Raw genomic sequence first — 55,851 nt, 5'->3', positions numbered from 1 at the left:
GCGTGCTCACCTTCCAGCCGGAAAACGGCAGCGCATTTTCGGTGCGGCCGAAGCTGGTGGTGAACGCCGCCGGTCCGTGGATCGACGACGTCAATCTGTTGCTTGGCGCGCCGTCGAAGATGATCGGCGGCACCAAGGGCTCGCATATCCTGTTGAAGCATGACGAATTGGTCGAAAGCCTCGCTGGGCGCATGCTCTATTTCGAGGCCGATGACGGCCGCATCTGCCTGGTCTACGACTATCTCGGCCTGGCGCTGGTCGGTTCGACCGACATCAAGGCCGACAATCCCGACGCGGTGCGCTGCGAACCCGAAGAAGTCGACTATCTGCTCGACAGCGTGCGAACGCTGCTGCCGGGCATGGCGTTCGAGCGCGACCAGATCGTCTACGCCTATAGCGGCATCCGGCCGCTGCCGACGTCCGAGGCGTCGACACCAGGGCTGATCAGCCGCGATCATTCAGCGCCGGTCGCCGAGCCGGACGGCAACAGGCCCTTTGCAGTCATTTCGCTGGTCGGCGGCAAATGGACGACGTTCCGCGGCTTTGCCGAGGAAGTCGCTGACACGGTACTCAAGCGCCTGCAGCGCAGCCGCAAGGTGACGACGCGAGCCATGCCGATCGGCGGCGGGAGGAATTTTCCGGCCAATGCCGCCGCGCGCGCGGACTGGCTGGCTAAGGCACAGCAGGCAACAGGCGCCGGGGAAAGGCGCCTTGACCAATTGCTGTCGCGCTACGGGACCAGAGCCGTTGAGATCGCCAGGCACGGGTCGGATGATGAGGGTCGTCGTCTGCCGGACTCGGACGGCTACGGCAAGGCGGAAATCGACTACATCGTGCGCAACGAATTCGTCGAACATCTGGCCGATTTCGTTATGCGCCGCAGCACGTTGGCGATAGGCGGCTCGCTGACGAGCCGCGACCTGCAGGAGATTGCCGCGATCGCGGGGCGGGCGTTGGGGTGGAGCACCGAGCGCCTCACGCGGGAGGTCGAAGCCGCTGTTGTCGAGCTCGAGGGTAGGAACCTGATGCGGCTGGACTGATCGCTTGATCGCTGACGCCGATAGCTTTTCCTGAGGCAATCCGATCGATTTGCCCTTGTTGGGCCGTGTGCTCCAAACTTGCACCCAGGATTTTGGCCCGCGCTTACGGGTTCATGCTACCACTTGGATGAGATCACACAAATTGACGTTAAAATAACGCTGCCATATGGTCATATTATATGCTTACCTTCTAATAGGCCCGCGTTGGCTGCCGAATGTCGGCTGGAGGCTACCGTCTGCGGAGGGATTGACAGCGATGCAAAGGTATGAAAATTTTTGCACGCAAAGATAATATTATCGCCCTGGGGAGGGAATGGCTTGAATTCCGGCGGATCCGCGAACCGCGACCATGAGTCCAGCCTCGCCACGCGCGCGGCCTGGCTCCACTATGCCGGTGGTCTGACCCAGGCCCAGGTGGCCAAGCGGCTTGGCCTGACCAGCCTCAAGGCGCATAGGCTTATTACCAAGGCCAACCAGGAAGGTCTCGTCAGGGTCTTCATCGACGGCGACGTCGCCGAATGCGTCGACCTGGAACAGCGCCTGATCGCCGCCTATGGGCTCCACTATTGCGAGGTGGTTCCCGATCTCGATCAGGACGAACTGCCTCTGAAGGGGCTCGGCATTGCCGGCGCCCAGTTCCTGAAGCGTGAAATCGATCGCGGCGAAGACATGCTGATCGGCGTCGGCCATGGCCGCACCCTTGCGGCCAGCGTCGAGTATCTGACGCGCACCACTGCTGCCCACATCCGTTTCGTCTCGCTGCTTGGCGGCGTGACGCGCAAATTCGCCGCCAACCCGCACGACGTCATGCATCGCCTGGCAGAGCGGACCGGCGCGCAGGCTTTCGTCATGCCGGTGCCTTTTGTCGCCAACACCACCGAGGACCGCGAGGTGCTGCTTGGCCAGCGCGGCATCAGCAATGTGTTCGCTCTCGCCAGCCGGTCCGACCTGATGTTCGTCGGAATAGGCACGGCTGAGCGGGAGGCGTCGCTGGTCGCCACCGGCATGATCGAGCCTTCCGAAATCGATGAGGTCAAGCGGGACGGCGGCGTTGGTGAATTGCTGGCGCATTTCTTCGACGACAAGGGGCGTCCGGTCGAAACGGCGCTGTCGGAAAGAATACTGGCGCTTCCGCGCGATCAGTTGAAGGGCCGCAGGATCGTTGCCGTCGCCGGCGGCAAGGTAAAGGTGCGCGCCATCAAGGCAGTACTCGAAAGCCGTTATCTCAGCGGCCTGATCACCGACGAATGCACCGCCCGCGCCCTGGTCGAGCTCGACGATGCAGCCGGGGCCGCGAAGCGCCGCGTGAACGGAGGAACTTCGAATGCGTGACAACGGACAATCCGCACCGCTGGTGGTTGCATCATGAGCGCGAAGGCCACCGCCCGGCAAGCTTCGCCCGGCCTGCGCCGGGTGCTTGCCGGCGCTGCGGTTGTGGTTCTGCTCGGCGCCATGGCGCTCGATACCAAGGTGATCAAGATCGGCTCTGCCGGCGATGTTCGCAACGCGGTGTTTTCGGCCGCCGACTACGGCAAGTCTGAATTTCCCAAGGTGCAGGCCGATGTCGAAGCGCGTGCCGCCGACGCCGCAACGGTGGCGACGGCGATCGCCAAGGACAGGGCGACGGCCGAAAAGGAATATGGCGTGCCGGCGGGAGTCGGACCGGTCATCTCGGTCAAGTTCACCGGCGTCGTCGGCGAGGGAAAATCGGGCATCTACAAGGTCGCGGTCGACGGTTTGCCGGACACGTTGACCGTCCGCGTACAGACTGGGCCGGCGATCAACGGCACCGAGCTTCGCGACGCCACCGGCAAGATCACCTTTGGTCAGTTCACCAACCAGATCGAGTATCAGGACGCCGGCTCGGCGCTGAACAACGAGATGAAGAAGGAGGTGCTGGCGAAAGTCGATACCAGTGACTTGACCGGCAAGACAATAGCGGTGGTCGGCGTCTTCAAGCTGGTCAATCCGAAGAGCTGGCTGGTCACGCCGGTGAGGCTGGACGTCAAATGACAATGACTGCCGGCACAGAACCCGCGACTGGCGATGCCGTGCTTTCGGCGCGCAATGTCGTCATGTCGTATGGCGGCGTCCACGCGCTCAAGGGCGTCAACTTCGACATCCATCGCGGCAAGGTCACCACCCTGTTCGGAGAGAATGGCGCCGGCAAATCGACGCTGATGAAGATCCTGTCCGGCGTGGTGACGCCGACATCCGGCGACATCGTGCTCGACGGCAATCTCGTCAGCTTTGCCTCGTCTTCGGACGCGCGCGATCGCGGCATTTCGATCATCCACCAGGAGCTCAGCCTGGCGCCGAATCTGAGCGTTCGCGACAACATCTTCATGGGCCGCGAACTGCGCACCAGAACCGGCCTCGACTTCGCCGAGGAGGCGCGCCAGGCGCGGGCGCTGATGGCCGACCTCGAAGAAGACATCGATCCGATGACCCTGGTCGAGGACCTGCGCCTGGGGCAGCAACAGATCGTCGAGATCGCACGCGCGCTGTCGGTCGATTCCCGCATCCTGATCATGGACGAGCCGACCTCCGCACTCAGTGCGACCGAGGTGGAGGTGCTGTTCAAGGTGATCCGCGATCTGACCAGCCGCGGTGTCTCCATCGTCTACATCTCGCACCACCTCGAAGAGGCGCTGCAGATCACCGACTACGCCGTCGTGCTGCGTGACGGGGCGATCACGGCGACGGCCGAAGCCAAGGACATCGACCTCGAATGGATCGTCCGCAACATGGTGGGTGAGAATTTCGACCTCGGCTCGCCGCCGACCGGCCATGCGTTTGGTGAGGTCGCGCTGTCGATCGAGGATGTCAGCGTCACCGACGCTTCGGGTTCAGGCTACGTCGTCGATCATCTGTCGCTGGATGTCAAAGCGGGCGAGATCGTCTGCATCTATGGGCTGATGGGCGCGGGCCGCACGGAATTGCTGGAGGCCGTCGCCGGCCGTGTGCCCATGGCGGGCGGGCGGGCGCTGCTGGAGGGTGAGGACGTTTCGGGGCTGACCATTGCCCAGCGCATCGCCCGAGGTCTGGTTCTGGTCCCCGAGGATCGCCAGCGCGACGGCCTGGTTCAGACCATGACCGTCGGCCGCAATCTGTCGCTTGCCAGCATCGAGGCGTTCGCGAAAGGCCTGTTCCTCTCCCGGCCGAGGGAACGCGCACTGATCGACGATTCGATCCGCAAGGTGACCATCAAGACCGCGGGCGGCAACGCCATGATCGGATCGCTGTCGGGCGGCAACCAGCAGAAGGTCGTCATCGGCAAGATGCTGACGACAGATCCCAAGGTCATCCTTCTCGACGAGCCGAGCCGCGGCATCGATGTCGGCGCCAAGGCCGAAGTCTTTCGCTTGCTCAGCGAGCGCGCCGCGCAAGGCCTGGCGGTCGTCTTCTCGACTTCGGAGGTCAATGAGTGCCTCAGCATCGCCCATCGCATCGTCGTGATGCGGCGCGGCAAGATTTCAGCCGAATTCGGCGCCAACGCCACCAAAGAGCAGATCATGGCCGCCTCCGGCGAAGCCGTGGTCGCCTGACCATAGAATTTCGGAGCCCCGACCCATGAGCGATGTCAGCCAGGCCAGCAAACAGTCCAGCCCCAATGCGGGCGGCGAGGGCTTCGACGTGGCCAAGCTGCTGCTCGAAGGCCGGGCCTTCTTTGCCCTGATCGTCATCATTGTCGTCTTCTCGATCCTGTCGCCCTATTACCTCTCGGTGGCGAATTTCCTGACCATGGCCTCGCATGTCGCCATCTTCGGGATTCTCGCCGTCGGCATGCTGCTGGTCATCCTCAATGGCGGCATCGACCTGTCGGTCGGCTCGACCCTCGGGCTTGCCGGCGTCGTCGCTGGGTTTCTGATGCAGGGCGTGACGCTGACCTGGCTGGGCGTCGTTCTCTACCCGCCGGTCTGGGTGGTCGCGGTACTGGCCTGCATGCTGGGTGCGGCCGTCGGGCTTATCAACGGCGTGCTGATCGCGCGGTTCAAGGTTCCGGCCTTCGTCGCCACGCTCGGCGTCATGTACATGGCGCGCGGCCTGGCACTGCTGATGACCAGCGGCCTGACCTACAACAATCTCGGCGGCAAGCCGGAGTTGGGCAACACCGGTTTCGATGCTCTCGGCTTCAACCGCCTGTTCGGCGTGCCGACCGGCGTGGTGGTGCTGGCGGTTATCGCGCTGATCGGCAGCATCGTCCTGAACCGCACCGCCTTTGGACGCTGGCTCTACGCCTCGGGCGGCAATGAGCGCGCCGCCGAACTCTCCGGCGTTCCGGTCAAGACCGTGCAGATTTCGGTCTATGTGCTGTCGGGCATCTGCGCCGCCATTGCCGGCCTGATCCTGTCCTCGCAGCTGACCTCGGCCGGACCGACCGCGGGCACCACCTACGAATTGACGGCCATCGCCGCCGTCGTTATCGGCGGCGCCGCACTGACTGGCGGCCGCGGCAATATTCGCGGCACTCTGCTCGGGGCCTTCGTCATCGGCTTCCTGTCCGACGGCCTGGTGATCATCGGCATCTCATCCTACTGGCAGACAGTGTTCACCGGCGCCGTCATCGTGCTCGCCGTGCTCCTCAATGCCGTTCAGTATCGCCGCCGTAGCAAGCTTCCAGCTTCGACGGGCGGCCAACCGACTTCTCAGAAACGGGGGAAGGCCGAACCGGCCAATCCTGCCCAAGGGAAGACTGCCAGCTGACTGGCAGCAAGACCGCGTAATCATTGGAGGAATGTACATGAAAATCGTGCTTAGAAGTTTGCTTGCCGCCGCGATGGTGGTCGGGTTTAGCGCAGCCGCATCGGCCGCAGGCCTGATCTCGATCATCGTCAACGATCCGGCCAACCCCTACTGGCTGACCGAAGGCAACGTCGCCAAGGCCGAAGCCGAAAAGCTTGGCTATACAGCCAACGTCGCCGCCCACAAGGGCGACACCAATACCGAAAGCAATCTGATCGACACCGCCATCACCAACAAGTCGGTGGCGATCATCCTCGACCCGGCCAATGCCGATGGTTCGGTCGGCGCGGTGAAGAAGGCGATTGCCGCCAACATCCCGGTTTTCCTCGTCAATGCCGAGATCAACCAGGAAGGTCTTGCCAAGGGACAGCTCGTCTCCAACAACGCCCAGGGTGCGGCTCTCGGTGCCCAGCAGTGGGTGCAGGCGGTCGGTGAAAAGGGCAAGTATGTCGAACTGCTCGGCGCCCCGTCGGACAACAACGCGGCCACGCGCTCGAACGGCTACGCGACCGTGCTGAGCCAGTATCCGGATCTCGAAAAGGCCGCTTCGCAGGTCGCCAACTGGGATCGCACCCAGGGCCACGACAAGATGCAGAGCATGCTGCAGGCCAATCCCGACATCATCGCCGTGATCAGCGGCAATGATGAAATGGCGCTTGGTGCGGTTGCGGCGCTGAAGGAAGCCGGCAAGCTCGCCGGCATCAAGGTCGGCGGCTTCGACGGCTCCCCGGATGCGGTTGCGGCCATCAAGTCCGGCGAACTGCAGTACACCGTGCTTCAGCCGGTGGCCATCTTCTCGGCCAAGGCCGTGCAGCAGGCCGACTCGTTCATCAAGACGGGCGCTACCGGCGCCACCAGCGAGAAGCAGCTGTTCGATTGCCTGCTCATCACCAAGGACAATGTGGACAAGTACACCGCACCCTTCGTGCTGTCGGAATAAAAACCTGCACAGGGGGTGTCCTTGCGGACACTCCCTGCCTTTTCCACGGCTCCAGACAACAAAGACTGCTCCTTGTGAATTGCCTCCATAATCATCCGGAACTCAGCGCATGAAAGACCTGCTGATCGGGATCGACGCGGGAACGTCCGTGATCAAATCGGTCGCTTTCGATCTGTCGGGGCGGCAGCTTGCCATGGCGTCGATGACCAACAGTTTTGTCACGCTGGAAGGCGGCGGCGCCGAGCAGGACCTCGATCAGACATGGCGCGACATGGCGCTGACCGTCCGTGAGCTGGCGACGAAAGTTCCCGACCTCGCGCGGCGAACCGCGGCGATCGCGATCACCGGGCAGGGCGACGGCACCTGGCTGATCGATGGTGACGGCTTGCCGGTCGGTCGCGCCTGGCTCTGGCTCGACGCCCGCGCCGGACATCTGGTGGACGAGATGCGCGGCGATCCCCGGGATCGCACGCGGTTCGAGATCACCGGCACCGGGCTCAACGCCTGCCAGCAGGGCGCTCAGCTCAGCTGGCTGAAGAGGAACAGCCCTGAAATTCTGGAGCGCGCCGCCACTGCCTTTCACTGCAAGGACTGGCTCTATTTCAAGATGACCGGCGAGCGCGCCACCGATCCATCGGAAGGCACCTTCACCTTTGGCGATTTCCGCTCGCGCAGATATTCCGACGAGGTGCTCGACATTCTGGATCTGACGTCGCACCGCCGCCTGTTGCCGCCCATGCTCGAAGGCACGACCGATCATCATCCGCTTTCTGCGTCGGCAGCAAACGAGACCGGCCTGCTTGAGGGCGCGCCGGTGGTGCTGGGCTACGTCGACATGGTCAGCACCGCGCTTGGCGCCGGCCTCTATGATCCAAGCGGCAATGTCGGCTGCACGGTCATCGGCTCGACCGGCATCCACACACGCCTGGCGCGCACCCCTGATGATGTCGTCCTCAACGACAATGCCTCCGGCTACACGATCGCCATGCCGGTTCCGGGCGCCTATGCGCAGCTGCAATCCAATATGGCGGCGACGCTCAACATCGACTGGCTGCTTGGCCTGGCGCGCGACGTGCTGACCGCCAGCGGCGCAAAACCTTCGCGCGACGAGCTGCTGAAAGCGCTCGATGTCTGGGTCGAAGGATCGGAACCGGGGTCGCTGGTCTATCAGCCTTATATCTCGCTTGCCGGCGAACGCGGCCCGTTCGTCGATCCAGACGCGCGCGCCGGCTTCATCGGGCTTTCCGTCAAGCACGGTTTTGGCGATCTGGCACGCGCGGTTCTCGAAGGATTGGCCTTCGCGGCCCGCGATTGCTACCAGGAAATGGGCAGCGTGCCCGGCGAAATCCGCCTGTCTGGCGGCGCCGCGCGCAGCCCGTCGCTGCGCCGTATCATCGCTGCGGCGACCCGCGCGCAAGTCAGGACCAGCAGCCGCCAGGAAGCCGGCGCCGCGGGTGCGGCGATGATGGCCGCGGTCGGGCTTGGCGTCTATCGCTCGATGGATGTTTGCTGCGCCGAGTGGGTGGCGCCGCTGCTGGGCGAATGCGACGCCTATGACGAGGCGCTTTCGCAAACCTACGATGCGCTGTTTCCGTCTTTTGTCGCGGCGCGTCAGGCGCTGCATCCGGTGTGGAAATCGATGGCGCACCGCACAGGAGCTAAGTCTTGAGCGATACAACAGATATTGTCGATCTCTTCGTGATCGGCGGCGGCGTGAATGGAGCGGGCATAGCGCGCGATGCCGCCGGCCGTGGGCTGTCGGTCATCCTGTGCGAGAAGGACGATCTGGCGCAAGGCACCAGCTCGCGTTCCGGCAAGCTGGTGCATGGCGGTCTGCGCTACCTCGAATATTACGAGTTCCGGCTGGTGCGAGAAGCGCTGATCGAGCGCGAGGTGCTGCTTGAGGCGGCGCCGCACATCATCTGGCCAATGCGTTTCGTGCTGCCGCACAGCCCCGAGGACCGGCCGGCATGGCTGGTGCGGCTCGGGCTGTTTCTCTACGACCATCTTGGCGGCCGCAAGCGGCTGCCGGGAACGAGGACACTGAACCTGAGAACGGCGCCGGAAGGGGCGCCGATCAGGGACGAATTCAAGCGTGGCTTCGAATATTCCGACTGCTGGGTCGATGACGCCAGGCTGGTGCTGCTCAATGCGCTCGATGCCAGTCAGCGCGGCGCAAAAGTCTTCACTCGCACGGCCTGTATTGCTGCCAGGCGCGAAGGCGGCCTGTGGTCGATCGACATGCAGGACGGCCGCACCGGTGCTGTGACGAGGGTCCGCGCACGCGGGTTGGTCAACGCGGCCGGGCCATGGGTGAATGACATCGTCAGCCGCGTCGCCGGACAGAATTCCACCCGCAACGTTCGCTTGGTGAAAGGAAGCCATATCGTCGTGCCGAAATTCTGGGAGGGACGGCAGGCCTATCTCATCCAGAACAACGACAAGCGGGTGATCTTCGTCAACCCGTATGAGAACGATCTGGCGCTGATCGGCACCACCGACATTCCTTATGAAGGTCGGCCCGAAGAAGTGGCCGCCGAGGCAAGCGAGATCAATTATCTGATCAAGGTGGTCAATCGCTACTTCAAGCGGCAGCTGACCGCGCAAGATGTGGTCTACAGTTTCTCGGGCGTGCGTCCGCTCTATGACGACAATGCCGACAACCCGAGCGCGGTGACGCGCGACTACATCTTCGAACTCGACGCCCCGAACGGTGGCGCGCCGCTGCTTTCTGTGTTCGGCGGCAAGATCACCACCTTCCGCAAACTGTCCGAACATGCGCTCGAAAAAATACAGCCCTTCTTTCCGACCATGAAGAAGGCCTGGACGGCCAAAATTCCCCTGCCGGGAGGCGACCTGCCCAACGCGGATTTCGAGCAGTTCCTGGGTGATCTGCACGCCGAGTTTTCGTGGCTTAGCCCGTCGCTGGTGAAGCACTATGCTCGAAGCTACGGCACGCGCACACGCGCTTTGCTGAAAGGGGTCAAAGACGAAGCGGATCTCGGCCGTCGTTTCGGCCCGGATTTCTACGAGCTCGAAGCTGTCTTCCTGTTCGAGACCGAATGGGCGATGACCGCCGCCGACGTTCTCGAGCGCCGGACCAAACACGGGCTGCATATCAATGCGGCCGAGCGGAAAACATTCGAAGACTGGTGCACAAAGACAATGGCGGCGGTGAACTGATGGCCTTCACGCTTTCGCTGAACACCAACCCGCTGGTCAATCGCTTCGCCGACCCCGACGATCTGATCGACGCCATTGCCTATGGCATCGGCATCCGCGACGTGCAGCTGACGCATGAATTCGTCAATCCGGGCTGGCCGGCGGCAACGATCGCCAAGTTCGTTCGCCTGTTCAACAGCGCCCTGGCGCGGACCGGCGTGCGGATCACTTCGGGTATGACCGGTCCCTATGGCCGGCTCAATCATTTCGGCCATCCGGACGCGGATGTGCGCCGCTATTATGTCGATTGGTTCAAGACCTTCGCCGACATCTCCGCCGAACTCGGCGCGTCGGGCATGGGCACGCAGTTCGCCATATTCACCTACAAGGATTTTGACGATCCGCAGCGGCGCGCGGCGCTTCTCGACATCGCGCTCGAATGCTGGCGCGAAGTGGCCGAGCACGCCAAGGCGGCGGGCCTGACCTACCTTTTCTGGGAACCGATGTCGGTCGGCCGCGAGTTTGGCCACACGATCGAAAGCTGCGTCGAATTGCAAGGCGCCGTCGATGCGGCCAAGCTGCCGATCCCGATGCAGATGATGGTCGACATCGACCATGGCGACGTGACCTCGCCCAATCCTGACGACACTGATCCCTATGCCTGGGCGAAAGCGTTCCCGTTGCAATCGCCGATCATCCACATCAAGCAATCGTCGATGAACAAGGGCGGGCACTGGCCGTTCACCGCCGCCTACAACAAGGATGGCCGCATCATCCCGCAGAAGCTGCTCGACGCCGTGCGGGCGGGTGGCGGAACCGACAATGAAATCTGCCTTGAACTTTCCTTCCGGGAGAGGGAACCGGTCGATCATCAGGTTATTGCAATGATCCGTGAGTCGGTGGATTTCTGGGCGCCTTACATCGACAGCGGCCGCGAAAGTCTCAAGCCTCGCGCTTGAGGGAAAGCGCCGGCCCGTAGGCCGGCGCGCTGGCCGGAAACACGCATCATCCGAATTTCGGATCGAAGGAGAGAAGAATGGCCCCATATTGGGTCGGCACGAGCTGGAAAATGAACAAGACGCTGGCGGAGGCGCTGCAGTTCGCCGAGGCATTGGCTGCCTTCGTGCCCGGCTTCGATCCGGCGATACAGCCTTTCGTCATTCCGCCCTTCACCGCGGTGCGGCAGGTCAAGGCGGCGCTCGCCAACACCCGCGTCAAGGTTGGCGCCCAGAACATGCATTGGGCCGATGCCGGTGCCTGGACGGGCGAGATTTCGCCGGTGATGCTGAGGGATTGCGGGCTCGACCTGATCGAACTCGGCCATAGCGAACGCCGCGAGCATTTTGGTGAGACGGACAGGACCGTAGGACTGAAAACGGCGGCGGCGGTCAGGCACGGCTTTGTGCCGCTGATCTGTGTCGGCGAGACGCTGGCCGAGCGCGAGGGCGGCCGCGCCGACGAAATTCTGACCGCGCAGGTTTTGGGCGCGCTGCAGGGTCTCGCAAACAATGAGTTGTCGGCAGAGATACTCTTTGCCTATGAACCGGTGTGGGCGATCGGCGAGAAAGGCATTCCGGCCAGCGCCGACTATGCCGACAAGCAGCAGGCGCTGATCAAGCAGATCGCAGCAACCCGGTTGCCGACCGCCCCGCTTGTGCTCTACGGCGGCAGCGTCAATCCCGGCAACGCGGCCGAACTGATTGGCCAGCCGCATATCGATGGGCTGTTCATCGGCCGCTCGGCATGGCAAGCGGAAGGCTATATCGACATTCTCAAAAAGGCGGCGGCCGCCATCGCGCGCTGACCACGAAAACGAAGGAGTTAATTGCCATGAAGATCGCACTCGGAGCCGACAGCGCCGGCAAGCCGCTGCTCGATGTCATCGCCAAGCATCTCGCCACCAAGCCAGAACTGCAGGTCGTCGATCTCAGCCAGGCCGGATTCTACGCCGATATTGCCGCTGCGGTCGGCCACGAAATTGTCGACGGCAATTACGACCGCGCCATCCTGTTTTGCGGCACCGGCATCGGCGTCAGCATCTCGGCCAACAAGGTGCCCGGAATCCGTGCCGCGCTAACCCACGACACCTATTCGGCGGAACGCGCTGCGAAATCCAACAATGCCCAGATCATCACCATGGGTGCGCGCGTCATCGGCCCCGAACTGGCCAAATCGATCGCCGACGCCTGGCTGGCCTCGGAGTTCGATCCGAACGGTCCCTCTGCCGCCAATGTGCAGGCTGTCGACAGGCTCGACGCGAAGCGCTGAGGATTCGCTCCCGACCTAGCCGGTCAAGGCGATCCGCATCGCCTCGATGACGGTTACGGCGGACGCCGCGCCTGGATCCATATGGCCAAGCGAGCGTTCGCCGAGGCGGGAGGCCCGGCCCTTGGTGGCGATCATCGCCTTGGTCGCCTCCGCGCCGGCCTTTGCCGCCTCGGCTGCAGCCGCGAGGCTGCCGGCCAGCCCCTTGCCGGCGGCCAGTGCCTCGCCCGCAGCCCTCGCGGCCGGCGCCCACGCATCGATCATCGTCTTTTCGCCAGGCTCGGCCTTGCCGCGATCCTGAATGCCTCTGGCCATCGCTTGGACCATAGCGACCGCGTCGGCGTCGTCGAGCGTCGCCTTGCCCTTGACGGCGGCCGCGCCGCGCATGAATGCCGTGGCATAGAGCGGGCCCGAGGAGGCGCCGACGGCATTGAGGAACGACTTCGCCGCCGTGTTCAGCAAGATGGTCGGATCGGTGGTGCCGGTATCCAATGCGGCCACCGCATCGCGTGCCGCGGAAAATCCAAGCTCCATCGCAATGCCGTGGTCGGCATCGCCGATCACCCCGTCAAGCGCGCACAACCGATCCCGGTCGGCTGACATGGCGTCGGCGATGGCCGCGAACATCGCGGCAAGGCGGGTGGTGTCGATTGTCGTCATCTCTTGTTCCTTGCCGTTCACCAAGTTTACCCGGCGCGAAACATGGCGCAGTCGCAAGGGTGGTCGAGCATCGTTTGCAACTCGTCGTCGAGGTGGTGCAGCGTAATCGAAGCGCCGGCCATTTCGAGCGAGGTGCAGTAATTGCCGACCCAGCTTGCGTGAATGGATACACCGATAACGTCAAGCCTCTGCTTCACGCGCCGGTTCATGATGTAGAGTTCCATCAGCGGCGTCGAACCCAGCGAATTGACCAGCACGGCGACCTTCTCGCCGCGTGCCGGCGCCATCTCGGCGAGAATCCTGTCCAGCATTTCGTCAGTGATCTCGTCGGCCGTTTTAAGTTTTCCGCGTGCGATGCCGGGTTCGCCATGGATGCCCATGCCGATCTCCATCTCGTCGGGTCCGATTTCGAAATTCGGCCGGCGGGTTTGCGGCAACGAACAGGGCGCCAATGCGACGCCCATGGTAAAGGTGTGGTCGTTGGCTTTCCCGGCAATGCGTTGGCATTCATCGAAAGACAACATGCGGTCGCAGGCGGCGCCTGCCGCCTTGAAGATGAAGAAGTTCCCTGCGACACCGCGCCGCTTGTGCCTGTCGCCAACGGGCGCGGAAGCGACGTCGTCGGTGCTCAGCACCGTGCGCACCTCGATGTCGTCCATCGCGGCCATCTCGGCCGCCATGTCGAAATTCATGACGTCGCCGGCATAGTTGCCGTACATGAACAGCACACCGGCGCCGCCGCTCGCCGCCTTGGCGCATTCGAGGATCGGGTCGGGCGGCGGAGAGGCGAAGACATTGCCGATCGCCGCCGCGTCGGCCAGCCCCTTGCCGACGAAGCCGAGAAAACTCGGCTCGTGGCCCGAGCCGCCACCAATGACGAGGCCTACCTTGCCTTGGCGCGGTCCATCGCGGGCGATGATCGAGCGCGGGCTTCCGTCAACGGCTTTGAGATGGCGGGGATGCGCAGCCAGGATGCCTTCCAGCATCTCGTCGACGGCCCGATTGCCGTCATTGATGATCTTCTTGGTTTGCACCAACGTCCTCCCGATTTGGTATTTTCATAGATGATACCGGGCGTTATCAGGCTGCCTTCGGGCGAGGGCAGGGGCGCGATGCCCACCAAACTGCCTTCGATCGGCTTCGTAGCTGTTTACCAGCCGTTCTGGCAGAACCGAAGCGGACCGACGTGCACGGACAATGGCGCTGTAGTGTACAAGATCGCACCACGGCTTAGAAAAGGCGGTGGCTCCCGGGGCCGGATTCGAACCAGAGACCAACCGGTTAACAGCCGCTCTCGGGATAGCCCACCAGCGCCATATACCGGTTGTTCCACTCCTGAAAAACCCCTTGTTTCATAACGGTTTCAGCTTTCCTGTTGCACATTAGAGCACACAGGGCAACATGGCAGCAGTTGCATCCTGTTGCCCCGACGTTGCCCCGGAGAGCCCTAATGCCCCGCGAGAACCTGACCGACAACCGCCTGAAGGCTTTGAAGCCGGCTGCTCCTGGCAAGCGATACGTGATCATGGATGCCCAAGTCCCGAGCATGGGCGTCCGCGTAACCGACAAGGAGCCGTCCAACGGTTCAAAGCTTAAGGCCGGACAAGTCAGCTTTGTCTACATCGCCCGTTTCGGTGTTGCAACTCAGCCAGCCGCCGCGCGCTGGGAGAGTACGACGTCATGTCGCTTGAAGCGGCACGCACCAAGGCGAGGCAGTGGGCAGCGCTCATTGATCGCGGCATTGACCCGAAGGTCCAGGCTGACGAGGAGCGGCAGGCGGCGGCGAGGGCAGCGACAGAGAGCCGTGACCGGTCTTTCGAAACCATCCTTGAACGGTTCATCAAAGCCCGGCGCCGCGATGGCATCCGCAAGGCCGACGAGGACGAGCGCGACCTCAACCGGGAATGCCTGCCGAAGTGGAAGGGCAGGGACGTCGCCACCCTCACCAATGCCGACATCATGGAAGTGGTCGAACCGATCTATGCGCGCGGCGCGCAGCGGCAGGCGCTCAACATCGCCCAGAAGATCGGGACGTTCTTCGGCTGGTGTGTCGATGACGACCTGATCACCGCCTCACCCTTCCGGGCAAAGAAGGTGCGCACCACCATCGGCGAGAAGGGATCAAGGGACCGCGTCCTGACCGATGCTGAGATTGGGGCGCTCTGGACTGCCACGGCCGCTGGCGACGTCTACAGCGCCGTCTATCGGCTGCTGCTGCTGACCGGCCAGCGCCTCAACGATATCGCCCAGGCGTCTTGGTCCGAAGTCGACGTGGACCGCAAGACGCTGACTGTGCCGGCGGCGCGCTTCAAGTCCGGCCGCGATCACGTTGTGCCTCTCACCGAAGAAGCTTTGTTCTCTCGACGGCGCGGGACCGGTGACGATCGGCCATAAGGTCAAGCTTCGGATTGACGCCGCCATGCTCGCAGCGCTTCGGAAAGACGATCAAGAGGCCAAGCTGCCGGCGTGGGTCAATCATGACATCCGCCGGACGGTTCGCACCCGGCTGTCCGAGCTCGACGTGATGGACGAGGTTGCCGAGGCTGTCATCGGGCATGTGCCTACGGCGCTCGTCAGGACGTACAACCAGTCTGACCGCCTCAAGGTGAAGCGAGACGCCCTGACGCGTTGGGAGGGCGCCCTTCTGGCGCTGACGGGCCGCGAGACGGCCAGCAATGTCGTTGCTATGAAGGTGGGCAAATGACGATCAAGGGTGTGATTTCCGGCACGACCATTTCGCAGCGCCAGGTCGACAAGCTGTCAGAACTGCTTGCCTCAAGCGGTTTCATCCCTCCCGACGATGACTGGTTGCTGGTGCGTCTGCAGGACATTGTTTTCCGCTACGAGGAATTGGCGGAACGTCTCGACCCCAAACTTGTGGCCGAGCGCACTTCCCGATTCGCTGAATATCGCGAAGCGATTATCACGACGGACAGGCTCCTCGACGTGTGGGCGGACGGGATGACCTCCCCCCGGCTCAACCCTGAGGTCGTGACCAATCAGGGAGTTTGGGACGAGATGCCCGTTCGGCATCTCAATTCAGACGAGGAACTGGCTTCGGCTCTGATGCCGCCGGAGTTTTCCCAAGCTGATATCGACGTCGCCAAGCGCGTCCATGCACATCTTGCCGAGCTTTTTGACAGTGTGCACCGCAGCTATCTTGAGGGCCGACGGGTGACCAACGAACATCGTGAGAGGATTGCGACGGTACAGGGTTTTGTGCGGCTATGGTGCCAAGCGATGAAAATTCCCCAATCGGACATCAGAATATCGGCCAGCACCGGCAGCCCCGCTATGAATTCATAGAGGCTGGCGTGTCGATGGTCCTTGGCACTCCGATGGAGCGAGAGACTATCGAGAAGCAGGTGATCGCATATCGGAAAAAGATCAAAGAGAGTCAGCACTGACGTTTGCCACCGTCGGCCAGGCCTAATACGACGCGTCAATTTAAACGCCAAGAAACACTACATTTAGGTGTATCCGTCCGGAAGAAAATGCATATCTTAGGAGGCCTTCGTAAGCAACGTAAGGCACTCCAATGCAAACTCTTATCGCCTTCAGTGAACTCCCCTCCAAGGGGATCGTGTACTCTCGAAATTACATCGACCGCATGATCAAGGAGCACCGGTTTCCTAAGCCGGTGTTCCTTTCGCCCCGTCGGCGCGCCTTTGTCGAGGCTGAGTTAGATGCTTGGGTGAAGGCCCGCGTCGACCAGCGAGACGCGGTGGCCTAATGACCACTGATCACGAACATAGCGCCGCTATCGATGAGGCTGCAGCCTGGCTGCGATCTGACAGCCGGGAGCGCATCAGCCGGCCAATTATCCCCCACCTGAAGCAGGCGTTCGGCCTGACCGCTGCTGAAGCGATCGAAGCGATCAGGGAAGCGAACCTGCGGCGGGCCCGCGCCACATGAGCGAAATTACGCCTAGCCGTAAAACTGGCCGACCGAAGGGCTACATCGCCAACTACCAGCCGCAGACCAAGACGCTGGCGCTGCTCGATGCGGTCGACATGGTTCTCACCGAATACCGGGAACACTGGCCGCTCACGATCCGCCATGTCTTTTATCGGCTGGTCGGCGCCTACGGTTATCCGAAGGATGAGTCGTTTTACTCGAAGCTGATCGACCATATCGGCAACGCGCGCCGCGGCCGGGTGATCCCGTTCAATGCGATCCGCGACGATGGCGTGGTCACGCACCGCATGGACCATTTTGACGACCAGAACCATTTCCTGCGCCATGTGCGGTGCTCGGCGAAAACTACCATCGGAACATGCTCGCCAATCAAAACCTCCACGTCGAGGTCTGGTGCAAGGCCGGCGGCATGCTGTCGCAGCTCTTCAAGGTCAGCCGAGAATTCTCGGTGCAAGCGTATTCCTCAGGCGGCTTCGACAGTCTCACCGCGAAGAAGGATCTGGCCGATCGAATATGCGAGATCGCAAAGCCGACGGTGATCCTGCACCTGGGCGACTATGACCCGAGCGGCAAATCTGTGACAGTCGACCTCAAGCGCATCGCCCTGACTGCTGACCAAATGTTTCGCTATTCGCTGCCTACCGCCGCCCAAGAAGACCGACAGCCGCACCGCGCGATGGGAGGGTGAGACATGCCAACTCGAGGCGCTGTCGCCCGACAACATCGCTCATATCTTGCGGTCACATATCATCGACCTGTTCGACGTTCACCAGTTCCATGAAGACCGCGATATACAGGCACGCGAGCGGCAGTTGATCACTGCAGCCTTGCCGGCCCCGAGGGGGGATGCGTGACCGTCCAGCCCAGCCCATTCATCCCCGGCGCCGACGCCAGCAATCCGCGGTGGACCGGCTAGCGGAAGAAGATCCAGCGCAGCGCTGCCATCCACATGAGGTGGGGATCCACGTTCAAGGAATGCGAGGAGGCTTTCGCCGACTGGCACCACTGCGCCCTGCAAATCGTTCACGCCGAGAACATCAGCTTTCGGTTGCTGGCCTTCGTCCGACAGCACCTCAACATGAAGGCCGGGACCATCAGCGGCACGAATTTCGAATTTGCCAAGATGGGAGGAGGCTGCTCAATCAAAACGACATCCCGCGAGATAGGCCTGTACGAGCGGCTCGGCCTGTTCATCGTGAGCCGGTGGCGGCACAAAATCCCGGGTGGTGGCATCAACGAAGTGCGGACGCTTCGGTTGGCGCTGCCGACGCCCTTCAATCCAAAGTTTACAGCGAGAGGTGAGGAGCCATGAGGACCACAGTGGTCCCGCATGCCGGCGCTGGTCTCCTGGACCACAGTGGTCCCGCATGGACCTTTCCCGCACCCCTCCGCAGGCGAGACCACAGTGGTCCCGCTAATACAGCCATCTTGCTCGGGTGACGCATGACACAACTCGACCTTTTCAAGCAGCCAGCAAGGAAGACCGGCCAGATAGTGGCATTCCCCGCCGATCGCCGCGCCGTCCTTATCCGCGCCACCGCAAACGAACTCTGCACCCTCCACTATATCGCCGGCCGCAAGTTCTGGAGCGAGCACGTCAAAGGCCTGCGAGCCCAGCTTCGCGCTGTCGGTATTCCCTGCCGCCAAGTCGATATGGAAATCCGTCGATACTCGGCAGCCGTTGCCAGCACTATCGACCATTCCATGCCCAATCATGGAGCGCCGCCGCCAACGGCAGCATAACCGTCCGCGAAGCGGAACGAGTGGGGGTGTGGGGCCTCAGGCCCCGCGTCTTCCTGTCAGCGCTAAACGCCGCGCGCGCGAGGCTCCTCATTGCCCCTGTTTGCATTGAAACTGAGTTCTGAGAAAACCGCCCAATGCTCCTGCTCGGAACGCGACTTTTTCTCACCCGCTGCTAAGCGTCAGAAAAGAGCGCACACTAGCGCCCATCCGGCTTCAAACCGGTTGTTCGCACGCGTGAAACCCTTGCAAACCAGCCATTCTTGCCGCATCGTCTGCGTCGATAATTCATCTGGGGCAAGGCAAAGGCAACGAAAGTGCTAGCCATCAACCCCGCTCAAGCGCCTGACATCGCCCGCAAGTATGGCGGCCTTGCTCAAGGCATGCTGGACCGCCGCACGCGCGAGTGGCGCCGCCGGCAGGAGCTTGTCGACATGTTCGCCCAGGCGCTCGGCGGTGCTGACACACTGACCCCAGTGAAGGGCAAAATTCGAAGCGTCGACGCGATTTCGAAGGCGATCCGGGAGAACCCGGAACGTGCCATCCGGTTTGCAAGGCAGCCGGGGAAAACCTCGACGCCTGGTTCCCGATGAACCCGAAATAGACGCTAGAAGACGCTCTGCGGACGCACGGCCTGATCAACTAGTCCAGGCCGACCCTGCGCCGGATGCGTGTTGCCAGCAGGCTAAGCAGTTCCCGCGTGGGGATGGTGTCTCTGGCGGCCGGCACCTTGACGATTTCCCGCTCGATCTTCACCGGCTGGATTTCGCGATAATCCGGCCCGACTTCGGCATCGAATTGCGCGTGATGCCGCAGAGCGAGCTTGATGCGGACGGCGTTTAGGGCGTCGTTGGAAAGCGCCGCATGGGTGTCGCTGCGGCGCAGCTGCACCACGAACTCCGAACCGATATTCTCTTCGATGAAAGGCGATCTTAAAGTTGACAAGCTTGAGCGCGTTCAACTCGAAAATCGCCAGCTCGAACATCGCCGGCGTGAAGAACCATGCGTGGTTGTCGACATAGGGCCTGCTGTCGGACATGTCGCCTTTAAGGTCGCCCTGATATTCCGTCCATGCCGCTTCAAGGCTGTGGGCGTAGCCGAGCGGCGAGTGATCGCCTTTGATCCACGCCGACTTTCCGCCGCGTGTCGCCGCCGAGCATCGCCCCTCAAACAGCGCTTCCGGTGAATGCCTGATGCGGCCTTCCCGGTAGGCGGTGAGAATTTCGCGCAGGCTGGTGGGAGACTTGAGCAGGTCGAAGCATTTTCGCATATCGGGAACGGCCAGCGAAATGATGCCGTCCGGCTTCAACAGGCGGGAGCATTGCTGCAGGAAGCGAATAAGGTCCGGCGTATGCTCGATCACGTGGCTGGCGATGAGGCAATCAAAACCATCCGACCGGACGGCCAGGGCGGCTTCGTCCAAGGGCTGGCCGGTCCAGACGATGTCGACATTTTCAATCTCGTCAACCTTGTTGCGGATGACTTCGGCCGTGTGACCACGGGCCATCTCGCGCAAAGCATCGCCGTCCTGGAAGTCCACTATTGTCGTATCCCAGCCGTCCGCCCTCGGAGCGATCGGGCTGAAGAACGGCCCGATTTCAATTATCGACATGCTGGTTTTGTCGATATTTCTCTTTCCTCCGCAAAGTAATACCCCGCCCGGCCGTCTGATATTTGCTCGCGCGCGCTTCGTCCAGCCCGCCAGTTGGCGGAAAGGAACTCGCATGGCTGTTTCTAGCGAGAAGCAAAGCCTTGACCTCGTGCTGGTGCACGAACGCGGCTACTCCAACCATCCTGCCGACGGCCCGACCATGAAGGGCGTGACCCAGCGTGTTTATGACGGCTACCGCAAGCGCAAGGGCCTTGCGCTTGCGGTATAGCAAGACGCCGGTAGCGGTTGGCGCAGCCGGGTGATGTCGTCGAACCGAAAGTCAAACGGCAGTTCCGCTCCACTCTCCAATCGGAGAAATTGGCTACAGTGCCGTCCTCTTTGATTGCGTGGCCTTCCACGCTGCCGTTGAAAGACAGTTAAAAGAAGGGCATGAGGAGCGCTGCCAAAGCTAGTTAGATTGGATGAGTCCTATGACGCAGAGCATTCTCGATAAGACATTGGCAGGGGCCCAGAAGGATCAGGAGACGGTTCGATCCGGCGAGCCGATCGGCAAGGTCCCCGACGGCGTGACGTTTCACGACATGACCGCTCACCTCGACGACAGGGGAAGCGTCACCGAGGTCTACGACCCTCGCTGGAATTGGCATCCCGATCCGCTTGTTTTTTGCTACATGTTTACCATACGACCGAGAACGGTGAAGGGTTGGGCGCTGCATAAGCTTCACGAGGATCGATACTTCGTTGTCGATGGCGAGATGGAGGTCGTCCTGTATGACCCAAGGCCCGAGTCGAGCACTTGCGGACAGGTATTTCGGATTGTTCTGTCTTCAGCCCGACCACGCCTGATGAACATCCCCAGATTCGTCTGGCACGCGGACCACAACATCGGCGCGAGGGACGTTAGAGCAATCAATTTTCCTACAATGCAATATGACCACGCCAATCCCGACAAATACCGGCTGCCGCTGGATACCGATTTGATCCCGGTCGACTTTGGCGGCCTCAAGGGATGGTAGACGACGCTCCGCCGCTCTTCAGCGTTCTGATGCCGACCCATAATCGTCCCGACTCTCTTGCCTATGCGATCCAGTCGGTGCTGGCGCAGACGGAGCAATCGTTCGAGCTTCTGGTCGTTGGCGACGGTGCAGCACCGGAGACCGAAGCGGTCGTGAAAAGCTTTTCCGACCCGCGCATTCGTTGGTTTGATTTCCCCAAGGCGCCTCACTTTGGCTATGCCAATCGAAATCTGGCGCTTCGATCGTCACGCGGGGAATTGATAGCCTTCGCCGCCGACGATGACCTGATGATGCCGGATCATCTTGCACTCATGCGCGGCCAGTTCGTCGATCCGTCGGTGGCACTTGTCTACGGCCAGGTCCTCTGGGTCTCGACCGACGGCATTTGCGGTCCTGATCTTACCAACCTGTTTTTTCCCGAAGAGCGGCGCCAATTCATGGCGAGAGGGAACACGATAGCGGCCTCAGGCGTCGTATATCGCGCCAGCGCTCTTGCAGAGCGGACGGTGTGGCCAGAAGATGTGAACGGGGCGGGAGACTGGGAGATCTGGCGTCGGATCGTGCTCACAAAGGGCTTCGCCGCCGTGCGCTACCTTCGCCTTCCTACGTGCCTGCATTTCTCCGCTAAGTGGAAAAACCTCAGAGACTCCGGATTCGCGAGGCTGACGGGCTTCATCAAAGCGTGTGAGACGTCGATCTGGTTTCCGGCGCCGCTACGGGTCGCCATTCCGACAGGACACCTGGAACAAAAGGTCTTCTGGGACATCATGTGTGTCGATCCCGATGGCTGGACCGCGCTCATTCGGGAAGCCGCAGCCGACGCCGTGAACCGACTTGCGCTCGACCGTCTCGAAAACCTGGCTACACCCGACTCGCCGCCCACACCACCTCCTCCCCCCGCTGCCCCAGATGACGGCCGAGCCGAGGCGCTTGCGGTAGAAGTACAGGCTCTCGCGATTGAAAGGGACGCTATGAAGATGGAGATGGAGGCGCTCAAGCGCTCGAAGAGTTGGCGTTGGACTGCCCCTTTAAGGCAATTGCGAAGGCATATCGGCCGATAGGAGCCGGCGCCAAAGGGCATGAAGCGGCCGGATAATCCTATTCGTCCCCGTCGCCGAGGTACGCCTTCACACGTCCGAAATCGCGGTACATTCCGCCGTTCGGGTGTTTCTTCTCATGCCAGGTGATCGCCCAATAGCCGGTGTCCTGAAGACCCTCCATGACCATCACCCGATCGCGGTCGGTCGGGAAATGCTCCTTGAGAAGATCGTTGACGGCATTCAAGCCGCCGTCTCGGTAGGCTTGCAGATATACATCATCGACCATGGGATAATTCCCCTTTTCGCGGACTGTTGCTACCGACAGGGATGTTGTAGCCGGTGCTCTAGCAAGAGGGTTAAGACCTCTTCGGTTTTGTCCCGCCGGTGCTTCTCTGCCAAAGGGACTCTATCATTGCTAGGCCCCAGCGGCATCGATATCAGGAGGTCGGTGAGTTGCGGGTTGCACTCGAAGAGGATTGCCCTGGCCAGTAGGTCGGCCGGCTCGCAGAGGCCTTTGAACCGGTCGATCCCGGCGCCAAGGCAGGCTTCGAACGCCTCCCGCTTAGTAGTTTCGGCGCCCGCGGTGCAGATCGTCGCACCCATCACCAACAAACAAAGCATCGCTTTCATGGCTGAAGCATCGCGCGCAAGCTTCGCCCCCGCAAGGGTGTGCTTGAGTTTTTAAAGGTGTCGGCGCATCATCACCGGCGGAGCGTGAGAACTCCCGCGAATGGCCCTGCCGGGCCATCTGCACCCAGAGCGTTGGCGGGGCGATCCCTCCAAGGATCGATATTGCCAACGGGTAGAACGAGCCGACTTAGCCGTCGGAGCGAACGGCAGCACTATGCCGGGAGAGCGGCGGCTATACAAGACCCGAAAGGGAAAGGCCGTTCGCGCATGGTCTCTGGCCATGTTCTCACCCTCCCGGCGCCAGTGCTGTCCACTGGCAACCGGCCGTGAGAAGCCGAAACCAGAGAGCCTACATCATGACCATCCATCAACCTGAAATGCGCCGTGAAGACGGGGCAATCTTCCTCACCGTGGCGGAAAACGACCGCCTGGGGATAGCAACCACGATAGAGCGACTGATCGACCTGCTCGACGCCATGAGCCCGGATCCTGATCTCGAGGAAAGCCTCGGATGGGATATGGCAGCCAATTGGAATTGCACGCCCAGGACGGCGAGCGCGAGGAGGAGAACGAGCACGGCGGCGACATCAACGACGAGCCGCACGACGGTAACGAGCTTGAGCAAGACGCGGTAGACTGTGACTGGCCCGGCTTCATATGGGGCGGCGGTGAAGGTGGCGGACGCGCGCGCGAAAGCGCCTGAAATTAAGCACCCTGCTTATATGGGCCCGCTGGCACGGTGGCGGGCTTTTACTTGGGGCGAGTAGAGGGTGGCGACCGACTTGCGTCGTATGATGCTGAGCCTTTTTCAAATGGCTTCGTTCCCATGTGGAGATCGAAAAACGCCCAAAAAAGTATCTCTAATTCGGCAGAGGTTTTGCGAAGCGCCTCCAGGCCGATTTCTTTCTCGACGGGATTTAGAATGTTTTTGGGTGTCTTAAATCTCATGTGCAGCACTTGCATCCGGTCCGCCACTGGCCCGTTTGCTGACAGGGAAAAATTCAAAACTCCATGCGCCAGCATGTCGCGCGTTTCTTTGAGATCGCTCATCATTTGAAAGGTGCGTTCGACCATGCTGACGGTTAGCCCGCGCTTTGATTTCCCCGCGACAAGGCGGCACGAACGTCCCGCACCTTGTCTTCTATGCGGGTCCTCATCGCTGTGGACACCCGGTCGTCGACCTTGCCCGAGCTCACGCCTTTGAACACGCCCTCGCTCATGACCAACAAATCGAACTTTTGTTCAACATAGGACCAAAGCGCCAGAATTCTCCCGATCTCGGCCAGCATTGCCTCAGACCGCAACGGCATAAATGAGCCCGAATTCTTCTGAGACATGACCGGTCATTGGCCTCTGCCCGGCGGACAGGCATTGAGTTGTTGCCCCAGGCGTTGCCCTGACGCTTTAATCGGCAAATCTGCCGAGCCTCGAATATCACTAAGTCTTTGAGAAGATTGGCTCCCCGGGCCGGATTCGAACCAGCGACCAACCGGTTAACAGCCGGTTGCTCTACCACTGAGCTACCGGGGAATAGAGGCTCTCATGTGAGTGGCGCAGCCTATAGCAAACCCTTTTCGGCTTTGCAAAGAAGCATTTCGCATTTTTTAGCGCATTTTCACCCAATGGTTTCTGGCAATCGCCGGATGACACCACATATGAGCCGTCTTGGGCGCCGTCGGACCTTGGTCGGCGGAACCTGAAAGGCGATTGCAGCCTTTAGCGCATATGGCTTTATCGAAGGCAACCGGATCGACTTTCGACATGACTGCAGCAGACGAAAACCAGGCACCGGCGCGGAAAATCTCGGTGTTCGGGCGCGAGTTCACCATGCCGCGCTCGCGCGGGCTGAGGATCGCCATCGGTATCGTGCTGGTGTTTTTCGGCCTTCTCGGTTTCCTGCCGATTCTCGGCTTCTGGATGATTCCGCTCGGCCTTTTGGTGCTTTCCTACGAATTTGCCGCGGTGCGCCGACTGCGGCGCCGGTTCGTCGTCTGGTGGGAACGGCGTCGCCGGCCAAATTGAAAGCGATGGCGCGCGGTCCCGGTTCAGCGGACGCTTCGCTTCCAGCCCCTCGCAGACCTTCCCCTCGAATATCTCCTTGAGAACGGCAGCCCTGGTGTCAGCCGCGCGTTTACGGTGGAAGCCAGTTTGCACCCGCTGCGTAAAGCCGCGGGTTCGAGTTTCGCCGGTCGCGCAGCCATGCTTGAGGAGCGGCCAATATGCCGGTGCGCCAAGCGCTGAAACCGCTCGGGAACCACGTTGCGGCGGCTGATGAGGAAAGCGCGCCGGAATGCCGCGCTGACGCTTGACGACCTTTCGCTGCCACCATATTGAGTTCGCTCGCCGGGAGCGATGAGGCCTCGTGGCGGAGTGGTTACGCAGAGGACTGCAAATCCTTGCACCCCGGTTCGATTCCGGGCGAGGCCTCCAATCGCTTCAACTCCCGCATGCCGGGGGCTTGAGTTCCGGTCGAATGCGCCGCAGTGTCGGCGCGACAAGCGCATTTCAGCGCATTGGCTTTGACGGATTGGTTGGGACATGAGCGCTGATTTCTCCGAACTTCGCGTCAAGATGGTCGACGGCCAGGTCCGCACCACCGATGTGACCGACGCAGCATTGCTCGATGCCATGCTTGCCGTGCCGCGCGAAGCCTTTGTCGGGGCCGACCAACAGGCTCTCGCCTATATCGACGAGGATATCCGCATCTCCGACGGCGCCGATGGCAGCGGTGCGCGCTACCTCATGGAGCCGTCGCCACTGGCCAAGCTTTTGCAGTTGGCCGAGATCGACGCCGGCGATTCGGTGCTCGATGTCGGCTGCGGCACCGGTTATTCCGCGGCGCTGCTGTCCAGGCTGGCCAAATCCGTCGTGGCGCTGGAAAGCGATACCACACTGGCGGAAGCAGCCAAAGCGGCGCTTTCGGCGCAGGGCTGCGATAACGTCACCGTGGTCACCGGCCCACTGCCGCAAGGTCATGCCGCCAAGGCGCCCTACAATGTGATTCTCATCGGCGGCAGCGTCGAGAAAGTGCCTGCGGCGCTGCTTGACCAGCTTGCCGAAGGCGGCCGGCTGGTGGCTGTGGAAGGGCAGGGCAATGCGGGCGTAGCCCGGCTCTTTTTCAATGCAGGGGGGGTTGTAACCGGAAGACGGGCATTTAATGCGGCAATTAAGCCACTACCCGGATTTGAACGCATTCATGCCTTCGAGTTCTAAGTGATTTTGCCTTGCAGCAAAGACTCTGTCATGTTGGCTTGCGATTGAACAATCGTTGCTGATTGGTTAACCGGGGTTTCGGGAGGCTGTCAGCGGGGGAACGATACATCGACGCGGCGCTGGCCGATCCCTAGGGATGGGCTGGCGTGGCGTGGTTCCCGTGCAAAACGAATGAGGGATATAAAGTGCCGTCCTTAGCCAAGAGTTTGTTTGTTACTGTCCTCATTTCCGCGACAGCGCTTTCGCCGATAGCCGCCTCGGCGGAAACCATTCTCGGCGCGCTTTCCAAGGCCTACCAGAACAATTCCTCGCTGAATTCGGCCCGTGCCGGCGTGCGCGTCACCGATGAGGGCGTGGCGATCGCCAAGTCGGGCTATCGCCCGGTGATCACTGGTTCGGCTGATATCGATTACACCTCCAGGCACCTAAACGGCAGGAACGCGAGCCTGGCATTGACCACCGGCAGCTTCGGCGTTCGGATTGATCAGACGCTGTTCGACGGCTTCCAGACCAAGAACAGGGTCGCGTCGGCCGCTGCACAGGTGAGGGCCTCGGTCGAGGGCCTGCGCAACACCGAAGAGAACACGCTGTTCAACGCGGCGAGCGCCTATATGGACGTGATTCGCGACCGCCAGGTGGCGGTGCTGACCGAACAGAATCTGCAGTTCCTGACCGAGCAGGCGCGCGCGGCACGCTCGCGCTTCGAGGTCGGCGAGGGCACGCGCACCGATGTAGCGCAGGCCGACGCGTCGCGTTCGGCCGCGGTGGCGCAATTGAGTGCTGCCCGTGCGCAGGCTCTGGCCAGTGCGGCAACCTATCATCAGATCGTCGGTGACGAGCCGGGCAAGCTCAAGGCCGCGTCGCCGTTGGCGAAGCTGTTGCCGAGGAGTCTCGAGGCGGCGATCGGCATTGCATCGAACGAGCATCCGGCCATCCTGGCCGCCCTACATTCCGTCGATGCAGCCGGATTTGATGTAAAGACGCAGGAGGGTGCGTTGCTGCCGCAGTTGACTGCCAGTGCCGGCCTTTCCCATGTCTATCAAAATACCGTACCTGGCGCGGGGGATTCGGACGGCGATTCCAATGCCGCCACCGTCGGCGCGACGCTGACCGTTCCGATCTATTCGGGCGGCCGTACCTCCGCACTCGTTCGTCAGTCGAAGGAATCGCTCAGCCAAGCTCGCATCGAGGTGGATGTCAGCCGTGACTCGGTGCGCCAGGCCGTGACCTCGGCATGGACGCAATACATCGCAGCGCGTGAAAGCGTCGACGCTAATCGGCAGGTGATCGCGGCCGCACAGTTGGCGCTCAACGGCGTCATCGAGGAGCGCAATGTCGGACAGCGCACCACGCTCGACGTGTTGAATGCCCAGAACGCCGTCATCTCGGCAAAGATCGACCTCGCCAGCTCCGAGCGCGATGTGGTTGTAGCGAGCTACGCCATCCTGTCGGCCATGGGCCGCCTGTCGGCCGATCGCCTGGCGTTGAATGTGGTGAAGTACAAGCCTGAAGAGCACTACAGAGCCGTCAAGGACAAATGGATCGGGCTGCGTACGCCGGACGGTCGTTGATCGCGACTGAGCGGTTCAAATCCCGCCAAGATTGAAAGTATCGTAGCGCCGCGCTTCCCAAGGATGCGCGGCGTTTGTCTTTTGTAGCCTAAATTGTTGAAATCCGGCGTCTTCCGAGATTGGGGATTCTCGGATGGCGATCCGTCGGCTACGCTGTCGCCATGATTCGTATCCGGCTTTGCCGGACAGGAATCCAGGAACGGGTCACTACAGCGCCACGCGTCCGATGGATGCGCAAAGGAGGCTGTAGAACTTTGATTTTGCGCCTGATCCTCTTCGAAAATCGAAGATCGATTTTCGGGATCATGCGCGGGGGCGGCGGATGTGACGATGGCGACGGCAAGCAGCGCACAGCGCGAACCTTCCATGGAAGAAATACTGGCTTCCATCAGGAGGATCATCGAAGACAGCGACACCGGCCGCAAGGGCGACGCCGATGAGTTGCGACAGGACCTTGTGCCGGCCGCCGGGCCTGTTTCGGATGTCGAGGCCTTCCGCAGCGAATTGCACAGCTCGACCGAAAGCAAGAAGCCGGTGACGCTGGCCGAGGTGCAGGCCCAACTGGCCGAGCCGGTGGTTGCGCGGCTGGAGCCGCGCTCCGAGCCGTCGCCAGTGAAGCCGGCCATTGCGGCAAATGCCACGACCGCCGCGCCACCCGCGCATGCTCCGATGACCCTGGCGGAAGTGAGCGCCAGGATAGCCAGTGAACCTGCCCCCGCCGTCGGGGCAGAAGCTGCAGTGCGGGCAAAGACGGAAACCACCGACTCGATCGTCACGGATTGGCGCCGCGAAATCGCGGCCGTTGGCAATCAGGCAAAACCGGCTGACACAGTACGGCGGCCCGAGATCAGGCAGCCGGAGACTGAAAATCGGCAGGCAGCAATCGCGGAGGTCGAGGCTTTCGAAGACGATCTCGCTGCCGAGCCGGCTTTCGAGCCTCGTCCTTCGCGCAGCGAGCACGCGCGCCCGGCCGATACAACCCCGGCCCGTCCGGCGATCGTTTCGGAACATACGGGACGGCAGGTCGCAGCCGCCTTCGGCGAGCTCTCCGACGCCTTCGCCAGCCGCAGCAAGAAGACCTTCGACGAGATGGCCGAGGAGATGCTGCGGCCGATGCTGCAGGACTGGCTGGACAACAACCTGCCGACGCTGGTCGAGCGCCTGGTACGCGAAGAAATCGAGCGCGTCGCGCGCGGCGCGCAATAGGCATCACCACAGCCCGTTCCGGATTAAAGCGCCGCCTTCGGGCGGCGCTTTCTCGCTGCAGGCCAGCGTCCGGCTGATGTCGCGAATGCGATCAGCTTCCCGTCGGGATCGCTGACGATGAAGGTGCGGGCATGGCCTTCCCGTTGAAATGACCAGGGCTCCGCCTATTTGCGTTGAAGGACTGAGGCAGCCCTCGCGGTTGACTTGGCCAAAACCTTCCGATTTACACCGGGTCAGCAAAACTCCCGACCGCGCGGACCACTTTCCCATGCTTGAAAAGACCTACGACGCCAAGACCGTCGAACCCAAGATCGCCAAAATCTGGGAAGAGGCGGATGCATTTCGCGCCGGCGCAGGTGCGGAAGAGGGGGCCGAGGCCTTTACCATTGTCATCCCGCCGCCCAACGTCACCGGCTCGCTGCATATGGGCCACGCACTCAACAACACGCTGCAGGACATACTCGTGCGTTTTGAGCGCATGCGCGGCAAGAACGTGCTGTGGCAGCCGGGCATGGACCATGCCGGCATCGCCACGCAGATGGTGGTCGAGCGCCAGCTGATGGAGAAACAGATCCATCGCCGCGATCTCACCCGCGAGGAGTTCATCGAGAAGGTCTGGGAGTGGAAGGCCGAGTCCGGCGGCGCCATCTTCAACCAGCTGAAGCGGCTCGGCGCCTCGGCCGACTGGTCGCGTGAACGTTTTACCATGGATGAAGGCCTGTCCAAGGCCGTGCTCGAAGTATTCGTCAGCCTCTACAAGGAAGGGCTGATCTACAAGGACAAGCGCCTTGTGAACTGGGACCCGAAGCTGTTGACGGCGATCTCCGACCTGGAGGTCGAGCCCCAGGAGATCAACGGCAATCTCTGGCACTTCCGCTATCCAATCGAAGGCGAGACTTTCGATCCGGAAAATTCGGCGACCTTCATTACCGTGGCGACGACACGGCCCGAGACGATGCTTGGCGATACGGCGGTCGCCGTGCACCCGGACGACGAGCGCTACCGGCATCTGGTCGGGAAAAATGTCGTGCTGCCGATCGTCGGCCGGAAAATCCCGGTTGTGGCTGACGAGTATTCCGACCCGGAAAAGGGTTCCGGCGCGGTCAAGATCACGCCGGCGCACGACTTCAACGATTTCGAGGTCGGCAAGCGCCACAAGCTGCCGGCGATCAACATCCTGACCATCGAGGCGGCAATAACGCTCAGGAATAATGAGGATTTTCTCGCCGGGCTCGACGTGACGCCGGAGCGTCAGGCCGTCTGGGACGAGCTCGACGGTCTCGACCGTTTCGTCGCGCGCAAGAAAATCGTCGAGCTGATGGAGACCGGCGGCTTCCTCGACAAGATCGAGCCGCACCGCCACGCCGTGCCGCATGGCGACCGCGGCGGCGTGCCGATCGAGCCGTTTCTGACCGAGCAGTGGTATGCAAACGCCGCCGAGCTCGCCAAGCCGGCGATCGCATCGGTGCGTGAAGGCCGTACCAACTTCGTGCCGAAGAACTGGGAAAAGACCTATTTCGACTGGATGGAGAACATCCAGCCCTGGTGTATTTCACGCCAGCTGTGGTGGGGTCATCAGATCCCGGCCTGGTACGGGCCGGACGGCCGCGTCTTCGTCGAGAAGACCGAGGAAGAGGCGCTGGGCGCCGCGATTGAATATTATCTGGCGCTGGAAGGCCCGTGGAAGGCCTGGGTCGAGGACAAGCTCGAGACCTTCAAGCCGGGCGAAATCCTGAGCCGCGACGAGGATGTGCTCGACACCTGGTTCTCGTCCGCACTGTGGCCGTTCTCGACACTGGGCTGGCCGGATCACACGCCGGAGCTGAAGACCTATTACCAGACCGACGTGCTGGTGACCGGTTTCGACATCATCTTCTTCTGGGTCGCCCGGATGATGATGATGGGCCTGCATTTCATGCACGAGGAGCCGTTCCACACCGTCTATGTGCATGCGCTGGTGCGCGACAAGAACGGGCAGAAGATGTCGAAGTCGAAAGGCAACGTCATCGATCCGCTCGACCTAATCCACGAGTTTGGCGCCGATGCACTGCGCTTCACGCTGACGGTGATGGCGGCGCAGGGGCGCGACGTGAAACTCGATCCGGCGCGCATCGCCGGCTACCGCAATTTCGGCACCAAGCTGTGGAACGCGACACGCTTTGCCGAGATGAACGAGGTCGCGCGCAACGATGATTTCTGGCTGAACGACGCCAGGCTGCCGGTCAACCGCTGGATCCTGACCGAGCTGACCAGGGCGTCGCACGCGATCACCGAGGGCATCACCTCTTACCGCTTCAACGAAGCGGCGGGCGCTGCCTACCGTTTCGTCTGGAACCTCTTCTGCGACTGGTATCTGGAACTCTTGAAGCCGGTGTTCATGGGCTCCGACGAAGCGGCCAAGGCCGAAAGCCGCGCCTGCGTCGCTTTCGTGCTCGACGAGATCTACAAGCTGCTGCACCCGATGATGCCGTTCATGACCGAGGAATTGTGGGCGCAGACGGCAGGCGAGGGCAGGACGCGTGGTACGCTGCTTTGCCACGCCGCCTGGCCATCACCCGATTTCGAGGACGCAGACGCCGCCGCCGACATCAATTGGCTGGTCGATCTGGTCTCCGGCATCCGCTCGGTGCGCTCGGAAATGAACGTGCCGCCGGCGGCGATCGCGCCGCTGGTGGTGGTCGGCGCCAGCGCCGAGACCCACCAGAGGCTGGAACGCCATTCTTCCGCCATCCAGCGGCTGGCGCGGGCCGGCGACATCTCGCTGCAGGACGCCGCACCCAAGGGCTCGGCCCAGATCGTGCTCAACGAGGCGACGATCTGCCTGCCGCTCGGCAGCCTGATCGATCTCTCAGCCGAGGCGGCGCGGCTGCAGAAGGAGCTGGCCAAGGTGACCGAGGAAATCGCGCGGTTGCACAAGAAGCTGTCGAACGAGAGATTCGTCGCCAGCGCGCCTGAAGAGATCGTCGCAGCCGAGCGCGAAAAACTCGACGAATACCGCGATCAGCAGGAGAAGCTTTCGGTGGCGCTGACCAGGGTGCGCGACGCCGGTTGAGCGCCGGATTCGCGAGACGCTTGCAGCGCTTCGCGAAGGTTCTTTTGCTCGAAAAACAGGCGTTCCGTTGCGTTAATATTGACGTAAACGGAAAGTTTCGACCCCCATTGTTGCCATAATGTAACAATGGGGCCGAATGCCGGCAAAATAGAGGGTTTTGGTGCCGTTTTGAGCGGTTTTTTCTGATTTGTCCCCCAGTCTGCCGCCCAAATGGTCATTTTCGAACCTGCCGGCCAAGCCGCCACTGTGTTCGAAATGCGGTCCGCAAGAGTGTACATGTACGCTATGTGAATTCATTGTTGCGCCGTTAACCCGAATTGGTTCTAGCTTGACGCACTAGTATTTCGGGGAGGACATCCATGAACAATTTGCGTTTGAAAACACTGCTGGGGGCGGGGTGTTTTTCGCTGGGCCTGATCGGTTCCGTGCATGCCGGCGGCCTGGAGCGCGGCGGCTATGACATCGATCTGCTGTTCGATCCTGCGCAGGTCGCCGGCGAGGTTACCGGCACCTATGTGATGCCGCAACGCGACCTCAAGAATGTGGTGGACACGAATCCGGCTGACGGCCCCCTTAACGCGCTGGGCCTTTCCAACAGCGCCCGCGATACCGAAAGCTATTGGGTGCCGAGCGTGGGTATCAAGGCTGGTATAGGCCCGGTCGATTGTCTTGTCGACTATGGCCAACCGATCGGTGCGTACAGCAATCCCGGCGTCAACTGGGCCGGCGCGAACGGCAATATCGTAACCAAGGTCGAGAGCGAGGCCGTTGGCGGAACCTGCTCGTACAAGGTGAACCTCGGCAAAGGTCAGTTTCGTTTCATCGGCGGCGTGTTCCATGAGGACGTCTCGGGCTTCAAGGAGCAGCTGGTCGCTCCGCTTCCCGCATTTTTGGGTACAGGCGTTGGGCGCCTTGACCTCGAAGGAGACGGCTGGGGATGGCGCGTCGGTGCCGCCTATGAAATTCCTGACATCGCGCTGCGCGCCAGCCTGGTCTACAATTCAGCCGTCAAGCTCGACAACCTCTCGGGGACGCTCGATCTGACACAGGTTCCCGGATTCCTCGACCCCAGCAATCCAATTTTGGGTCGCATAACCGACGTAAGCGGTTCTTCGGAGGTGCCTGAGTCTCTGGAACTCAAGCTCCAGTCAGGTATTGCTCCGGGTTGGCTCGCGTTTGGATCCATTAAGTGGGTCAATTGGAGCGTATTGCAAAGCATTCCATTCTGCCCGACCGCCGCCCCGGGTGCTTGCACCACGACCGGCCCGACCCGCGCTACTTCACTTGATCTGCTCTACCGGGACGGCTGGACGGTCTCCGGCGGTATCGGCCACAAATTCAATGATCAGTGGAGCGGCGCCGCCGTTCTGACCTGGGATCGCGGAACCTCCACCGGACTGAGCGCCCAGACGGACACCTGGACGGTTAGCGGTGGCGTGGCTTACACGCCGACCCAGAACATCGAGGTTCGTCTTGGTGGGGCGCTGGGCGTGCTTACCAGCGGGTCGATCCATCCAGTCGTAGGCGACGATGGCGTCACCTATGGTACGGACTACACCGCTGACTTCGGCAACGATCTTGTGTCGGCCATTTCGACTTCGTTGAAGGTGAAGTGGTAAGCCTTTCAAGTTGAAAAGAAAAAGGCCGGGCATTCCCCGGCCTTTTTCTTATGCGGGCACCGCGTCGAGCCTTGCCGGCGAGAGTTGGCGTTGCAGATACGCCGCACCGGCGTCGCCTCTCGCGATTGTGGCGTTTTGGCAACAGTTCCCGGCCAACCCCCGCGCTACGGTCCCGCTCGACCAAATTGCCCATTTCCCGCCATAAACCCGGCGCACCTCGAATTCGTCTCGGGACACGCGCCAGAAGGCTCGGCCATGGGGCAGGCCGCACCGCCCGCGGCAAGGAAGAGTATGGACGCCAGAGTCATTTCCAAGGCCAAGCTGCCTAGCCGCCATGTGACCGTCGGTCCGGCGCGTGCGCCGCACCGTTCGTATCTCTATGCCATGGGCCTGTCTGCGGCCGAGATCGCGCAGCCGCTGGTCGGCGTTGCCTCCTGCTGGAACGAGGCGGCGCCTTGCAACATCTCGCTGATGCGCCAGGCGCAAGTGGTCAAGAAAGGTGTGGCGGCCGCAAACGGCACGCCGCGCGAATTCTGCACCATCACCGTCACCGACGGCATCGCCATGGGGCACCAGGGCATGAAGTCGTCGCTGGTGTCGCGCGATGTCATTGCCGATTCGGTCGAACTCACCATGCGCGGCCATTGCTACGATGCGCTGGTCGGCCTTGCCGGCTGCGACAAGTCGCTGCCCGGCATGATGATGGCCATGGTGCGGCTCAACGTGCCGTCGATCTTCATCTATGGCGGCTCAATCCTGCCGGGCTCCTATCGCGGCCGCCAGATCACTGTGCAGGACGTGTTCGAAGCAGTCGGCCAGCATTCGGTCGGCACGGTCAGCGATGCCGAACTGCTCGAGATCGAGCAGGCGGCGTGTCCGTCCGCCGGCTCCTGCGGGGCCCAGTTCACAGCCAACACTATGGCCACCGTCGCCGAGGCGATCGGCCTGGCGCTGCCGTACTCCTGCGGCGCGCCGGCGCCTTACGAGATGCGCGACCGCTTCAATTTCGCCTCCGGCGAAAAGATCATGGAGCTGATCGCCAAGAACATCCGGCCGCGCGACGTCGTCACGCTGAAGGCGCTGGAGAATGCGGCGACCGTGGTTTCGGCCACCGGCGGCTCGACCAATGCGGCTTTGCACCTGCCGGCGATCGCGCATGAGGCAGGCATCAAGTTCGACCTGTTCGACGTTGCCGCGATTTTCGAGAAGACGCCCTACATCGCCGACCTCAAGCCGGGCGGCAAATATGTCGCCAAGGACATGTTCGAGGCCGGCGGCATTCCGCTGTTGATGAAGACGCTGCTCGACCACGGCTATCTCCATGGCGACTGCATGACCGTGACTGGCCGTACTTTGGCCGAAAACATGGAGCATGTTGCCTGGAATGATAGCCAGGATGTGGTCCGTCCCGCCAACCGACCAATCACCCAAACCGGCGGTGTCGTGGGCTTGAAGGGCAACCTTGCCCCCGAAGGCGCGATCGTGAAGGTCGCGGGCATGACGGAGCTGAAATTCTCAGGTCCGGCACGGTGTTTCGATTCGGAAGAGGAATGTTTCGAGGCGGTCACGCACCGCAACTACCGGGAAGGCGAGGTTCTCGTCATCCGTTACGAAGGTCCGCGCGGCGGCCCGGGCATGCGCGAGATGCTGTCGACGACGGCGGCGCTCTACGGCCAGGGCATGGGCGGCAAGGTCGCTCTCATCACCGACGGTCGTTTCTCGGGCGCAACGCGCGGTTTCTGCATCGGCCATGTCGGGCCCGAAGCTGCCGTGGGCGGCCCGATCGGGCTCTTGAAAGACGGCGATGTGATTTCGATCGATGCAACCAAAGGCACGATCGAGGTCGATTTGTCCGAGGCCGAACTGGCAACGCGGGCGAAGGCCTGGAAGGCGCGCACGACCGACTATCAGTCGGGCGCGATCTGGAAATACGCACAGACGGTAGGGCCTGCCCGCGACGGCGCGGTCACCCATCCGGGCGGTGCCAAAGAAACACATTGCTATGCGGATATCTGAGTTGTTGAGGTCGTCTGTCCTTCCGGCACTGGTCGCTGTTGCGATCTTTGGCGCCGTGGGCCAGGCCATGGCCTTCGACGACAAGGTGTTCGACGACAAGACCGGCGTGAAGCCGCAATCGAGCCCGTGGGCCGTGTTCCAGTTCGGCTTCTCCGCTTACAAGAGCGGCCACAAGGAACAGGCGGTCGAGGCCTATAAATACGCCGCCGAAAACGGCCAGATCGGCGCCACCTGGAAGCTCGCCCGCATGTATGCCGAAGGCGACGGCGTGACGCGCGACGACTACGCGGCGTTCAAATTCTTCTCCGAGATCGTCGATCAGGATGTCGAGCCGGGTTCGCCGGAGGAAAGCTATGTCTCCGACGCGCTGGTGGCGCTGGGCGACTATCTCCGGACAGGCATCCCCGGCAGCCCGGTCGAGGAAAACGAGGTCGCGGCGCAGGAATATTACATGCGTGCGGCCGCCAATTACCGCAACCCGAACGCCCAGTTCGAGATGGGCCAGATGTTCCTGAAGGGCGAGGGCGGCGTCAAGGCCAGCGTCAAGCAGGCCGGCCGCTGGTTCCAGCTCGCCGCCGAAAAAGGCCATGCCGGCGCCCAGGCGACGCTTGGCAATCTTCTGTTCCAGAGCGGCAAGATCGTGCGCGGGCTGGCCATGATGACCGCCGCGCTCGAACGCGCCTCGCCGAGCGACCAGCCGTGGATCCGCGGCATGCAGGAAGAGGCATTTGCCGCCGCCGGCGAAGCCGACCGCCGCACTGCGATTTCGCTTGCCGACGATATTCTCACCAAGGGCGGCGGCGACCAGTGAAATTGCCAATCTCCCCCCTTGAGGGGGAGATTAGCTCACATCCATCAGTTCTCGGTGAGTTCCGCCGGCACCGCTCTGTGTACCGGCATCGAGATCGGCGTGACGTGCAGATGCGGCTTCATCGTGCTGTCGGGGCAGCTGTCGCCGATCTTGGTCCATGAGGTGTTGTTGAGCACCAGGTCGCAGCGGGCCATATGGCTCTTGTCTGAAACCGTCAGGCAGGTGACCTGGCCGACCTGGTAGGACTTGCCATTGGCCAGGCACTGCTGGTCGGCAAGTGCCGCTGCAGGGGAGGCCATGGCAAATGCTAGGCCGATCGGGCAAAGGAGGAATCGTAGTGCCATGGAACCCCAGCCGCCATGCTGATCTCTGACTGAATGGCGCGATTGTGGCGATATCAGGGTTTCGGCTGATATCAGGCCGGCAGCAGCGCCAGATCGATCGCCACCGGCACATGGTCGGAAGGCTTTTCCCAGGCGCGCACATGCTTTTCGATTGAGGCCGAGGAAAAGCGGTTGGCCGCTTCGGGCGACAACAGCAGATGGTCGATGCGGATGCCGTTGTTCTTCTGCCAGGCGCCGGCCTGGTAGTCCCAGAAGGTGTAGACGTCGGCCGCATCGGTGACGGCGCGCACCGCCTCTGTAAAGCCGAGATTCTTCAGCCGCCGGAAGGCCTGCCGGGTCTGCGGCTGGAACAGCGCATCGCCAAGCCAGTTCTCGGGGAAGCGCGCATCGACCGGCTCGGGGATGACATTGTAGTCGCCGGCCAGCACCAGCGCCTCCTCCAGAAGCAGCCGCTGCTCGGCCCAGCGATGCAGCCGTTCCATCCAGGCCAGCTTGTAGGGAAACTTCTTCTCGTCATCGACCGGGTTGCCGTTGGGCAGATAGAGCGAGGCGACGCGCAGCGCGCCCTGGTCGGTCGAGAACACGCCCTCGATGAAGCGCGCCTGCTCATCAGTCTCGTCGCCTGGCAGGCCTCTGATAACCTCGTCGAAGGGAAGCTTCGACAGCAGGGCGACGCCGTTAAAGCCCTTCTGGCCATGGGTTTCCACGTTGTAGCCAAGCGCCTCGATCTCGGCGCGCGGGAACTGCTCGTCGACCGACTTGATCTCCTGCAGGCAGACGATGTCGGGCTGGCTTTCGCTCAGCCAGTGGGTGAGGTTGCCGATGCGGGCGCGAATGCCGTTTATGTTCCAGGTAACGATTTTCATGAGCGGCCTCAGGGATGTTCGGGCGAAAGACGTTCGACAAGCCCGATCGTATTGCCTGCCGGGTCCTTTAGAAAGGCCATCCACTCGCTTTCCCCCGCCGTTCCGAACGTGCCTTCGGTGTCGTTGTGGACGAGCGCCGGCGGTGCGGTGAAGGGAACGCCGGACGCTTTCGCCTCGGCGTGGAAGGCTTCGAGCCCGGCTATATCGAGATAGACGGTGCCGGCCGGAACGCCATCGGTGAACAGCAACCTGATATCACCGGCCATGATGAAGGCGATGCCCGGCGGATCGTAGCGGGCGTGAACATTGAGGCCGAGCACATCGCGCCAGAAGGCCAGCGTCACGTCGAGGTCGCGCCCGGCCGACAGTGCTACCTGACGGACCGGGCCGACGCCGGACATCTGCCTAGATGGAGAAACTGGTGCCGCAGCCGCAGGAGGCGACTGCATTGGGGTTGCGGATCTGGAACGATTGGCCCATCAGATCGTCGACGAAGTCGATCACCGAGCCGCCCATATAGACCAGCGACAAATCGTCGATCAGCACGGTGGCGCCGTCCTTTTCGATGGCGACGTCGTCGTCATTGCGCGTATCGACCAGGTCGAACTTGTAGGAAAAGCCGGAGCAGCCGCCGCCCTCTACGGAGACGCGCAGCGCCGTCTTGCCGGCCTCGCCAGAGACGATTTTCGCGATCCGCCTGGCGGCGGCGCCGGTCATCTCGACTTTCATGGCAGTCTTGGCATCAGCGCCCATGGGCGTCACCTTGCTTTCAGTTTCACATGATAGGTATGAAGCGGGAAGGGGCAAGTCAACTGCGGCGGCATCAGCCATGACAAATGAGCTTGGCGACATTGGGTTCGGCTATCGGCCGCGCGCGGCCTATGCCAGCGACCCAGCCAGGTCGCGCGGGCGGCTCTATGACGAGGTCGAGAGCCCGACTCGCACGCCATTCCAGCGCGACCGCGACCGTATCATTCATTCGACTGCCTTCCGCCGCCTGAAGCACAAGACGCAGGTGTTCGTCGCCCATGAAGGAGATCACTACCGCACCCGGCTGACGCATTCGATCGAGGTGGCGCAGATTGCGCGGGCTCTGGCGCGAGCGCTGCGCGGCGACGAGGATCTGGCCGAGGCGGTCGCCTTGGTGCACGATTTCGGTCACACGCCGTTCGGCCATACCGGCGAGGACGCGCTGAACGAGCGGATGGCCCAATGGGGCGGCTTCGACCACAATGCGCAGTCGCTGCGCGTGGTGACGCGGCTGGAGCGGCGCTATGCCGAGTTCGACGGGCTGAACCTGACCTGGGAAACGCTGGAAGGCCTGGTGAAGCACAATGGCCCGCTGACCGACGCCAAGGGAAAAGGGCTCAAAGGCCCGGTGCCGCAGGCGATCCGCGACTATTCCGAGTTGCACGACCTCGAACTCGACCATTTCGCCGGCATCGAGGCGCAATGTGCTGCGATCGCCGACGATATCGCCTACAACACCCATGACATCGACGACGGCCTGCGCTCCGGCTTCCTGACCTTGGACATGCTGGAAACGGTGGCGCTGCCGGGATCGATCCTGGCAAGCGTGCGCGCGCGCTATCCGGGCCTGGACGATGTGCGCACCGGCCATGAGCTGATGCGCCGGCAGATCACGATGATGGTCGAGGACGTCATTGTTTCCACCACCGCCAATCTGGAGCGCATCAAGCCTGACAGCGCCGAAGCGGTGCGGGCGGCGGGCGAGACGATGGTGACCTTTTCCGCAGACATGGCGGCGACCGAGAAGGATTTGAAGACCTTTCTTTACAAGCATCTCTACCGGCATGACGAGGTGATGCGCGTTCGCATTGAGGCCGAGCAGATCGTGCGCGACCTGTTCGATGTCTATTTCGCCGATCCGCGCGCCATGCCGGACGGCTGGCGGGAGGGGCTCGACCGGGCGGAGGACCGCATCAAGGCGCGCAGCGTCGCCGATTTCCTGGCGGGGATGACGGATACCTACGCCTTGAAGGAACACCGCCGTCTGTTTGACCATACGCCCGATTTAAGCTAGGGCGGGCGCGATTTGCTGGCCAATGAGCCGGTTCCCCTGCACAGTCCGCCAGAGCAAGACCCATGAACATCTTCGCCGATTTCAGCGCGCGAATCACAAAAGCCGTCGAAGCGCTTGATTTGAAAGACAGTAATGGCGTTTCGCCCGACCTGTCGCGCATCGCCGTCGAGCCGCCGCGCGACGCCAGCCATGGCGATCTCGCCACCAATGCGGCGATGGTACTGGCCAAGCCGACAGGGCACAACCCGCGGGCGCTGGCCGAGCGGCTGGTGGAAGTGCTGCGCAGCGACGCCGATGTTGCCGAAGCCGACGTCGCCGGTCCCGGCTTCGTCAATCTCCGGCTCAAGGACGCTTTCTGGCAGGCACATCTGACCGCGGTGCTCGGCGAGGGGCAAAACTACGGCCGCTCGACCATTGGTGGCGGCAAGAAGACCAATGTCGAATATGTCTCGGCCAATCCGACCGGGCCGATGCATGTCGGCCATTGCCGGGGCGCGGTTGTCGGCGACACGCTCGCCAATCTGATGGCCTTCGCCGGCTATGACGTCACCAAGGAATACATCATCAACGACGCCGGCGCGCAGATCGACGTGCTCGGGCGTTCGGCCTTCCTGCGCTACCGCGAAGCGCTGGGCGACGACATTGGCGAGATACCGGCCGGCCTCTATCCCGGCGATTACCTTGTGCCGGTCGGTCAGGCGCTGGCTGCCGAATTTGGCCGCAAGCTCTTGCAGATGCCCGACGATGAGTCGCTGGCAATCGTCAAGGACCGCACGATCGACGCCATGATGGTGATGATCCGCGAGGATCTGGCGTTGCTCAATGTGCATCACGACGTTTTCTTCTCCGAGCGCACGCTGCATGCCGACAATGCCAAAAAAATTCGCTCGGCGATCAACGATCTGACGCTGAAAGGCCATATCTACAAGGGCAAGCTACCGCCGCCCAAGGGCGAGAAGCCGGACGACTGGGAAGACCGCGAGCAGACGCTGTTTCGCTCGACGGCGGTCGGCGACGACATGGACCGGGCGCTGGTCAAGTCCGACGGCTCGTTCACCTATTTCGCCGCCGACGTCGCCTATCTCAAGGACAAGGTCGACCGCGGTTTCGTCGGCCTGATCTATGTGCTGGGCGCCGACCATGGCGGCTACGTCAAGCGGCTGGAAGCGCTGGCGCGGGCGATTGCAGGCGATGATCTGAAGCTGCAACTCACGGTGCTGCTGTGCAATCTGGTGAAGCTGTTTCGCGATGGCGAACCGGTTCGGATGTCGAAGCGGTCGGGCGACTTCGTGACCTTGCGCGAAGCGGTGGAGGAGGTGGGCCGCGATGCGATCCGCTTCATGATGCTCTACCGCAAGAGCGACGCGCCGCTCGACTTCGATTTCGCCAAGGTCACCGAACAGTCCAAGGACAATCCCGTGTTCTACGTGCAGTACGCTTCGGCGCGCTGTCATTCGGTGTTCCGGCAGGCGAGCGAGCAACTGGGCGAGGCCAATTTCGACCGCAACAGCCTGGCCGCGGCCTCGGCGTCGCTCACCGACGAGGGCGAGATCGGCCTGATCCGGAAGCTGGCTGAATATCCCCGGCTGGTCGAATCTGCGGCCCTTGCGCTGGAGCCGCACCGGCTGGCATTCTACCTCTACGATCTGGCTTCCAGCTTCCATGGACACTGGAATCGGGGCACCGAGAATGCCGACTTACGTTTTGTTAAGGTTAACGACCGACAATTGACTCATGCCAGACTAGGGCTGGTGCAGGCTGTTTCGGATGTTTTGACCTCCGGCCTGACGCTGATTGGGGCTGATGCGCCCACTGAGATGCGTTAGGTTTAACTAAAACACCTGTCACCATTTGCCCACATTGCGCTGGTAAGGGCCAACCCTACGCGACGTCCATGGCGTCCGAATGAGTGCGAGTTCGGGAACAATAATGGCAGACAGAACCCAGCTGAGAGTAGCCGACAACAACGACATCGCCGAAGATGATCCGTTCGCTGAACTGACCAGGATCATGGGTTTCGATCCGCGCCAGCCGGTCAAGCCGCAGGCGCCAGCCGTCGAGACGGCTGCGGACGAGGGCGATTTCGACATCGACCTCGAGAAGGAGTTGATGGGCGAATTCGGCGATGAAGTCGGTTCCATGGAGGCCAGCCAGCCAGCTCCCGAGGTTCACCAGCCTGCCGCTGAGCCCTACGAACCTGCTGCCGAGATTCGCGAGCCGGCTTTCGAAACCACCGATGCCGCGATGGACGATGCGCTGGCTGCTTCGCTGGAATATGATTTCGTCTTCGACGATGCCGCCGATCTGGATTTCGGCGCTGCCCCGCAGGCTGCGGCTGCTCCCGTTGAACCCTCGGTTGCCGAACCTTGGTTTGCCGAGCCCGCATTCGACGAAGCTGCATTCGATGACGATTTCGACAATGCCGTGGCCAGTTCACTGGAAAACGTATCGCCGCTCGAAGACGACCTGCCGATGGATGACGAGCTTGCCGCTTCGCTCGAGCAGGGGTTGCTGCTCGATGACGATGCGACCGTCGCCCATGCCGCAGATGTCGCGCAGGTTGCTGCTGCGCCTGCCGACGATCTCGCGTTCGACGATGATTTCGACAATGCCGTCTCGATGTCGCTGGAAGACGAGCTGACGCTGGACGGTCCTGCGCCGGCGCAGGACCAGTATGCCGCGCCAGTAGCCGAGGCGCCGATCCATACCTTCGACGCCGTCGGCTCCGCCGACCACGCTGTTGCCGACGAGGATTTTGCGGGTCATTTCGATGACGCGATGGCCGATGTCGACATGGACTTTGCGGCCCAGGATTTTGCAGCCCAGGATTTTGCGGCCGAGCATTTCGAGCCTCAGGCTTTCGAGGCTCAGCCTGTTGAGGCCGAGGATCCGGAAGAGCGCGATCTGGATGTCAGCGATCTGCAGGCCAGCGCGCCGGTTGAGATGGATGCGCCGGAAGTGAACGAGACGCCGGCCTGGACTGTGGAGGCCAGCCCCTCTCATGAGACTGCGCACGAAGCATTCGACGATTTCGATCTGAGCATCGATGATGCGCTTGCCGATCACGAGCCGGTTGCCGAGATCGCACCCACTCCGGTTCAGCCAACTCCGGTCGCACCAGCCTATGTGGCGCCTACCAATATGGCGACCCCGGCCGCTCCGGTCGCTGACGAACGGACGTTGGAAGATGAACTCAACGCGCTGCTTGGCGCCATGACCACACCACGCCCGGCGCCAGTCGCGCCGTTTCCGGTCGTCACCGAGCCCACCAGGGCTGCCGCCATCGAGCCCGCCAGGACTTATGAGCCGGTTGCCCCGGTGCAGCGGTCCGTCGCAACGCCGGTCGCTCCGGTCGATAATCTCGACTGGGACCTGGACGAACACGCGCCGGCTCCTCAGGAGGTCCGGGCGGACGATGCCGATTTCGACGATCTGCTTGCCGGCGAACTCGAGGGCCATGAGCCCGAGATCGAGTTCGATGATCATGCCTTCGATGCGGCGCTCGCCAAGGGCATCGATCTCGGTAATGACACGGCAGCACCGGTCGCTGGCGATTGGCGCTCGACGCCGCCGGAGCCGGCGCGTTCGTGGAGCCGCGTGACTCCCACCCCGGCCCAGCCTTCCTTTGCAGCGCAGCCGCAACCTTCTTTTGCAGCGCAGCCGCAAGCTTCTTTTGCAGAAAAGCCGTCCATGCCGCCGGCGGCAGCGCCAAGCTATCGCGACCAGCCGGTTGCCGCTGCTGCCTATGTGGCGCCGACGCCATCGCGCCAGGCGCCGCCTCAGGCCTATGACGAGATGCCGGATGTCGAGACGGTCGATGTGCCGGAGCGTGTGGTGGCGATTGCCGACGACCTCGACATTCCAGAACTCAGCTTCGAGCAAGACGAGCCGGCCGCCTATGACGACATCGACGCCGAATTCGCCGGCATGCTCAACGACATGAACGCGGTGGAAGTGGCGCCGCCCACTGCCGCACGCAGTGCCGGCTATGATGACGATTCCTACAGTTCCAGCTTCAGTTCGGGCCACGAGCTCGACCAGCGCGCCTATGCGGCGCGGCCAGCCGAAGTGCTTGCAGCCACGCAAGCTCACCACGCCGATGCCGCCGGCGGCTTCGACATGGACGATCTGCCCGGCAGCCAGCCGGTTTCGCAGGCCGACGATTTCGCGGTCGACGAACTCGACTACGATCCGGATCTGGACGAGGCAATGGCGGTGCCGGGCCTCGCCGAGCAGGAAGCCGCACGGCCGCGCAGGAGCGGGCTGCTGGTCGCGGGGGTCGTTGCTGCGGTTGCGATTGCCGGCGGCCTTGGCGCCTTCGCCTTGTCGTTCGGCGGCAAGGGCGGCAGCGATGCGCCGGTCATTGTCAAAGCCGACAACAGGCCGATCAAGGTCAAGCCCGAAAATCCGGGCGGCGCCGTGGTGCCGAACCAGGACAACAAGGTTTATGATGCGGTCGCCAAGGGCACCAAGCCGGCCGAGCCGGTTCAGGAGAAGCTGGTCACCAACACCGAAGAGCCGGTCGATGTGAAGGCGCAGGAGCCTGAAAGCCGCGTCGTCGATCTGTCGCCCGACGATACTGCCCCAGGCCCCGACGCTGCCGGCAACCCCGAAGCTGCCGTCAACCCCGACGCTGCCGGCAACCCCGACGCGGCTGTCGCGCCGGCGCCAAAATCCGAGGACCGCATTGCGCAGGTGCTGCAGGAAGCCGAGAAGAACCCCGATACGGTCGCCGTTGCCCCGCGCAAGGTGCGGACCATGGTGGTCAAGCCCGACGGCTCGTTGGTGGCACGCGAGGACTCGACGCCGGCCGCGCCGCAGGTTGCGGCGACTGAGCCGCTTGACCCGGCGCCGCAGCACGTCGCCCCTTCGGCCGATGCCGAGCAGACCGGCACCGTGGCGCCTGCCGATCAGGCAAATAGCGACCAGGCAAGTGCCGAGACCGCCAAGCCGGTCAAGCCGGTGAAGCCGGCGGCTGCGCCGAAGGCTGAGACCCAGTCCGCCAACACGCCGCAGACGGTTGCCTTGGCGCCGCAGCGCCCGTCCGACCAGCCGGTCGACGTGGTCGGCGAGGTCAAGCCCGACCAGGTTGCCTCCATCCCGGCGACGGCTTCGACATCGGGCGGTTCGTGGTCGATGCAGATCGCTTCGCAGCCGACGGTCGAAAGCGCCCAGGCCAACTACGCCGACCTGCAGCGCCGCTATGGAAATGTGCTCGCCGGTCGCACCGCCAACATCGTCAAGGCGGAGATCGCCGGCAAGGGCACCTTCTACCGTGTCCGGGTGCCTGCGCAATCGCGCAACGATGCGATCAATCTGTGCACCAGCTACAAGGCTGCCGGCGGCAACTGCTTCGTGTCTCGGTAAGGCCGGATCCAATTATCAGAGCCGGTGCGTTCCCAAGGGTCGCGCCGGCTTTTTCATGTGGATGGGCGAGAGGTTGAGGCGCTTGCCGTCCGGGGAGATTCCCTTTGCCGGCGCGAAGCCCTAAACTGGTGGAATGACCGAATCAAAATCCATGATCCTCGGCTGTGCCGGGAAATCGCTGACCCGCGAAGAAATCCGTTTCTATCGCAATGAATGCCCGTGGGGCTTCATCCTGTTTGCGCGCAACATCGGCGAAACCGAGCAGATCCGCGATCTGGTCGCCGAAATGCGCGACTGTATCGGGCGCCCCGATGCGCTGGTGTTCATCGACCAGGAAGGTGGCCGGGTGCAGCGCCTGCGGCCGCCGCTGGCGCCGAACTATCCCGCCGGCGGCGCGCTCGGTGCATTGTGGCGCAAGGACCATGATGCCGGCACCCGCGCTGCCTGGCTGATGGCGCGGCTGCACGCCTTCGACCTGTTACGCTACGGTATCTCTGCCGATTGCCTGCCGGTGCTGGACGTGCCGATCGAGGGCGCCAGCGACGTCATCGGCGCGCGCGCCTATGGCAAGGAGCCGCGCCCGGTCATCGAACTCGGCCGCGCGGCGGCGGAAGGGCTGATGTCGGGCGGCGTGCTGCCGGTCATGAAGCACATTCCGGGTCACGGGCGCGCCTTTGCCGACACGCATTTCGAACTGCCTGTGGTCGATGCCTCGCTGAGCGACCTGCAGCGGCATGATTTCGCCCCTTTCCGCGAGCTTAGCCATCTGCCGATGGCGATGACGGCGCATGTCGTCTATAGCGCCATCGATCCGAACAACCCGGCGACCACGTCAGGTAAGGTCATCGACGAGATCATCCGCCGCGAGATCGGCTTCGACGGGCTGTTGATGAGCGACGACACCTCGATGAAGGCACTTTCTGGGGATTTCCCGACAAAGGCGGCCTCGATCCTTGCGGCGGGCTGCGATCTGGTCCTTCACTGCAATGGCGTTTTCGAGGAGATGGCGGGCATCGCATCGCGAACCACGGGACTTGAAGGGACATCGCTGGAGCGCGCCAAGCGGGCGCTGACCTATATAAGGGATCGCGACCGGGCCGACGAAACCGAGATACGCGCCGAGTTTGCCACCTATTTCGATGCGGTGGCCTAGAGACGGATGATTTCAGGTCTGTTCGACCTGAAATCTGAATCCGTCTCTAAATTAGATAGAGAGAGCATGATGTCGTCCGAAAACCGCTTCACACTTTTCGGCATCATGCTCTAACCAGAGGTAAAGGAACAAGTGGCGGAGACATTGGACAGCAAGGCTGCGAAGGCCGCACCGATGGACCGTCTGTGGGCCGAGAACGACGATTCACGGGTCACCGGCGACCCGTCGCTTGTCGTCGACGTCGCCGGGTTCGAAGGTCCGCTCGACCTCTTGCTGCATCTCGCCCGCAACCAAAAGGTCGATCTGTCGCGGATTTCCATCTTGGCGCTGGTCGAGCAGTATCTGACCTTCGTCGAGACGGCGAGGGCGCTAAGGCTTGAGCTTGCCGCCGACTACCTGGTGATGGCGGCGTGGCTGGCCTTCCTCAAGTCGAAGCTCCTCATCCCCAAGCAGCCCGGCGAGGAAGGCGAAAGCGGCGAGGAACTGGCCGCGGTGCTGCAGTTCCGGCTGAAGCGTCTGGAGGCCATGCGCGACGCCTCGGCAAGGCTGGTCAACCGCAACCGGCTCGGCCGCGACGTGTTTGCACGCGGCATGCCTGAAATGGTCATCGTCGAGAAGCGTAACGCCTATTCGGCCTCGCTCTACGATTTGCTCACCGCCTATGCGCAGCAGCGCCAGAAACAGGCGATCACCAATGTGACAATTGCCCGGCGTGGCGTGTGGTCGCTCAAGGATGCGCGCGATATCCTGACCCGGCTGATCGGCTCGCTGCGCGACTGGACGGCGCTGGACAGCTATCTGATCAATTACCTGACCAGCCCGGACGAACGGCGTACCGCGATTGCCAGCTCGTTTGCGGCGTCGCTGGAACTGGTGCGCGAAGGCAGCATCGAGATGCGGCAGGACCAGGTATTCGCGCCGCTCTATCTGCGCGGCCGCGCGCAGCCAATCAAGGCAGTCGAGGTGGCATCATGAGCGAACGCGCCAACGCTTCGGTCATTCCGTTCAAGGTCGAAGAAGAGACCGAGGAGGGCATTATCGCCCAGGACCCGACTGATACCCTGCTTCTGAATCCTGGCGAACGGCTGCATATGGCCGAAGCCATACGCATGGCCGAGGCGATCGTGTTCGCCAGCGCCGAGCCGGTCAGCGAAAAGCAGCTCGCAGCCAGATTGCCCGATGGCATCAGCATTGCCGCTGCCATGGCTGAGCTGCAGCAGATCTATGCGCGGCGCGGCGTCAATCTGGTTCGGGTCGGCGATGCCTGGGCGTTCCGTACCGCCGGCGATCTCGCCTTCCTGATGAGCCGCGACACGGTGCAGCAGCGCAAGCTGTCGCGCGCGGCGCTCGAAGTGCTGGCGATCATCGCCTACCACCAGCCGGTGACGCGCGCCGAGATCGAGGACATCAGAGGCGTCGAGACCTCGAAGGGCACGCTGGATACGCTGCTCGAGACGGAATGGGTGCGCATGCGCGGCCGCCGCCGTACGCCCGGCCGTCCCGTCACCTACGGCACGACAGACACTTTCCTCGACCATTTCGCGCTGGAGGAGATCCGCGATCTTCCCGGCATGGACGAACTGAAGGGGGCAGGGCTGCTCTCCGGCCGCATGCCGTCGAATTTCGCCATCCCGTTGCCGCCGGCCGATCCGGACGCGCTGACCGAGGACGAGGATGCGTTGACCGACATCGATCTCGAGGAACTCGGCCTGCTGACGCCGCGCGTCACGGAAGATTGACCGCAAGCCGCTGTCAAAAAGCTGCATTGCTGCGGTAGATGCGCCGATTGGTAGCGGGCAGCTTTGCCGAAAATGCGTGACATAAGCCGCGCCTTCATAAACTTTGTCGCTGTTGTGTTTGAATCCCAACGCGAAAACGCATAGATCATCGCCAGGGAAAACATTCGAGAGAGAGTTACAATGGGTTCATTTTCGATTTGGCACTGGATGATCGTGCTGGTGATCGTGCTGCTGGTGTTCGGCCGCGGCAAGATACCCGAGCTGATGGGCGACATGGCCAAGGGCATCAAGAGCTTCAAGAAGGGCATGGCCGACGACGATACCGCCGAAGACAAGCGCACCGTCGAGCACCGCCCGGACGAGACCGTTTCGGCAGTGAAGGAAAAGGCCAGCAAGAGCTGAGCCGAAGGTTGTTGCTTTTGTGCAAGTCGTTGTCCAAAACCGCTTCGCACTTTTGGGCGACAAGCACTAGTCGGAACTGATTGCCATGTTTGAAGTCGGCTGGACCGAAATGCTGGTGATCGCGATCGTCATGATCGTGGTCGTCGGACCCAAGGATTTGCCCAATATGCTGCGCACCTTCGGCCGCACGACGGCGAAGCTGCGTGCCATGGCCTCCGACTTCCAGAAGCAGTTCAACGAGGCGTTGAAGGAAGCCGAGCTCGACGACGTCAAGAAGTCTGTCGATACGCTGCGCGGCCTCAATCCGGCGGCCGAGATTCGCAAGCAGCTCAATCCGTTCGAACAGGCGGCAGCCGAGGTTCGCTCCGGCGTCGATGCGGTGATGAAGCCGAAGCCCGCCGTCGACCCCTCAACGCCCGCGGCAGAAACACCACAGCCGGCCGAGCCGCTCAAGAACGGCGCGACGGTGATGCCGGGTCTCAACGGACCGGAAACAGCGCCGGCGGCGCCGATCCTTCCGGCGATGACCGATCAGGCGGTGGTGACACCGGCTGCAGCAACAGCAGCGCCACGAAACGCGCGCGCCAAGAAGGCCGCGGCATCAAAGGCCCCGGCAACCAAAACAGCGGCACCCAAGGCAGCACCGGCAAAGCCGGCGCCTGCGGCGAAGGTTGCGGCCAAGCCGTCAGCGGCGCCCGCCAAGGCTGCACCTGGAAAAGCCGCCACCAAGCCCGCTGCTGCACCGAAGGCAGTCACAAAGGCTGAGCCGAAGCCTGCGCCGGCCACGAAGCCCGCGTCCAAGAAGACGGCGGGGGCCGCCAAGTGAGCATTACGGACAGCGAAAAGGACGAGATCGAGAAGTCGTCGGCTCCGCTGATGGAGCATCTGATCGAACTGCGCCGGCGGCTGATCTGGTCGATCGGCGGTTTCTTCGTCGCCTTCCTCGTCTGCTTCTTCTTTGCCAAGAAGCTGTTCAATCTTTTGGTCGTTCCGTTCAAGTGGGCCACGCAGTGGGCCGGGCTCGATCCGCACAAGGTCGAGCTGATCTATACGGCGCCGCAGGAATTCTTCTTCACCCAGGTCAAGCTCGCCATGTTCGGCGGCATGGTCATCGCCTTTCCGCTGATCGCCACGCAGATCTACAAATTCATCGCGCCAGGCCTCTACAAGAACGAACGCAACGCGTTCCTGCCGTTCCTTATCGCATCGCCGATCCTGTTCCTGATGGGAGCGTCGCTGGTCTATTTCTTCTTCACGCCGATGGTGATGTGGTTCTTCCTCGCCATGCAGCAGGCCGGCACCGACGACCAGGTGCAGATTTCGCTGCTGCCGAAAGTGTCGGAATATCTCAGCCTGATCATGACGCTGATCTTCTCCTTCGGCCTGGTGTTCCAGCTGCCGGTGGTGACCAGCCTGATGACGCGGGTCGGCATGCTGTCGTCGAAGGCGCTGGCCGAGAAGCGCAAATGGGCGATCGTCATCGCCTTCGTCGTCGCGGCGGTGCTGACGCCGCCCGATCCGATGAGCCAGATCGGTTTGGCGATCCCGACCATCCTGCTCTACGAGGTGTCGATCTGGGCGGCCCGGTTGATCGAGCGCGACCAGGTCAAGCAGAAGCTGGCGCGCGAGAAGCAGGAAGCCGCCGAAGCCGTGGCCGAAAAGGCGGCGGACGCGTCCTCAAAGCAGGCTCCTTCATAGGCCGTCGCGTTCGGGTATCCGCGTTAGCGGAAAAACGCGACAGCCGCCATCTTGCATCGATGAAGGATGCGGTTTACGCCCTCAGGCCTTAGCTCGAGGACGACCAACCATGCTTGATATCAAATGGATTCGCGACAACCCGAAGGCCCTTGTCGAGGCGCTGGCCAAGCGCTCGTGGTCGGCTGACGAGGCGCAGTCCACAGTCGATGAGCTGATCAAGAAGGACGAAGCGCGGCGCGAGCACGTCACCGAGCTGCAGACCAAGCAGGAACGCCGTAACGCCGCCTCGAAGGAGATCGGCAACGCCATGCGTTCGGGCGACACGGCACTTGCCGAAAAGCTCAAGGCCGAAGTCGGCGATATCAAGACCTTCATCCAGAATGGCGAGGCGCGCGAGCGCGAGCTCGACAAGACGCTGAACGATGCGCTGGCGGTGCTGCCGAATGTGCCGCTCGACGACGTGCCGGTCGGCAAGGACGAGCACGACAATGTCGTCAAGCATATCGTCGGCGAGGTGCCGACCCGGCCGAACTGGGTGAAGGAGCATTTCGAGATCGGCGAAGCGCTCGGCATGATGGATTTCGAGCGGGCGGTAAAGCTGTCGGGATCACGCTTCACCGTGCTGAAGAGCGGGCTGGCGCGGATGGAGCGCGCCATCGGCCAGTTCATGCTCGATCTGCACACGACCGAGCATGGCTATGAAGAAGTCATCCCGCCACTGATGGTGCGCGACGAAGTGCTTTTCGGGACCAACCAGCTGCCGAAATTCGAGGACGACCTGTTCTTCGTGCAACATGGCGATGGCCGGCTCGGGTTGATTCCAACCGCCGAGGTCCCGCTCACCAACCTGGTGCGCGAAGAAATCACGGCCCATGAAAAGCTGCCGCTGCGCTATACGGCGCTGACGCCGTGCTTCCGCTCGGAAGCGGGCTCCGCCGGCCGCGACACGCGCGGCATGTTGCGCCAGCACCAGTTCTACAAGGTCGAGCTGGTCTCGGTCACCGACCAGGAGTCTTCGCTCGCCGAGCACGAGCGGATGACGCAGTGCGCCGAAGAGGTGCTGAAGCGACTGGAGCTGCCGTTCCGCACCATGGTCCTGTGCACGGGCGACATGGGGTTTGGCGCGCGCAAGACCTACGACATCGAGGTCTGGCTGCCTGGACAGAACGCCTATCGCGAGATCTCGTCCTGTTCAGTGTGCGGCGACTTCCAGGCCAGGCGCATGGATGCCCGCTACAAGCACAGGGACGGCAAGGGCAACCGCTTTGTGCACACGCTGAACGGTTCGGGCACCGCTGTCGGCCGTGCGCTGATTGCCGTCATCGAAAACTACCAGAATGAGGATGGCAGCGTAACCATTCCTGAAGTGCTGCGGCCTTATATGGGCGGTCTGGCGAAGATCGAATCGAAATAATGCGCATTCTTCTGACCAATGATGACGGCATCCATGCCGAGGGCCTGGCGTCGCTCGAACGCATCGCCCGCACGCTGTCGGACGATGTCTGGGTGGTGGCGCCGGAGCAGGACCAGTCCGGCTACGCGCATTCGCTGTCGATCTCGGAGCCGCTCCGGTTGCGCAAGATCGGCGAGAAACACTACGCCGTGCGCGGCACGCCGACCGACTGCGTCATCATGGGCGTCAAGAAGATCCTGCCTGGCGCGCCGGACCTGATCCTGTCCGGTGTCAATTCAGGCGCCAACATCGCCGACGACGTCACCTATTCCGGCACCGTCGCCGGCGCCATGGAAGGCGCGCTGCTCGGCATCCGCTCGATCGCACTCAGCCAGGGTTATTCCTATGTCGGCGAGGACCGCGTCGTTCCCTACGAGACCACCGAAGCGCTGGCGCCGGCGCTGCTGAAAAAGCTCGTCGCCATGCCGCTGCCGGACGGCGTGCTGCTCAACGTCAACTTTCCCAACTGCCTGCCTGACGAGGTCGCCGGCACCGTCGTGACGTCGCAAGGCAAGCTGGTGCACAGCCTGTGGGTCGACGAGCGCCGCGACGGGCGCGGCCTGCCTTATTACTGGCTGCGCTTCGGCCGCGAGCCGGTCGAGGGCAAGCAGGGCACCGATCTCCATGCTCTGCGCAACCGGCTCGTGTCTGTGACGCCGCTGCAGCTTGACCTCACCGCGCATGAAATCCGTGACCAACTGACCAAGGCGCTGTCTGAATAAGGTGTTCGCATGAAGAAGGTTCTGGCATGAACTTGCCGCTCGACGATCGCGAGGGTTTTGCCGCTTTCCTGCTGCGCCTGCGCGGCCAAGGCGCGGTGCCGAAGGCGCTGATCGCAGCCTTCGAGGCGACGCCGCGGCGCGGCTTCCTCAACGGCCAGTTCCATTCCATCGCCTGGTCGGACGGCATGCTGCCGATCGAATGCGGCGAGGCGATCGAGGGCGCCGATCTGCAGGCGGCGGTGATTGCGGCCCTGGCAATAGAGCCCGGCAACCGGGTGCTGGAGATCGGCACCGGCTCGGGCTACACGGCAGCGGTGATGTCGCGGCTCGCGGCGCGCATCGTCAGCGTCGACCGCTACAAAACGCTGGCCGAGCAGGCCAGGCAACGCTTCGAGGCGCTCGGCATCGGCAATGTCATCGTGCGCCAGGCCGACGGTTCCAACGGGCTTGCCAACGAAGCGCCGTTCGACCGCATCGTAGCCTGGGCGGCTTTCGACAGCCTGCCGCGCTTCCTGCTCGACCAATTGTCGAGCGGCGGCATCGTCATTGCCCCGATCGGGCCGGAGGAGGGCGAGCAGGTGCTGGCCAAGCTGACCAAGGTCGGCAGCCGCTTCGAGCGCGAGGATATCGGCACCGTGCGCCTGCAGCCGATCCTGCGCAGCGTCGCGGCGGTTATTTAGGTGCGCTGACATTCAGGTGAGGCCGGCCTGCAAATGGCAGGTTCCTGCGCTTCCGGTGCTCACATGTTTGAGTACGCTCCGCTCCGGCCTTCGCCGGTCGAAGCCGTCATAAATGCCTCCGCTCTATGAAGGCTACGGCCGGCGTAGGCCGGTTCTCAGAACCTGTCATTTTCGACTCGGCCTGACCTGAATGTCAGCGCACCTTCGGCGCGTTCGAAAATGTTTTAAGAAAATTTGCGTCTGATTCTATGGGGTTAACCCGCCAGTAACATTAACGCGCTTTAATCATGACCAGTGTGTACCGGGTCTGTGCGGGTTAGTGCGATGCAATTCAGTGTTTTGAAGGCAAACGGGCGTACTCTGTCGCGGGGCTGCGCTGTCCTCATGCTAGCCGGAGTGGCGGCGGGGTGTAGCTCCCAAGTCTCGCGGTTCAACGGTGTCGACGACGTCTTCACCTCCTCGACCAACAATCAGCGCGCCATCATCGACAAGCAGAGCACCGCTCAGCCCTATCCGGGCGATGTGGCGGCCGAGCCGATCGCTGCGGCACCTGTCGATGGCAGCCATAACCAGTCGGTCAGCCGCTCCAGCCTGGAGCCGGTCACCGTCCAGCAGCTGCCGCCGCCGAGCGCGCCCAAAGCTGCTCCGATGCGTACCGCTTCCGCGCCGGCGCTTGCACCGGCACCGCATGTCGACAGGACGACCACCGGCACCGTCCAGCCGGCGAGGCCGTTCAAGAATGCCGGTGACTCCGATCCGAAACCAGTTGCGGCTGGTACGCCGCATGCGACCGAGATCGTGGTCAGCGACGGCGAGACCATTTCCGGCATCGCTCATCGCTATCATGTGCCCGCCGACGTGATCATGAAGGTCAACGGCTTGAGCGCCACCAAGGGGCTGAAGACCGGTCAGAAACTGGTCATCCCGGCCTATGCCTATTCAAGCAAGGGGGCAGAGCCGAAACTTGCCGACGGCAAGCCGGCAAACAGCCCCAAGGCGCCGGCGCCGGAAAAGGTCGCCGTGCTGCCGCAGCAGCCGAAACTCAAGGACGGCAAGTCCGCCGCGCAGGTTGACGCTTCGGCAGCGAACAAGCCGAAGACCGACAAGCCGGCGCAGACGGCCTCGGCCGCGCCAAAGGCCGGCGCGGGCACCTACACGGTCCAGTCGGGCGACACCATGTCCTCCATCGCCAGGAAGACCGGCGTTGGCGTCGTGGCGCTGAAGCAGGCGAACGGCATGCAGGACGGCCTGCTCAAGATCGGCCAGACGCTGAAGGTTCCGGCAGGTGGCACCGCAACGGTCGCCAGCGCCAAGCCGGCCAAAGTTGATCCGGTGACGACCGCGACCACCCAACCGGCGGCAAAGCCGACGGAGACACTCGCCACCTACACGCCGCCGAAGAAGGACGCCAAGGTTATCCAGCAGGCCGAGGACGACGATGCTGTTGCGCCCGATGCCACCGGCATCGGCAAGATGCGTTGGCCGGTGCGTGGCCGCGTCATCTCCAATTTTGGTGGCGGCAAGGATGGTGTCGACATCGCCGTGCCTGAGGGGACGCCGGTCAAGGCGGCCGAAAACGGCGTGGTCATCTATGCCGGCGACGGCCTCAAGGAATTCGGCAATACGGTTCTGGTGCGCCACGAAAACGGGCTGGTCACCGTCTATGGTCACGCCAGGTCGATCGAGGTGCAGCGCGGCCAGAAGGTCAAGCGCGGCCAGGAAATCGCGCTGTCGGGCATGAGCGGGACCACCGACTCGCCGAAACTGCACTTCGAAGTGCGCAAGAACTCGGCCCCGGTCGACCCCTCTGGCTATCTCGAATAGAACAATAAACGTTTTGCAGGCCGTCTGACCTCCAGTCCGGCCCGCCGGCTCAGCCCGCTCCGCAAGGGGCGGGCTTTTTCAGTGACCTGACGGAAATCAATCAGTCGTTCAGCGGCTTGCCGAGCCGGCCGGCCAGATCCTGGGTGAACTGCCAGGCGACGCGGCCCGAGCGGCTGCCGCGCGTCGTTGCCCATTCCAGCGCCTCGGCGCGCAGCTGCTCCGGGTCGATGGTGAGCCCGTGATGGCTGGCATAGCTGTTGACCATGTCGAGATATTCGTCCTGCGAACATTTGTGGAAGCCGAGCCACAGGCCGAAACGGTCGGACAGCGAAACCTTTTCCTCGACCGCCTCGGACGGGTTGATGGCGGTCGAGCGCTCATTGTCGATCATGTCGCGCGGCAACAGGTGCCGGCGGTTCGACGTGGCGTAGAAGATGACATTGGCCGGGCGGCCCTCGACGCCGCCTTCAAGGGCTGCCTTCAGCGACTTGTAGGAGGTGTCGTCATGGTCGAAGGAGAGGTCGTCGCAAAACAGGATGAAGCGAAACGGCGCCGCCTTCAGCAGGCCCATCAGCCTGGGCAGCGTGTCGATATCCTCGCGATGGATCTCGATCAGCTTGAGCGGCAGGTCGGATTTGGCCTGGGCGTTGATCTGCGCATGCACGGCCTTGACCAGCGAGGATTTGCCCATGCCGCGCGCACCCCACAACAACACATTGTTGGCGGCATGGCCGGCGGCGAAGCGTTCCGTGTTTTCGACCAGAATGTCGCGCACGCGGTCGACGCCGCGGATCAGGCCGATGTCGACGCGGTTGACCTTGCGCACCGACTCGAGATAGCCGGGGTCGGCCTGCCAGACGAAGCAATCGGCAACCGCAAGATCGGTTTGCGGCACCGGCGGCGGGGCGAGGCGGGTGACCGCCTCGATCAGGCGGTCGAGCTTTTGGTTCAGGGCCTCGATGGTGCTGTCGGTCATGTCTCGTCTTTTATGTTTCCGCACGAACGTGCGTAGGGGCCGAAATCGTCTTGATCCGGGCGAGATAGAAACTGGTTCCAAGCTTTTGTTTGGGCATGATCTTTTGCGAAAACCACGCCCGTATTCCGGGAGCATGCTCTAACACGGGTCAACCGGCCGGAAAAGCAGCTGAAAGCCCGGCCGCGCAGTTGCATTGGTAACTTTACCCACTATATTCCGGCCAAATTTGGCGAGGCCGCCCTACGGCCTTCTTCGTAACCAGGAGTTCTTGATGTTCGTCACACCGGCATACGCCCAAGCTACCGGAACTCCGCTTGGTCCGTTCG

58 protein-coding genes and 2 tRNA genes (2 of these 60 only partly in view) are annotated in these 55,851 nt (G+C 62.4%); 46 read left to right on the top strand and 14 right to left on the bottom strand.

Annotated features, from left to right (window positions below):
• The 11 genes from NKJ58_RS09025 to derI all read left to right on the top strand — a co-directional run.
• Positions 1-1,040: the 3' portion of a glycerol-3-phosphate dehydrogenase/oxidase gene (locus tag NKJ58_RS09025; RefSeq protein WP_502902280.1), read on the top strand. It extends 676 nt beyond the left edge of the window; 1,040 of the gene's 1,716 nt are visible here — the last part of the coding sequence; the start codon falls outside the window, past its left edge; its stop codon occupies positions 1,038-1,040.
• Positions 1,041-1,358: 318 nt separating this feature from the next.
• Positions 1,359-2,372: a sugar-binding transcriptional regulator gene (locus tag NKJ58_RS09020; protein ID WP_023730749.1), complete on the top strand. Its 1,014-nt coding sequence runs from the start codon at positions 1,359-1,361 to the stop codon at positions 2,370-2,372.
• Between the two features lie 33 nt (positions 2,373-2,405).
• Positions 2,406-3,053: a DUF2291 family protein gene (locus NKJ58_RS09015; RefSeq protein WP_023672600.1), complete on the top strand. Its 648-nt coding sequence runs from the start codon at positions 2,406-2,408 to the stop codon at positions 3,051-3,053.
• Complete coding sequence (locus tag NKJ58_RS09010; RefSeq protein ID WP_023730750.1) at positions 3,050-4,588, top strand: sugar ABC transporter ATP-binding protein; 1,539 nt, start codon at positions 3,050-3,052, stop codon at positions 4,586-4,588. The genes NKJ58_RS09015 and NKJ58_RS09010 overlap by 4 nt, the downstream gene beginning before the upstream one ends.
• 25 nt (positions 4,589-4,613) lie before the next feature.
• Positions 4,614-5,747 (top strand): ABC transporter permease, encoded by a 1,134-nt coding sequence (locus NKJ58_RS09005; protein ID WP_023688198.1) that lies wholly within the window; start codon positions 4,614-4,616, stop codon positions 5,745-5,747.
• Between the two features lie 37 nt (positions 5,748-5,784).
• Positions 5,785-6,726 (top strand): D-ribose ABC transporter substrate-binding protein, encoded by a 942-nt coding sequence (locus NKJ58_RS09000; RefSeq protein WP_081726801.1) that lies wholly within the window; start codon positions 5,785-5,787, stop codon positions 6,724-6,726.
• A gap of 109 nt (positions 6,727-6,835) precedes the next feature.
• Complete coding sequence (locus NKJ58_RS08995; RefSeq protein WP_023746782.1) at positions 6,836-8,395, top strand: FGGY-family carbohydrate kinase; 1,560 nt, start codon at positions 6,836-6,838, stop codon at positions 8,393-8,395.
• Positions 8,392-9,909, top strand: a complete 1,518-nt coding sequence (locus tag NKJ58_RS08990; RefSeq protein ID WP_352518684.1) for a glycerol-3-phosphate dehydrogenase — start codon at positions 8,392-8,394, stop codon at positions 9,907-9,909. Before NKJ58_RS08995 ends, NKJ58_RS08990 begins: the two co-directional genes overlap by 4 nt.
• A complete protein-coding gene (locus NKJ58_RS08985; protein WP_023753375.1) occupies positions 9,909-10,847 on the top strand; it encodes a sugar phosphate isomerase/epimerase family protein in 939 nt (312 codons plus the stop codon). The genes NKJ58_RS08990 and NKJ58_RS08985 overlap by 1 nt, the downstream gene beginning before the upstream one ends.
• Before the next feature lie 77 nt (positions 10,848-10,924).
• Complete coding sequence (locus NKJ58_RS08980; protein ID WP_352518683.1) at positions 10,925-11,692, top strand: triose-phosphate isomerase; 768 nt, start codon at positions 10,925-10,927, stop codon at positions 11,690-11,692.
• 26 nt (positions 11,693-11,718) lie between these two features.
• A complete protein-coding gene (derI, locus tag NKJ58_RS08975; RefSeq protein ID WP_023688203.1) occupies positions 11,719-12,156 on the top strand; it encodes a D-erythrulose-4-phosphate isomerase in 438 nt (145 codons plus the stop codon).
• 15 nt (positions 12,157-12,171) lie between these two features.
• Here the strand turns inward: derI and dhaL are convergent, their stop codons facing one another.
• Positions 12,172-12,813 carry a dihydroxyacetone kinase subunit DhaL gene (gene dhaL, locus NKJ58_RS08970; RefSeq protein ID WP_352518682.1) on the bottom strand — a complete coding sequence of 214 codons (642 nt, stop codon included), beginning with the start codon at positions 12,811-12,813 and terminating at the stop codon, positions 12,172-12,174.
• 26 nt (positions 12,814-12,839) lie between these two features.
• Complete coding sequence (locus NKJ58_RS08965; RefSeq protein WP_352518681.1) at positions 12,840-13,847, bottom strand: dihydroxyacetone kinase subunit DhaK; 1,008 nt, start codon at positions 13,845-13,847, stop codon at positions 12,840-12,842.
• Positions 13,848-14,475: 628 nt separating this feature from the next.
• Here NKJ58_RS08965 and NKJ58_RS08960 point away from each other — a divergent pair.
• From NKJ58_RS08960 to NKJ58_RS08945, 4 genes are all read left to right on the top strand, one after another.
• The gene (locus tag NKJ58_RS08960) at positions 14,476-15,207 is read left to right on the top strand and encodes a tyrosine-type recombinase/integrase (protein ID WP_280938688.1); all 732 of its coding nucleotides are present in this window, start codon (positions 14,476-14,478) and stop codon (positions 15,205-15,207) included.
• Positions 15,191-15,517 (top strand): site-specific integrase, encoded by a 327-nt coding sequence (locus NKJ58_RS08955; RefSeq protein ID WP_023681683.1) that lies wholly within the window; start codon positions 15,191-15,193, stop codon positions 15,515-15,517. The genes NKJ58_RS08960 and NKJ58_RS08955 overlap by 17 nt, the downstream gene beginning before the upstream one ends.
• Complete coding sequence (locus tag NKJ58_RS08950; RefSeq protein WP_023714406.1) at positions 15,514-16,119, top strand: hypothetical protein; 606 nt, start codon at positions 15,514-15,516, stop codon at positions 16,117-16,119. Before NKJ58_RS08955 ends, NKJ58_RS08950 begins: the two co-directional genes overlap by 4 nt.
• A gap of 232 nt (positions 16,120-16,351) precedes the next feature.
• The gene (locus tag NKJ58_RS08945) at positions 16,352-16,546 is read left to right on the top strand and encodes a helix-turn-helix transcriptional regulator (protein ID WP_023681681.1); all 195 of its coding nucleotides are present in this window, start codon (positions 16,352-16,354) and stop codon (positions 16,544-16,546) included.
• Positions 16,547-16,556: 10 nt separating this feature from the next.
• Here NKJ58_RS08945 and NKJ58_RS31485 read toward each other — a convergent pair whose 3' ends face one another.
• Positions 16,557-17,057, bottom strand: a complete 501-nt coding sequence (locus tag NKJ58_RS31485; protein ID WP_023681680.1) for a hypothetical protein — start codon at positions 17,055-17,057, stop codon at positions 16,557-16,559.
• Positions 17,058-17,089: 32 nt separating this feature from the next.
• Here NKJ58_RS31485 and NKJ58_RS31480 point away from each other — a divergent pair, with 32 nt between their 5' ends.
• The 4 genes from NKJ58_RS31480 to NKJ58_RS08920 all read left to right on the top strand — a co-directional run bounded on the left by NKJ58_RS31480 (position 17,090) and on the right by NKJ58_RS08920 (position 19,064).
• The gene (locus tag NKJ58_RS31480) at positions 17,090-17,419 is read left to right on the top strand and encodes a hypothetical protein (RefSeq protein ID WP_023714407.1); all 330 of its coding nucleotides are present in this window, start codon (positions 17,090-17,092) and stop codon (positions 17,417-17,419) included.
• A gap of 261 nt (positions 17,420-17,680) precedes the next feature.
• Positions 17,681-18,043 (top strand): hypothetical protein, encoded by a 363-nt coding sequence (locus NKJ58_RS08930; RefSeq protein ID WP_023681678.1) that lies wholly within the window; start codon positions 17,681-17,683, stop codon positions 18,041-18,043.
• 131 nt (positions 18,044-18,174) lie between these two features.
• Complete coding sequence (locus NKJ58_RS08925; protein ID WP_352518680.1) at positions 18,175-18,474, top strand: DUF6074 family protein; 300 nt, start codon at positions 18,175-18,177, stop codon at positions 18,472-18,474.
• 314 nt (positions 18,475-18,788) lie between these two features.
• Complete coding sequence (locus NKJ58_RS08920) at positions 18,789-19,064, top strand: hypothetical protein (protein ID WP_023681676.1); 276 nt, start codon at positions 18,789-18,791, stop codon at positions 19,062-19,064.
• Between the two features lie 92 nt (positions 19,065-19,156).
• Here the strand turns inward: NKJ58_RS08920 and NKJ58_RS08915 are convergent, their stop codons facing one another.
• The gene (locus NKJ58_RS08915; RefSeq protein WP_084558939.1) at positions 19,157-20,197 is read right to left on the bottom strand and encodes a class I SAM-dependent methyltransferase; all 1,041 of its coding nucleotides are present in this window, start codon (positions 20,195-20,197) and stop codon (positions 19,157-19,159) included.
• Between NKJ58_RS08915 and NKJ58_RS08910 the strand changes: the two genes are divergently transcribed.
• The 3 genes from NKJ58_RS08910 to NKJ58_RS08900 all read left to right on the top strand — a co-directional run bounded on the left by NKJ58_RS08910 (position 20,196) and on the right by NKJ58_RS08900 (position 22,160).
• On the top strand, positions 20,196-20,351 hold the full coding sequence (locus NKJ58_RS08910; protein WP_023681673.1) for a glycosyl hydrolase 108 family protein: 156 nt from the start codon (positions 20,196-20,198) through the stop codon (positions 20,349-20,351). The two genes, NKJ58_RS08915 and NKJ58_RS08910, sit on opposite strands and share 2 nt — an antisense overlap.
• Positions 20,352-20,553: 202 nt before the next feature.
• Positions 20,554-21,099: a cupin domain-containing protein gene (locus tag NKJ58_RS08905; protein ID WP_023681672.1), complete on the top strand. Its 546-nt coding sequence runs from the start codon at positions 20,554-20,556 to the stop codon at positions 21,097-21,099.
• Positions 21,093-22,160, top strand: a complete 1,068-nt coding sequence (locus NKJ58_RS08900; RefSeq protein ID WP_023681671.1) for a glycosyltransferase family 2 protein — start codon at positions 21,093-21,095, stop codon at positions 22,158-22,160. Before NKJ58_RS08905 ends, NKJ58_RS08900 begins: the two co-directional genes overlap by 7 nt.
• 37 nt (positions 22,161-22,197) lie before the next feature.
• Here the strand turns inward: NKJ58_RS08900 and NKJ58_RS08895 are convergent, their stop codons facing one another.
• Positions 22,198-22,425, bottom strand: a complete 228-nt coding sequence (locus NKJ58_RS08895; RefSeq protein WP_023681670.1) for a hypothetical protein — start codon at positions 22,423-22,425, stop codon at positions 22,198-22,200.
• An 855-nt stretch (positions 22,426-23,280) separates the two neighbouring features.
• On the opposite strand from NKJ58_RS08895, the gene NKJ58_RS08890 reads away from it, so the two are divergent.
• Positions 23,281-23,472, top strand: coding sequence for a hypothetical protein (locus NKJ58_RS08890; protein ID WP_023681668.1), 192 nt, complete (start codon positions 23,281-23,283; stop codon positions 23,470-23,472).
• A gap of 47 nt (positions 23,473-23,519) precedes the next feature.
• On the opposite strand, the gene NKJ58_RS08885 is transcribed toward NKJ58_RS08890, so the two are convergent.
• The 3 genes from NKJ58_RS08885 to NKJ58_RS08875 form a co-directional block, all read right to left on the bottom strand.
• On the bottom strand, positions 23,520-23,843 hold the full coding sequence (locus NKJ58_RS08885; RefSeq protein WP_023681667.1) for a hypothetical protein: 324 nt from the start codon (positions 23,841-23,843) through the stop codon (positions 23,520-23,522).
• An 8-nt stretch (positions 23,844-23,851) separates the two neighbouring features.
• Positions 23,852-24,106, bottom strand: coding sequence for a hypothetical protein (locus NKJ58_RS08880; RefSeq protein WP_023681666.1), 255 nt, complete (start codon positions 24,104-24,106; stop codon positions 23,852-23,854).
• A gap of 118 nt (positions 24,107-24,224) precedes the next feature.
• Positions 24,225-24,299: transfer RNA gene (locus tag NKJ58_RS08875), tRNA-Asn, on the bottom strand.
• A gap of 231 nt (positions 24,300-24,530) precedes the next feature.
• Here NKJ58_RS08875 and NKJ58_RS08870 point away from each other — a divergent pair.
• From NKJ58_RS08870 to NKJ58_RS08845, 6 genes are all read left to right on the top strand, one after another.
• Positions 24,531-24,791, top strand: a complete 261-nt coding sequence (locus tag NKJ58_RS08870; RefSeq protein ID WP_027050334.1) for a PGPGW domain-containing protein — start codon at positions 24,531-24,533, stop codon at positions 24,789-24,791.
• A 334-nt stretch (positions 24,792-25,125) separates the two neighbouring features.
• Positions 25,126-25,199, top strand: a tRNA-Cys gene (locus NKJ58_RS08865).
• Positions 25,200-25,307: 108 nt separating this feature from the next.
• Complete coding sequence (locus NKJ58_RS08860) at positions 25,308-25,982, top strand: protein-L-isoaspartate O-methyltransferase family protein (protein WP_023714408.1); 675 nt, start codon at positions 25,308-25,310, stop codon at positions 25,980-25,982.
• A 185-nt stretch (positions 25,983-26,167) separates the two neighbouring features.
• Positions 26,168-27,553, top strand: coding sequence for a TolC family outer membrane protein (locus NKJ58_RS08855; RefSeq protein WP_023691095.1), 1,386 nt, complete (start codon positions 26,168-26,170; stop codon positions 27,551-27,553).
• Positions 27,554-27,883: 330 nt separating this feature from the next.
• Positions 27,884-28,759: a PopZ family protein gene (locus tag NKJ58_RS08850; RefSeq protein WP_023710692.1), complete on the top strand. Its 876-nt coding sequence runs from the start codon at positions 27,884-27,886 to the stop codon at positions 28,757-28,759.
• 268 nt (positions 28,760-29,027) lie between these two features.
• A complete protein-coding gene (locus NKJ58_RS08845) occupies positions 29,028-31,811 on the top strand; it encodes a valine--tRNA ligase (RefSeq protein ID WP_352560849.1) in 2,784 nt (927 codons plus the stop codon).
• On the opposite strand, the gene NKJ58_RS08840 is transcribed toward NKJ58_RS08845, so the two are convergent.
• The gene (locus NKJ58_RS08840; RefSeq protein WP_155923151.1) at positions 31,760-32,029 is read right to left on the bottom strand and encodes a hypothetical protein; all 270 of its coding nucleotides are present in this window, start codon (positions 32,027-32,029) and stop codon (positions 31,760-31,762) included. The genes NKJ58_RS08845 and NKJ58_RS08840 overlap by 52 nt on opposite strands.
• Before the next feature lie 141 nt (positions 32,030-32,170).
• Here NKJ58_RS08840 and NKJ58_RS08835 point away from each other — a divergent pair, with 141 nt between their 5' ends.
• From NKJ58_RS08835 to NKJ58_RS08825, 3 genes are all read left to right on the top strand, one after another.
• Positions 32,171-33,430: an OmpP1/FadL family transporter gene (locus NKJ58_RS08835; protein ID WP_023688210.1), complete on the top strand. Its 1,260-nt coding sequence runs from the start codon at positions 32,171-32,173 to the stop codon at positions 33,428-33,430.
• A 291-nt stretch (positions 33,431-33,721) separates the two neighbouring features.
• On the top strand, positions 33,722-35,446 hold the full coding sequence (gene ilvD, locus NKJ58_RS08830) for a dihydroxy-acid dehydratase (protein WP_023681661.1): 1,725 nt from the start codon (positions 33,722-33,724) through the stop codon (positions 35,444-35,446).
• A complete protein-coding gene (locus NKJ58_RS08825; protein WP_023667701.1) occupies positions 35,433-36,257 on the top strand; it encodes a tetratricopeptide repeat protein in 825 nt (274 codons plus the stop codon). The genes ilvD and NKJ58_RS08825 overlap by 14 nt, the downstream gene beginning before the upstream one ends.
• Positions 36,258-36,301: 44 nt before the next feature.
• On the opposite strand, the gene NKJ58_RS08820 is transcribed toward NKJ58_RS08825, so the two are convergent.
• From NKJ58_RS08820 to erpA, 4 genes are all read right to left on the bottom strand, one after another.
• Positions 36,302-36,556: a hypothetical protein gene (locus NKJ58_RS08820; protein ID WP_245263961.1), complete on the bottom strand. Its 255-nt coding sequence runs from the start codon at positions 36,554-36,556 to the stop codon at positions 36,302-36,304.
• Positions 36,557-36,672: 116 nt separating this feature from the next.
• Positions 36,673-37,467 (bottom strand): exodeoxyribonuclease III, encoded by a 795-nt coding sequence (gene xth, locus NKJ58_RS08815; RefSeq protein ID WP_023688213.1) that lies wholly within the window; start codon positions 37,465-37,467, stop codon positions 36,673-36,675.
• An 8-nt stretch (positions 37,468-37,475) separates the two neighbouring features.
• Positions 37,476-37,868, bottom strand: coding sequence for a VOC family protein (locus tag NKJ58_RS08810; protein ID WP_023667697.1), 393 nt, complete (start codon positions 37,866-37,868; stop codon positions 37,476-37,478).
• A gap of 4 nt (positions 37,869-37,872) precedes the next feature.
• Positions 37,873-38,220: an iron-sulfur cluster insertion protein ErpA gene (erpA, locus tag NKJ58_RS08805; protein WP_031196640.1), complete on the bottom strand. Its 348-nt coding sequence runs from the start codon at positions 38,218-38,220 to the stop codon at positions 37,873-37,875.
• A 76-nt stretch (positions 38,221-38,296) separates the two neighbouring features.
• Here erpA and NKJ58_RS08800 point away from each other — a divergent pair, with 76 nt between their 5' ends.
• From NKJ58_RS08800 to NKJ58_RS08740, 13 genes are all read left to right on the top strand, one after another.
• Entirely contained in the window at positions 38,297-39,511 is a 1,215-nt protein-coding gene (locus NKJ58_RS08800) for a deoxyguanosinetriphosphate triphosphohydrolase (RefSeq protein ID WP_023729964.1), read from the top strand.
• A 62-nt stretch (positions 39,512-39,573) separates the two neighbouring features.
• Entirely contained in the window at positions 39,574-41,337 is a 1,764-nt protein-coding gene (gene argS / locus NKJ58_RS08795; protein ID WP_023681655.1) for an arginine--tRNA ligase, read from the top strand.
• 103 nt (positions 41,338-41,440) lie between these two features.
• Positions 41,441-44,878, top strand: a complete 3,438-nt coding sequence (locus NKJ58_RS08790; RefSeq protein WP_352518677.1) for an SPOR domain-containing protein — start codon at positions 41,441-41,443, stop codon at positions 44,876-44,878.
• A 133-nt stretch (positions 44,879-45,011) separates the two neighbouring features.
• Positions 45,012-46,031 carry a beta-N-acetylhexosaminidase gene (gene nagZ, locus NKJ58_RS08785; protein WP_023681654.1) on the top strand — a complete coding sequence of 340 codons (1,020 nt, stop codon included), beginning with the start codon at positions 45,012-45,014 and terminating at the stop codon, positions 46,029-46,031.
• 174 nt (positions 46,032-46,205) lie between these two features.
• Positions 46,206-47,006 (top strand): segregation and condensation protein A, encoded by an 801-nt coding sequence (locus tag NKJ58_RS08780; RefSeq protein WP_023667690.1) that lies wholly within the window; start codon positions 46,206-46,208, stop codon positions 47,004-47,006.
• On the top strand, positions 47,003-47,770 hold the full coding sequence (scpB, locus tag NKJ58_RS08775) for an SMC-Scp complex subunit ScpB (RefSeq protein WP_023667689.1): 768 nt from the start codon (positions 47,003-47,005) through the stop codon (positions 47,768-47,770). The genes NKJ58_RS08780 and scpB overlap by 4 nt, the downstream gene beginning before the upstream one ends.
• A 180-nt stretch (positions 47,771-47,950) precedes the next feature.
• Positions 47,951-48,172 carry a twin-arginine translocase TatA/TatE family subunit gene (locus NKJ58_RS08770; protein ID WP_023681650.1) on the top strand — a complete coding sequence of 74 codons (222 nt, stop codon included), beginning with the start codon at positions 47,951-47,953 and terminating at the stop codon, positions 48,170-48,172.
• A gap of 85 nt (positions 48,173-48,257) precedes the next feature.
• Complete coding sequence (gene tatB, locus NKJ58_RS08765) at positions 48,258-48,998, top strand: Sec-independent protein translocase protein TatB (RefSeq protein ID WP_352853002.1); 741 nt, start codon at positions 48,258-48,260, stop codon at positions 48,996-48,998.
• Positions 48,995-49,870 (top strand): twin-arginine translocase subunit TatC, encoded by an 876-nt coding sequence (tatC, locus tag NKJ58_RS08760; RefSeq protein ID WP_023688219.1) that lies wholly within the window; start codon positions 48,995-48,997, stop codon positions 49,868-49,870. The genes tatB and tatC overlap by 4 nt, the downstream gene beginning before the upstream one ends.
• Before the next feature lie 109 nt (positions 49,871-49,979).
• On the top strand, positions 49,980-51,284 hold the full coding sequence (serS, locus tag NKJ58_RS08755) for a serine--tRNA ligase (protein ID WP_352853001.1): 1,305 nt from the start codon (positions 49,980-49,982) through the stop codon (positions 51,282-51,284).
• Positions 51,284-52,045, top strand: coding sequence for a 5'/3'-nucleotidase SurE (surE, locus tag NKJ58_RS08750; protein ID WP_023710683.1), 762 nt, complete (start codon positions 51,284-51,286; stop codon positions 52,043-52,045). Before serS ends, surE begins: the two co-directional genes overlap by 1 nt.
• Before the next feature lie 26 nt (positions 52,046-52,071).
• Positions 52,072-52,725 carry a protein-L-isoaspartate(D-aspartate) O-methyltransferase gene (locus NKJ58_RS08745; protein WP_023667683.1) on the top strand — a complete coding sequence of 218 codons (654 nt, stop codon included), beginning with the start codon at positions 52,072-52,074 and terminating at the stop codon, positions 52,723-52,725.
• Positions 52,726-53,049: 324 nt separating this feature from the next.
• On the top strand, positions 53,050-54,549 hold the full coding sequence (locus NKJ58_RS08740) for a peptidoglycan DD-metalloendopeptidase family protein (protein WP_023753361.1): 1,500 nt from the start codon (positions 53,050-53,052) through the stop codon (positions 54,547-54,549).
• 100 nt (positions 54,550-54,649) lie between these two features.
• Here the strand turns inward: NKJ58_RS08740 and NKJ58_RS08735 are convergent, their stop codons facing one another.
• The gene (locus tag NKJ58_RS08735) at positions 54,650-55,525 is read right to left on the bottom strand and encodes an ATP-binding protein (protein ID WP_352853000.1); all 876 of its coding nucleotides are present in this window, start codon (positions 55,523-55,525) and stop codon (positions 54,650-54,652) included.
• A gap of 271 nt (positions 55,526-55,796) precedes the next feature.
• Between NKJ58_RS08735 and yajC the strand changes: the two genes are divergently transcribed.
• A protein-coding gene (gene yajC / locus NKJ58_RS08730; protein WP_023667680.1) for a preprotein translocase subunit YajC crosses the window boundary here: on the top strand, positions 55,797-55,851 show its 5' portion. The gene runs 293 nt beyond the window's last position; only the first 55 of its 348 coding nucleotides appear in the window; the start codon lies at positions 55,797-55,799; the stop codon falls past the right edge of the window.

The organism is Mesorhizobium sp. M0139 (genome assembly GCF_040322455.1).
In the GTDB taxonomy this organism is placed as follows: Bacteria; Pseudomonadota; Alphaproteobacteria; order Rhizobiales; family Rhizobiaceae; genus Mesorhizobium.
This window is presented reverse-complemented; position numbering and strand designations above follow the sequence as displayed.

Bases quoted from the DNA above. Each gene is read 5' to 3' on its own strand.
- NKJ58_RS08900 (WP_023681671.1), top strand. From the start codon at position 21,093: ATGGTAGACGACGCTCCGCCGCTCTTCAGCGTTCTGATGCCGACCCAT.
- NKJ58_RS08850 (WP_023710692.1), top strand. From the start codon at position 27,884: ATGGCGACGGCAAGCAGCGCACAGCGCGAACCTTCCATGGAAGAAATA.
- derI (WP_023688203.1), top strand. From the start codon at position 11,719: ATGAAGATCGCACTCGGAGCCGACAGCGCCGGCAAGCCGCTGCTCGAT.
- serS (WP_352853001.1), top strand. From the start codon at position 49,980: ATGCTTGATATCAAATGGATTCGCGACAACCCGAAGGCCCTTGTCGAG.
- NKJ58_RS08820 (WP_245263961.1), bottom strand. From the start codon at position 36,556: ATGGCCTCCCCTGCAGCGGCACTTGCCGACCAGCAGTGCCTGGCCAAT.
- surE (WP_023710683.1), top strand. From the start codon at position 51,284: ATGCGCATTCTTCTGACCAATGATGACGGCATCCATGCCGAGGGCCTG.
- NKJ58_RS08735 (WP_352853000.1), bottom strand. From the start codon at position 55,525: ATGACCGACAGCACCATCGAGGCCCTGAACCAAAAGCTCGACCGCCTG.
- NKJ58_RS09010 (WP_023730750.1), top strand. From the start codon at position 3,050: ATGACAATGACTGCCGGCACAGAACCCGCGACTGGCGATGCCGTGCTT.
- NKJ58_RS08930 (WP_023681678.1), top strand. From the start codon at position 17,681: ATGAGGTGGGGATCCACGTTCAAGGAATGCGAGGAGGCTTTCGCCGAC.
- NKJ58_RS08870 (WP_027050334.1), top strand. From the start codon at position 24,531: ATGACTGCAGCAGACGAAAACCAGGCACCGGCGCGGAAAATCTCGGTG.
- NKJ58_RS08895 (WP_023681670.1), bottom strand. From the start codon at position 22,425: ATGGTCGATGATGTATATCTGCAAGCCTACCGAGACGGCGGCTTGAAT.
- xth (WP_023688213.1), bottom strand. From the start codon at position 37,467: ATGAAAATCGTTACCTGGAACATAAACGGCATTCGCGCCCGCATCGGC.
- NKJ58_RS08985 (WP_023753375.1), top strand. From the start codon at position 9,909: ATGGCCTTCACGCTTTCGCTGAACACCAACCCGCTGGTCAATCGCTTC.
- NKJ58_RS08905 (WP_023681672.1), top strand. From the start codon at position 20,554: ATGACGCAGAGCATTCTCGATAAGACATTGGCAGGGGCCCAGAAGGAT.
- NKJ58_RS09000 (WP_081726801.1), top strand. From the start codon at position 5,785: ATGAAAATCGTGCTTAGAAGTTTGCTTGCCGCCGCGATGGTGGTCGGG.
- ilvD (WP_023681661.1), top strand. From the start codon at position 33,722: ATGGACGCCAGAGTCATTTCCAAGGCCAAGCTGCCTAGCCGCCATGTG.
- NKJ58_RS08740 (WP_023753361.1), top strand. From the start codon at position 53,050: ATGCAATTCAGTGTTTTGAAGGCAAACGGGCGTACTCTGTCGCGGGGC.
- NKJ58_RS08745 (WP_023667683.1), top strand. From the start codon at position 52,072: ATGAACTTGCCGCTCGACGATCGCGAGGGTTTTGCCGCTTTCCTGCTG.
- NKJ58_RS08770 (WP_023681650.1), top strand. From the start codon at position 47,951: ATGGGTTCATTTTCGATTTGGCACTGGATGATCGTGCTGGTGATCGTG.
- NKJ58_RS08915 (WP_084558939.1), bottom strand. From the start codon at position 20,197: ATGCGAGTTCCTTTCCGCCAACTGGCGGGCTGGACGAAGCGCGCGCGA.
- NKJ58_RS08860 (WP_023714408.1), top strand. From the start codon at position 25,308: ATGAGCGCTGATTTCTCCGAACTTCGCGTCAAGATGGTCGACGGCCAG.
- NKJ58_RS08945 (WP_023681681.1), top strand. From the start codon at position 16,352: ATGCAAACTCTTATCGCCTTCAGTGAACTCCCCTCCAAGGGGATCGTG.
- dhaL (WP_352518682.1), bottom strand. From the start codon at position 12,813: ATGACGACAATCGACACCACCCGCCTTGCCGCGATGTTCGCGGCCATC.
- NKJ58_RS08950 (WP_023714406.1), top strand. From the start codon at position 15,514: ATGACGATCAAGGGTGTGATTTCCGGCACGACCATTTCGCAGCGCCAG.
- NKJ58_RS08910 (WP_023681673.1), top strand. From the start codon at position 20,196: ATGGCTGTTTCTAGCGAGAAGCAAAGCCTTGACCTCGTGCTGGTGCAC.
- NKJ58_RS09015 (WP_023672600.1), top strand. From the start codon at position 2,406: ATGAGCGCGAAGGCCACCGCCCGGCAAGCTTCGCCCGGCCTGCGCCGG.
- NKJ58_RS09005 (WP_023688198.1), top strand. From the start codon at position 4,614: ATGAGCGATGTCAGCCAGGCCAGCAAACAGTCCAGCCCCAATGCGGGC.
- NKJ58_RS08995 (WP_023746782.1), top strand. From the start codon at position 6,836: ATGAAAGACCTGCTGATCGGGATCGACGCGGGAACGTCCGTGATCAAA.
- NKJ58_RS08840 (WP_155923151.1), bottom strand. From the start codon at position 32,029: ATGACCATTTGGGCGGCAGACTGGGGGACAAATCAGAAAAAACCGCTC.
- NKJ58_RS08880 (WP_023681666.1), bottom strand. From the start codon at position 24,106: ATGTCTCAGAAGAATTCGGGCTCATTTATGCCGTTGCGGTCTGAGGCA.
- nagZ (WP_023681654.1), top strand. From the start codon at position 45,012: ATGACCGAATCAAAATCCATGATCCTCGGCTGTGCCGGGAAATCGCTG.
- argS (WP_023681655.1), top strand. From the start codon at position 39,574: ATGAACATCTTCGCCGATTTCAGCGCGCGAATCACAAAAGCCGTCGAA.
- NKJ58_RS08925 (WP_352518680.1), top strand. From the start codon at position 18,175: ATGACACAACTCGACCTTTTCAAGCAGCCAGCAAGGAAGACCGGCCAG.
- NKJ58_RS08890 (WP_023681668.1), top strand. From the start codon at position 23,281: ATGGGATATGGCAGCCAATTGGAATTGCACGCCCAGGACGGCGAGCGC.
- NKJ58_RS08800 (WP_023729964.1), top strand. From the start codon at position 38,297: ATGACAAATGAGCTTGGCGACATTGGGTTCGGCTATCGGCCGCGCGCG.
- NKJ58_RS31480 (WP_023714407.1), top strand. From the start codon at position 17,090: ATGCTCGCCAATCAAAACCTCCACGTCGAGGTCTGGTGCAAGGCCGGC.
- NKJ58_RS08885 (WP_023681667.1), bottom strand. From the start codon at position 23,843: ATGGTCGAACGCACCTTTCAAATGATGAGCGATCTCAAAGAAACGCGC.
- NKJ58_RS08845 (WP_352560849.1), top strand. From the start codon at position 29,028: ATGCTTGAAAAGACCTACGACGCCAAGACCGTCGAACCCAAGATCGCC.
- erpA (WP_031196640.1), bottom strand. From the start codon at position 38,220: ATGGGCGCTGATGCCAAGACTGCCATGAAAGTCGAGATGACCGGCGCC.
- NKJ58_RS08790 (WP_352518677.1), top strand. From the start codon at position 41,441: ATGGCAGACAGAACCCAGCTGAGAGTAGCCGACAACAACGACATCGCC.
- NKJ58_RS08780 (WP_023667690.1), top strand. From the start codon at position 46,206: ATGGACCGTCTGTGGGCCGAGAACGACGATTCACGGGTCACCGGCGAC.
- NKJ58_RS08825 (WP_023667701.1), top strand. From the start codon at position 35,433: ATGCGGATATCTGAGTTGTTGAGGTCGTCTGTCCTTCCGGCACTGGTC.
- scpB (WP_023667689.1), top strand. From the start codon at position 47,003: ATGAGCGAACGCGCCAACGCTTCGGTCATTCCGTTCAAGGTCGAAGAA.
- tatB (WP_352853002.1), top strand. From the start codon at position 48,258: ATGTTTGAAGTCGGCTGGACCGAAATGCTGGTGATCGCGATCGTCATG.
- NKJ58_RS31485 (WP_023681680.1), bottom strand. From the start codon at position 17,057: ATGGCGCAGGAAATGGTTCTGGTCGTCAAAATGGTCCATGCGGTGCGT.
- NKJ58_RS08810 (WP_023667697.1), bottom strand. From the start codon at position 37,868: ATGTCCGGCGTCGGCCCGGTCCGTCAGGTAGCACTGTCGGCCGGGCGC.
- NKJ58_RS08980 (WP_352518683.1), top strand. From the start codon at position 10,925: ATGGCCCCATATTGGGTCGGCACGAGCTGGAAAATGAACAAGACGCTG.
- NKJ58_RS08835 (WP_023688210.1), top strand. From the start codon at position 32,171: ATGAACAATTTGCGTTTGAAAACACTGCTGGGGGCGGGGTGTTTTTCG.